Below are 55,800 nucleotides of genomic sequence, written 5' to 3'. Positions count from 1 at the left end.
GTTTCGCGGTTCGGCGGTGGGTGGGGCCTACAACATTGGCCGGATTGGTGCCGCAGTGGCACCGGCTGCGATTGGCTTCCTCGCGTCCCACGGCTCGATCGGCGTAGGATTTCTGGTGATGGGCGGCGCGTATTTTATCTGCGGAGTGATCCCGGCGCTGTTTATCCGCGACAAGCAGTTTGACCCGCAAAAACAATAAGCCCCACGCCGGGGCCCGCTCCAACGCGGCCCCGGCTATAAGACGTGCGGCAGTTATACCCTCAAGCAAACCGGGCTAGACTGTACATCAGTCCTACGGAACTGAAGGAACAGTAAGACGCTCTCACCCAGCCTGTAAGACAGTTTTGTGCTTAGAGGCTCATACGCTTATGAAAACACCGACCCAGACCAACGCAATTGACTTCGACAGCGCCAAATTGCAACGCCTGGGCTTTGGTCAGCCTTCCCTTCTTACCCGCCGCCCTGCCACGGTTGCGCAACTTCGCCAGCAATTGGGCATGCAGTTGCAAACCAGCCTGGAGCCGGAACACATCCTTGCGTTGTTCTTCCGCGAGATCCAACGCCTGGTGCCCCTGGACGCCCTGCAATACCGTCACGACACCAGCGACCTGCGCCTGGAATACGGCCACCGCGGCCATCATTCGGTGAGCTATACCCTGAGCCATGAAGGCGAACACCTCGGCACCCTGGTGTTTCGGCGCAACCAACGGTTTATCGAAGACGAGCTGGGCCAGCTGGAGTCCCTGCTCTCCACCCTGCTCTACCCGATGCGCAACGCCCTGCTTTACCGTGCAGCGACCCGCAGTGCCCTGCGCGACCCGTTGACCGAAACCGGCAACCGCATCGCCATGGACCAGACCCTGCAACGGGAAATCGACATGGCTCGCCGGCACCTGCAGCCGCTGTCCCTGTTGATGCTGGACATCGACCACTTCAAGCACATCAACGACACTCACGGCCACGCCACGGGCGACAAGGTGCTCAAGGCGGTGGCCGCCTCGATCAAGAACCAGCTGCGAAATGTGGACATGGTGTTTCGGTTTGGCGGGGAAGAGTTTCTGATCCTGCTGTCCAACACCGGCCGGGATGCGGCGTCGATGGTCGGTGAGCGCCTGCGCCAGGCGGCACAGGCCCAGGATTATTGGGCGGATGAGGAACGTATCGAATTGACGGTGAGCCTGGGTTGCTCGACCTTGCTGGCGGGAGAGTCCGCCGAGAGCCTGTTGCGCCGGGCGGACAATGCCTTGTATGTGGCCAAGCGCGAAGGCCGCAATCGCCTGGCAATGGCGGGGTAACCGCTTCACTTCACAGCGGCCCCGCCATCACGCTGTTTACGCCTCGCTGGCAACCAGTTCCGGTTGTTTGCGGGTGGTGGTCGCCGACTTTTCCAACTGCATGCAGCGTTCCAGGAACAGGTACATGTAGTCGTAGCTCTTGCACACCGCCTGACGCAGCTCTACCTGCAGCTCCTTGGTCGGGTTCATGCCAGCCAGGGTGCAGATGATTTCCAGCGCTTCCCACGGATGGGCATCATCGTACTGGGCATGCATCTTCAGCCACTTCATGGCGCGCTTGCGGTCTTCCTCAGGGAATGCCGCGGCATACACGCCAGTGGAACACACCACGGCAGACCACTCCCCAGTGGCCCCCTCGATGGCGTAGTTGGTGGCGGCAATCGCGACGATCAGCGAATCGGCCGAGCTGGTGTGCCAGCACCAATGGCTCAGTGCATGCAGCTCCGGCGGCACTTCCTGGGCCTGCAACTCTTCCAGGCTCACGCCATGGGCCCGGGCCCAATGTACCCAATAGTCGGCGTGGTTGAGTTCCACGCGAATATTGCGCATCAGCCAGCGGCGCGCCATGTCCTCCCCAGGATGGCGGGCAAATTTGGTCTTGGTGAGGTTCTGTGCCATGTACAACGCAAACTGTTCCACCACGGGCCAACCACCAATCAGGTAGTGGCGCATGGTCTTGGCGCTGAGCTTGTTATCGCGCATGCGCTGGTACAATTCGTGTTCGACAACGCGGCGCTTGCTCTCGCTACAGGCCTGGATCAACTGCTGTGCCCAGGCGGGGTAACTCGAGGCTTCCATAAGCGGGCCGGTTCTGTTGAATGTGTCGATCACTGTCGGGCTCCTTTTGATGTGTGATATGTACAGACCAGCAAATGTTTCATCGGAACGTGCCAGGCGCCTTGAATAACAGAGGCTGCGGTCGCACAGGTCGACACTGCAAACTATCAAAGGTAAACAACTGCGGACGCTCGATCAGGTATCCCTGAGCGTAGTCGACCCCGATCTCAAGCAAGGCTTGTTCGATCTGGGGTGTCTCGACAAATTCGGCAATTGTGCGCTTACCCATGACATGACCGATGTGATTGATCACTTCGACCATAGCGCGGTTAATCGGGTCGTCCAGCATATCCTTTACGAAACTTCCATCGATCTTCAAGAAGTCTACAGGTAAATGTTTAAGATATGCGAACGAGGACATCCCGGCGCAGAAGTCATCCAGGGAGAAATAGCACCCTAACTCTTTGAGCTCGTTGATAAAACGAATTGCACTGCCCAAATTCGCGATAGCGCTGGTTTCTGTAATTTCAAAACAAATCATTTCTGGCGGGATGCCATAGGCGCTGAATTGCTCACGCAAAAACCCGAGAAAGTCTTCATCGCCGATGGTAATGCCTGACAGATTGATCGCACACATGGCCATGGGCCGGCCCGGGCGCTCACGCATGCAGCCCGCGATGATCTTGAACACGTTCTCCACCACCCAGCGGTCCAGGGAGGTCATCAACCCGTAACGTTCGGCCGCCGGAATAAAGCTGTTCGGCAGGATGATCCGCCCCGCCTCGTCATGCAGGCGCAGCAGGATTTCGATGTGCCCATCGCCATGTTCGGTGTGCCCCAGGGGCGCGATTTCCTGGGCATACAGGCAAAAACGGTTCTCTTCCAGGGCCATGTGCAGGCGCTGCACCCAGGCCATCTCGCCAAAGCGCAGGGACAATTCCGAGTCATCGGCGTGATACACCTGCACGCGGTTGCGGCCCTTTTCCTTGGCCATGTAGCACGCCATGTCGGCGGCCCGCAACGAGGTCTCGAGGGTGGTCGGCGCCTGGGTGATGTGCACCAGGCCGATACTCACGGTGGTGACAAACGGCCGCCCCTTCCACACAAAGTGCAGGCTCTGCACGGTATGGCGCAGGCTTTCGGCGATCTTTTCCGCCACCGGCGCCGGGCAGTTCTCCAGCAGAATGCCGAACTCGTCGCCGCCCAGCCGGGCCAGGGTGTCGCCTTCCCGCAGGTCGGACTGCAACAGCGCGCAGATATGCCGCAACAGCTCATCCCCCGCAGCATGCCCGCAGGTGTCGTTGACCAGTTTGAACTGGTCCAGGTCGAGGAACATCAAGGCGTGGCGCCCGGTTTGCTGGCGCCCGACGTTATGCAGCACCTGTTCCAGGCGGAACTCAAACTCGCGCCGGTTGGCAAGGCCAGTCAAGGCGTCATGGGTCGCCTGCCAGGACAGGTTGGCAATGTACTGGCGCTCCTGGGTCATGTCGTGCAGCACCAGCACCGCGCCGACGACTTTGCCGGCACTGCGGATTGGCGCGCCCACCAGGGTGACCGATACGGTGGTGCCATCCAGGCGCTGGATCAGCTTTGAATGCTCGCTGCCCCCGCCGAGCTGGCCGCCCAGGATGCGTTCGATCAGGGTAAAGCCGTCGGCCTGGGCGTTTTCGTCCAGCAGGTTGAACAGCGCCGCCAGCGGCAGCCCCTGGGCCTGGGCGGCTTTCCAATGAGTCAGGGCTTCGGCGGCCGGGTTCATATAAGCAATGGCGCCGTCGACGTCGGTGGTGATCACCCCGTCGCCAATCGACTCCAGGGTGATCTGCGCCCGCTCCTTCTCCAGTTGCAGGGCATCGGCGAACGCATGCCGCTGGGCCAGCAGCTTGTGGGTGCGCAACAGCGCCAGCACGATCAAGCCCAGCGCCGTGGTCAGGTTGGTCACCAGCAGCAGGCGCAGAATCACCCGCGAGCCTTCGCCCAAGGCATCGCTGAAGGCTTTTGCGGCCGGGGTCACGCCATCGTTGATGGCGAAGATCCGTTCCTTCCAGCGGTGCACGTCGCCGCTGCTGACCTGATTGACCAGGATCGCCCGGTGCATCTCCTGGGCCAGGTCGTCCAGCTGCACCAGATAGCCATCGCCCACCGTCCACAGCTCGATGGCTTTTTCCAGGTAACTGAAATGGCGAAAGTTGAGGTACAGCCAGATCAGGCTGGAAACGTCGTCACGGTGGTTGCCGCCCTTGAGGATGCCCAGGCGTGCGGCGGTCAGGTCCGGGGTCGGGCGGTCGAGGGCCACCCGCAGCTCATGCCCGCCCTGGGGCACGGCAATCGCGTTCTGGTATTTAAGGAAGGTGGCTTCGTCGCGGTTGTCGGCGTACAGCGTCAGGTAGAAGATCGCGTCTTTCTGGCCCTTGGACCACAGGCTCTCGCCCGCCACGTAGCCGCGCACCGCCGAGAGCACGTAGAGACTGACGCAGCCTAACAATGCCTGGAACAGTACAACGGCGATAAAAGGCCACACGATGCCCAATAACCGAGGGGTTCCGAGAGTCTGCTTTTGCTTCATGAGGTCCCTTGCACATGCACAACTAAAATACGCACGCGAGTGAAAACCGCTCCTGATAGCTCAGCGTAGGCTAAATCACCGCACTTGTTGCAAGTGTCCGTAAAGTTTGGCGTACAGGCCACCGTCGGCAATCAACTGCTGATGGTCGCCATCTTCGGCAATATGCCCGCCATCAAACACCAGTACCCGATCCGCCTGTTTCACCGCCGACAGCCTGTGGGCGATGATCAAGGTGGTCCGGCCACTGAGAAACCGCGCCAGCGCCTGATGCAGGTTGTATTCGGTCGCCGCATCCAGGGCCGAGGTGGCTTCGTCGAGTATGACCACTTTCGGCTCCGCCAGTACCATCCGCGCAATGGCCAGGCGCTGGCGCTGCCCACCGGAAAAACGCACGCCGGAGCGCCCGACCACGCTGTCCAGGCCCAGCGGCAGTGCCTTGACGGTCGCATCCAGCTGGGCAATTTCCAGCGCCTGCCAGCACGCATGGTCACTGCGTTCGCGGCCCATGGTCAGGTTGGCGCGCACCGTATCGTTGAACAGCGCCGGGTGTTGCAGCACCACGGAGACATTCTCGCGAATAGTCTCCAGGCCGATTTCCTGCTGGGTCAAACCACCGAAACGGATACTGCCGGCCTGGGGCGTATACAACCCCAGCAACAGCTGCACCAGGGTACTTTTGCCGCCGCCGCTGGCGCCGACAATCGCGACTTTTTCACCCGGGGCAATGTTCAGGTTCAGTTGGTCGAGCACCAACTCTTCGCCATAACCGAAGTTCAGGCCGCGCACCTCGATGCCGACGGTCTCACGCCCGGTAAACGGATCGGCACCGCCGGCGTATTGCGGTTCGTCGGCGCGGGCCAGCAGTTCGTTGATCCGCGTCAGCGCCCCGCCCGCCGCGTAGTAGGCGTATTGCAGGTTCAGCAGTTGCTCCACCGGGCTGATCATGAACCACAGGTAACTGAACACCGCGAGCATCTGGCCGATGGACAGGTCGGAAAACAGCACCGTGAGCATCGCCGCCGCACGGAAGATGTCGATGCCGAACTGGAACAGCAAGCCACTGGCGCGGCTGGAGGCGTCGCTTTTCCACTGGGAATTGATCGCAAAGTCCCGCACTTCCTGGGCGCGCTGGCCCAGGCGCCCGAGGAAAAAGCCCTGGCGGTTGCCGGCGCGCACTTCCTGGATCGCATCGAGGGTTTCGGTGAGGGCCTGGGTAAACCGCGAGGTGCTGTCGTTTTCCAGTTTCTTCAGGTGCTTGACCCGCTTGCCCAACTGCACCGTGAAGTAAATCACCAGCGGGTTGAACAACAGGATCAACAGCGCCAGCTTCCAGTGCATCCACATCAGGATGCCGGAGGTGCCCACCAGGGTCAGCATCGCCACCAGGAACCGGCTGAGGGTCTCGCCGACGAATTTGTCTACCGTGTCCAGGTCGGTGACCAGGTGCGTGGTCACCGTGCCGCTGCCCAGGCTTTCATATTCACTGAGGGAAATACGCTTGAGGCGCTCGATCAGCCGCACCCGAATCCGATACACGATGTCCTTGGCCAGCCGCGCAAACAACCGCGCCTGCAGCACGTTGAACACCAGGGCACCGCAACGCAGGAGCAAGGTCACCAGCAGCATCAGGCCGATATAACCGGCAGCCTTCTGCCAGCCCAGGGGCAGCGCGTGGTTCATCACTTTCAGCGCCGCGTCGCCATGGCCCAGCAGCACTTCGTCCACCAGCAACGGCAACAGCAACGGAATCGGCACGCTGCACAGGGTCGCCAGCACGGCAACGCCGTTGGCGATCCACAGGGATTTCTTGTGACGCAGGGCCAGGCGGCGGACTTCCGCCCAGGTCAGCCGGTCGACGCGCTTGGGTTGTTCAACGGGATCGGGCTGATCATGCACAGGCGGCTCGCTCCAGCCAGCGACTCAGCAGCGGCGCCAACTCGGACAGCGGCTGATAGCCGTTGGTGAGCAACGCCAGTTGCCCGTTGCGCTCGGCCAGCAAGGTCGGAAAGCCGGCGATGCCCAGATCCTGGACCCAGGTGAAATCCGCCGCGGTGGCCGCGTGCTGGTCGGCCCGGTCGAAGGCTTCGGCGAACTCGATACGCGGCACGCCGGCCGTCTCGGCCAGCTCCACCAGCACATCGGCGCGGGTCACGTCGCGACCCTCGACGTAAAACGCGTGCTGGATCAGGCCCAGCAGTTTCCACGCGCAATCCGGTGCCAGGCTGCGGGCGGTGACCACGGCACGGCAAGCCGGCTCGGTGTCGTAGACAAACCCTTCAGGCAACGCACCTTCGACCTTGAAGGGCTGGCCGGTGGCGTCGGTGACGGCCTGCCAATGCTCGAGAATGTAGCGCCGGGTGGTCGGCTCCAGCGCCGCACCACTGCCGGTGCGCAAGCCGCCCACCACCAGGTGCAGTTCCACGCCTGCAGCCTGGGCCTGCTCAACCAGCGCCTTGGCCACCGGGGCAAAACCCCAGCACCAGGAGCACATCGGATCCATTACATAGAGCAGGCGCGCGGACATGGCTCAGGCCTCGGAGGATGGAGATTGCTTGTAGTTGTAGCCAATCGGGTGCGGCATATTGCGGGCCTTGGCCAGTTCAATCTGCTTCTGGCGGTCGATCGCGCTGCGACGGGTCTTCTCTGAAAGCTTATCCCAGCAATGCGGGCAACTGATGCCAGCCACGTAGTGTTCGGATGCACGGTCTTCTACGCTGACCGGTGTGCGGCAGGCATGACATTGATCGTAGTCGCCTTCGCTCAGGTCGTGGCGCACGGTGACGCGATTGTCGAACACAAAGCAGTCGCCTTGCCACTTGGTTTCTTCCTGCGGCACCTCTTCAAGGTACTTCAGGATGCCGCCCTTGAGGTGATACACCTCGTCGAAACCCTCGCTGAGCATATAGCTCGAAGCTTTTTCGCAACGAATGCCGCCGGTGCAGAACATGGCGACTTTCTTGTGTTTGGCCGGGTCGAAGTTGGCTTTGATGTAGTCGGGAAATTCGCGGAAGCTGGTGGTCTTCGGGTCGATCGCGCCTTCAAAGGTGCCGATGGACACTTCGTAGTCGTTGCGGGTGTCGATCAACAGCACTTCCGGGTCGCTGATCAGCGCATTCCAGTCCTGCGGGTTAACGTAGGTGCCGACTTTCTTGTTGGGGTCGACGCCTTCGACGCCCAGGGTCACGATCTCTTTCTTGAGCTTGACCTTGGTGCGGTAAAACGGCTGCTCATCGCAGTACGACTCTTTGTGGTCGATGTCGTCCATGCGCGGGTCGTTCTTGAGCCAGGCCATCAGGCCATCAATGCCTTCGCGGCTCCCGGAAACGGTGCCGTTGATGCCTTCTTCGGCGATCAGCAAGGTGCCTTTGATGCCGTTGTCGACCATTGCCTGCAACAGTGGCTCGCGCAGGGCGACGTAATCTTCGAGGGTGACGAACTTATACAGTGCCGCCACGACAATCGGTTGAGTCATGGGTGTTCTCTCCAGGTGGCTACCCTCGTAAAGGGTGAACCGGATGCAAAAAAAACGCGCCGACTGTGCGGCGCGTTGCGGATTCTAACAAAAATGGCGACGATTATGGACCGCCTCTTTTTTACTGTGGCGAGGGAGCTTGCTCCCGCTGGGCTGCGAAGCGGCCCCAACAAGGCAGTTGCAACCTTTCAGAAAGATCGCGGTGATTGGCGCAAGGGCTGCTGCGCAGCCCGGCGGGAGCAAGCTCCCTCACCACATCAAGCCAATGTGCCACAGTGTCAGTGACCGCCGGCGCAGGTCGGCGAGGCCGGGGCTGCGTCGATTTTCGCCCATTCTTCGGGCGTGTAGGTATGCAGCGCCAACGCATGGAATTCGCTCATCAGGTCACCCAGGGTGGCGTAGACCTTCTGGTGGCGCTTGACGCGATTGAGCCCCTCGAACTGCTGGCTGACCAGCACGGCCTTGAAGTGGGTCTGCAACCCACGGCTGTGCATATGGCTTTCATCCAGCACGCTCAAGTGTTCCGGGCTCAGGGCGACGAGTGCCGATTCGATACGCTGTTGCATGGTCATTCCTGTTTACTTCTTCTTGGCCGGGGCTGGGGCTTTTGGCGTCAGCTCGTTGGTCATGTCTTCCAGCAGCTTGTTCACCACAGGTACCGCGCTTTCCAGCTTGGCCTGGGTCATCTGGGCCGATTGCTGGGTCAGCTGAGGCATTTTCTCCAGGACTTTCTTGCCCAGTGGCGACTGGTAGAACGCAACCAGGTCCTTGAGCTCGGATTCGCTGAAGTTGTCGGTGTAGAGCTTGATCATGTCCGGCTTGAGCTTGTTCCAGCCGATGGCCTGGTCCAGGGCAGTGTTGGCCTTGGCCTGGTAGGTGTCCAGGACGGTTTGCTTGGAAGCAGGCGCCTTGGTCTGCTCGAAACGCTGGGCGAACATTTGCTGCACTTGCATGTACACCGGGGTACCCAGCTTGTCGGCATGGGCCAGGGTAAGGAAGGCTTCGGCACTGGCGTTGTGGCTGGCGGTATCGGCAAAAACCTGGCCGCTGGCACATACCAGAGCAACCGCGGTACAGATGGCACGAAGACGAGTCATCGAGTTTCCTTTTCTAGCAGGCGAGGTAAGACCCCAAGGGCGCCCATTCTGCGCCTAAAAAACGCCGCGGCTCAACCCCACGCCTTATGGGGCCTGGTTTTGCGGGGCTTAATCCGATGAAAAGTCTTTTAAGGGAACCCCCAGGGACGATCAAGGCCTAAACTGCGCAAACGAACCTGAAGGAGTGTGCCCGATGAGCCGTATCGAAACCGACAGCCTGGGAGAAGTGCAAGTCCCGGATGACGCTTACTGGGGTGCGCAGACCCAACGCTCGCTGGTGAACTTCGCCATCGGCGACCAACGCATGCCCCTGGCCGTGTTGCACGCCCTGGCCCTGATCAAGAAGGCCGCGGCCCGGGTCAACGACCGCAATGGCGACCTCCCCGCCGACATCGCCCGGCTGATCGAACAAGCCGCCGATGAAGTGCTCGCAGGCCAGCACGACGACCAGTTCCCGCTGGTTGTGTGGCAGACCGGCAGCGGCACCCAGAGCAACATGAACGCCAACGAAGTGATCGCCGGCCGCGCCAACGAGCTGTCGGGCAAGGCCCGTGGCGGCAAGAGCCCGGTGCACCCCAACGATCACGTAAACCGCTCCCAAAGCTCCAACGACTGCTTCCCCACGGCCATGAGCATCGCCGCCGTGCAGGCCGTCACCGAGAAGCTGTTGCCGGCGATCCGCGAACTGTCCGGCGGCCTGGCGGAACTGTCGGCGCGGCACATGAAGCTGGTGAAGACCGGCCGTACCCACATGATGGACGCCACGCCGATCACCTTCGGCCAGGAAGTGTCGGCCTTTATAGCGCAACTGGATTACGCCGAACGCGCCATCCGCAGCGCCCTGCCCGCCGTGTGTGAACTGGCCCAGGGCGGCACCGCGGTGGGCACCGGGCTCAATTCGCCCCACGGTTTTGGCGAGGCGATTGCCTCGGAGCTGGCAGCGCTGTCGGGCCTGCCGTTTGTCACCGCACCGAACAAATTCGCCGCGCTGTCCGGCCATGAACCGTTGACCACCCTGCACGGCGCGCTGAAAACCCTTGCCGTGGCCCTGATGAAAATCGCCAACGACCTGCGCCTGCTGGGCTCCGGGCCGCGTGCCGGGCTGGCGGAAGTCAAGCTGCCGGCAAATGAACCCGGCAGTTCGATCATGCCCGGCAAGGTCAACCCGACGCAGTGCGAAGCGCTGTCGATGCTGGCCTGCCAGGTGCTGGGCAACGACGTGACCATCGGCTTCGCGGCGAGCCAGGGGCATTTGCAGTTGAACGTGTACAAGCCGGTGATCATCCACAACCTGCTGGAGTCGATCCGACTGCTGGCCGATGGTTGCAGCAACTTCCAGGAGCACTGCATAGCCGGGCTGGAACCGGACGCCGAGCAAATGGCTGCGCACCTTGAGCGCGGCCTGATGCTGGTGACCGCGCTGAACCCACACATCGGCTACGACAAGTCGGCCGAGATTGCGAAGAAGGCCTATGCCGAAGGGCTGACCCTACGGGAAGCGGCGCTCAAGCTGGGTTACCTCACCGATGAAGAGTTCGACCAGTGGGTGCGTCCGGAAAACATGCTGGAAGCCGGTCATTGAGACGCTAACCGTGCACGCCGGGCCCTGAGCCCGGCGAACAACGACGGCGCCAGCGCCACCGTCGCAGACCCCAACACCACCAACACGGCCCCGCCGTAGCCGAGGGCGTTGATGTCTTCGGCGTGAACATAGTCGGGCCACATCCACGCCGCCACGGCGACCGCGACGAAGGTCACCAGTGGCGTCAACGCCAGGGTGGCGCTGACCCGCGAGGCTTCCCAGTGGGCCAGGGCTTCGGCGAATGCGCCGTAGGCAACCAGGGTGTTGAAGCAGCAGGCGACCAACAGCCAGCCTTGTAGCGGGCTCAGTTGCAGCGCTTCCATCGGGTGCGCCCAGGGTGTCAGCAAGAGCGCGCAGGACAGGTAGATCACCATCATCACCTGCACCGAATTCCACACAGTCAGCAACTGCTTCTGCCCCAGGGCGTAGAAAGTCCAGACCGTGGTGGCGAGCAGGATCGTCAGTACGCCGGCGGTGTAGGCGCCCAGGGAGGTCAGCAGTTCGGTCAGGCGCTGGTTGAAGAACAGGCCGAAACCGGTGATCAATATGAGCAGGCCCACGCCCTGGCCGAGGCTGAAGCGTTCCTTGAACACGAAGACGCTGGCGATCATCAGGAAGATCGGGCCCACCTGCACCACCAGTTGCGCGGTGCCAGGGCTCAGCAGCTTCAGGCCCACCAGGTAGAGCACGTAGTTGCCCATCAGGCCGCACACGGCGATTGCCACCAGCCAGCCGCCTTTGGGGCCGAGGGCGCGCCAATTGGGCAAACGCCGGACCGCGGCGAGGTAGACGAACAGGCAACTGCCGGAGACCACCAGGCGAAACCAGGTCACGGTGACCGGGTCCATCACCTGCAACACCTGTTTGAGTTTGATCGGCAGAATGCCCCAGAGCAGCGCGGTCAGCAGGGCCAGGGATAAACCGTAGACCCAGCGGCCGGAAGAGATGTGCATGAGTGCCCCAAATGCCAGAGGTGGATGAGCTGCATTCTAGGGGGATGCCGGGGGTGGGTGTATATCCGTTTTTTCGGGTGTTGCTGAAATGGGTTCCGCCCTTACGGCGGCTCACTTTTGAACAGCGCAAAAGTAAGCAAAACGCTCTTGCCCCACCACTCGGCACCTCGCTAAGGCTCGGTGTGCCCGAACGCAGGCAGCGTGGTTTAACGGGGCGCCTAAGATCAAGATCAAAAGCAGATCAAGTGCACAGCGGCCTACAGGCCGGCTTGAGTGTGGTGAAGCAAAGGCAACATCAAAATCTAAAGCGACCACGGTCCACTGTAGGAGCTGGCTTGCCTGCGATGGCATCAACTGGATGTATCTGATGCACCGAGTCGCCTGCATCGCCGGCAAGCCAGCTCCTACAGAAAAGCAGCTTTTGCCTTTGCTTCACCACACTCAGGTCGGCTTTCAGGCCGCCGTGCTTTTGATTTTGATCTTGATCTGACTGCCCCATTCAGCCCGGAGTGAGGGAACACCGAGCCTAAGCGAGGTGCCGACAGGCGGGGCAGAGCCCTTTGCTTACTTTGGGCTGGGCCGGCATTCCGGCTTTTCCAAAGTGAGTCGCTGTAAGAGCGAAACCATAGGTGGCCGTTACCGAAGAAACGGATATGCCCCCCCTCAAAAACTACCGCACCGCCTCAAACAACCCAGTAGCCCCCATCCCACCGCCAACGCACATCGTGACAATCCCATAACGCAAATTCCGCCGCTGCAACTCACGCACCAGATGCCCCACCTGCCGCGAGCCAGTCATCCCAAAAGGGTGCCCGATGGAAATCGACCCACCATTAACGTTGTACCTGGCATTATCAATTTCCAGCCGATTACGCGCATACAGGCACTGCGAAGCAAACGCCTCATTCAACTCCCACAAATCAATATCCGCCACCTCCAGCCCCCGAGCCTTGAGCAGCTTGGGCACCGAAAACACCGGCCCAATCCCCATCTCATCCGGCTCGCACCCGGCCACCGTAAACCCACGGAAAAACGCCTTCGGCTTCAACCCCAATTCCAGCGCCTTTTCCAAACTCATCACCAGCGTCATCGAAGCCCCATCGGACAACTGCGACGAATTCCCCGCCGTCACCGACCCATCCTCGGCAAACACCGGCTTCAACCCCGCAAGGCTGGCCAGAGTGGTATCCGGACGATTGCAGTCATCCCGATCCACCACCCCGTCCAACACCTGCACCGCCCCGGTGTTCTTGTCCTCAACCTTGTACTTCACCACCATCGGCACGATTTCATCGTCAAACAACCCGTCAGCCTGAGCCTGGGCCGTACGCTGCTGGCTTTGCAGCGCATACAGATCCTGCTCTTCACGGCTGACGTGATACCGCCGCGCGACAATCTCCGCCGTCTGCCCCATGGGAAAGTAGATGCCCGGCACCTGCTCCTTGAGCAACGGGTTGATCAAGTTGTCGGTGTTCACACTCTTCATGGTCAGGCTGATCGACTCAACCCCCCCGGCAACGATGATGTCACTGCAACCGGACGCAATCTGGTTGGCCGCAATGGCGATCGCCTGCAAGCCCGAGGAACAGAAACGGTTGAGGGTCATGCCCGCCGTACCGGTGCCCAGTTGCGACAGCACCGCCACGTTGCGCCCGATGTTGTAGCCCTGGGCACCTTCGTTGGAGCCGGCGCCGACGATGCAGTCCTCGACCGTGGCCGGGTCGATGCCATTGCGGGTCAGCAGCGCGTTGACGCAATGGGCAGCCATGTCATCAGGACGGGTCTGGTTGAACTTGCCGCGAAAGGACTTGGCCAGGCCGGTTCGCACGCTGTCGACGATCACTACTTCACGCATGGGCCACCTCGATTGTTGTGGTTGTTGAGAGATGGACCGAGCATAGATCCAGCCCTCTTCAACCGCGACAATCATTCATCCCGCGTATGCAAAAGCATGGCGTTACTTCTTCTTGTCCTTCTTGTCGTGCTTGTCCGACTTGTCGAAGGCCTCTTCCAGCGCCAGGTTGATGGTGCGCAGTACCTTCACCCGGGCCCAGCGCTTGTCATTGGCTTCCACCAGCGTCCAAGGCGCAATCTCGGTGCTGGTGCGATCCACCATGTCACCCACCGCCGCCCGGTAGTCGTCCCACTTTTCGCGGTTGCGCCAGTCGTCTTCGGTGATCTTGAAGCGTTTGAACGGGATTTCTTCGCGGGCCTGGAACCGCTCCAGCTGCGTCTGCTTGTCGATCGCCAGCCAGAACTTGACCACGATCACCCCGGCGTCCCGCAGTTGCTCTTCAAAGTCGTTGATTTCGCCGTAGGCGCGCATCCAGTCCGTGGGCGTGCAGAAGCCCTCGATGCGTTCCACCAGCACCCGGCCGTACCAGGAGCGGTCGAACACGGTGAACATGCCCCGCGACGGGATTTTCTGCCAGAACCGCCACAGGTAAGGCTGGGCGCGCTCGTCTTCGCTGGGCGCGGCAATCGGCACGATGTGGTACTGCCGGGGGTCGAGGGCCGCCGCCACACGCCGGATCGCCCCGCCCTTGCCTGCCGCGTCGTTGCCTTCAAATACCGTCACCAGGGCGTGCTTGCGCATGCGCTTGTCGCGCATCAGCCCGGAAAACCGCGCCTGCTCGGTGATCAGCTGTTCTTCATAATCGTCCTTATCCAGGCTCAGGCTCATGTCCAGGCTGTTGAGCAAACTCATCTGGTCAACCGCCGACGGCAGCGGTGCCGGGTTCATCCCGCTGGCTTTGCCCTTGGGCAGTTTCAAGGCGTTTTGCAGGCCTTCGAGCAGGATCTTGCCCACGGTCAGCCCACGGTAATGCGCATCCACGCCCTCGATCACAAACCACGGCGCATAGTCACGGCTGGTGCGACGCAGGATCCGCTCACCGAAATGCACAAACTTGTCGTAGGTCTTGGACTGCTGCCAGTCCAGCGGGCTGATGCGCCAGCTGTGCAGCGGGTCATCCTGCAGGGCCTTGAGCCGGGATTTCATTTGCTTCTTGGAGAGGTGAAACCAGAACTTGAAGATCAGCGCGCCTTCGTCGCAGAGCATCTTTTCCAGGCGCTCGGCGCCGGCGATGGCCTGGTCCAGCCGCGCATCCTTGATCTCGCCATGGACACGGCCCTGCAGCATCTGGCTGTACCAGTTGCCGAAAAAGATGCCCATGCGGCCCTTCGCCGGAAGCTGGCGCCAGTAGCGCCAGGCCGGCGGGCGGGCGAGTTCTTCGTCGGTCTGCTGGTCGAAGGTGCGCACCTCGATCAGGCGCGGGTCCATCCATTCATTCAACAACTTGACGGTTTCGCCCTTGCCGGCGCCTTCGATGCCGTTGATCAGGATGATCACCGGGAAGCGCTTTTGCTGCTGCAGTTCGTACTGCACTTCCAGCAAGGCTTCGCGCAAGGCGGGCACTTCGGCGTCGTAGGTTTCTTTGTCGATGGCGTGACCAATTTCGGCAGATTCGAACATGGGCGGCTCCGTTTCAGAATGAGGCAAGACTAGCGGATTGGACGGCGCTGCGCCGGAGGAAATTCCACGCCCGGTTGTCATGGATCAATGACACCCCGGTTGATCGGCTAGAATGGCCGCCTTGTCTTTACCGAGCCGCCCATGAACCCCGTATCCCACGCCCAGCTCGACTGGGATGACCAAGGCCGCCCGCACTCGCGGGTGTTCGACGACGTGTACTTCTCCGACCAGTCGGGCCTTGAAGAAACCCGCTATGTGTTCCTCCAGCAAAACCGTTTGCAGGAGCGCTTTGCCGCTTTGCCGGCGGGCGGGCGGCTGGTGATCGGTGAAACCGGCTTCGGCACCGGCTTGAATTTCCTGTGTGCCTGGCAGCTGTTTGAACAACACGCCGTACCGGACGCACGCCTGCATTTTGTCAGCGTGGAAAAGTACCCGCTGAGCCACGCCGACCTGCAACGCGCCCTCGCCCTCTGGCCGGAACTGGCACCCTTCGCCGAGCAGTTGCTGGCGCAATACGTCGCGATCCATCAGGGCTTCCAGCGGCTGATCCTGGATAACGGCCGCGTCACCCTGACCCTGTTGATCGGCGACGCCCTGGAACAATTGCCGCAACTGGACGCACAGATTGATGCCTGGTTCCTCGACGGTTTTGCCCCGGCGAAAAACCCGGACATGTGGACCGCCGAGCTGTTTGCCGAACTGGCGCGGCTGGCGGCGCCGGGTTCGACCATCAGCACCTTCACCAGCACCGGCTGGGTGCGGCGGCTGATCAACGCGGCCGGGTTCAAGATGAAACGCACCCCGGGCATTGGCCATAAGTGGGAAATCCTGCGGGGCGAGTTTCTGGGCTGGCCCGCCGAGGCACCGCCCTCCCTCGCCGCCAAACCGTGGTTCGCCCGCCCGCCGGCCATCAGCGGTGAGCGTCGTGCACTGGTGATCGGCGGCGGCCTGGCCGGTTGCGCGAGTGCCGCCAGCCTGGCGGCGCGCGGCTGGCACGTGAGCCTGCTGGAGCGTCACGACGGCCTGGCCCGGGAAGCCTCCGGCAACCCACAGGGCGTGCTGTACCTCAAGCTGTCGGCCCATGGCACGGCGTTGTCGCAACTGATTGTGAGTGGGTTCGGTCACACCCGGCGCCTGCTGGAACACCTGCAACGCGGCACGGACTGGGACGGCTGCGGCGTCCTGCAACTGGCCTTCAATGCCAAGGAAGCCGAGCGTCAGGCGCAACTGGCCCAGGCCTTCGCGCCGGACTTGCTGCACCGGCTGGATCAGCCACAGGCGCAGGCCCGCGCAGGTGTTTCCCTGGATCACGGCGGGCTGTTTTTCCCCGAAGGCGGCTGGGTGCATCCGCCTGCGCTGTGCCAGTGGCAGGCCGGGCAACCGGGGATTGAAGTGCTGACCCACCATGAGGTGCTGGAACTGCGCAAGGTCGACGGCCAGTGGCAGGCCTGGGACGGCGAGCGTCTGCTGGCCGGCGCGGCGGTGGTGGTGCTGGCCGGGGCCGCCGAGATCAAGCGCTTTGCGCCGAGCGCAGGTTTGCCGCTCAAACGCATTCGCGGGCAAATCACCGAGCTGGCCGAAACACCGGCCAGCTCGGCCCTGAACACGGTGGTCTGCGCCGAGGGCTACGTGGCCCCGGCTCGCCTGGGCCAACACACCCTGGGGGCGAGCTTCGATTTCAACAGCCTCGACCTCACGCCCAGCGCCGCCGACCACGCGGGCAACCTGGCACTGCTGGAGGAAATATCCCCTGACCTACGCCAGCGCCTGCACGCCGACGCCCTCGAACCCGAACAGCTTCAGGGCCGCGCCGCCTTCCGCTGCACCAGCCCCGACTACCTGCCTATCGTCGGCCCGCTGGCAGACCCGCACCTGTTTGCCCAGGCCTACGCCGTACTGGGCAAGGACGCGCGCCAGGTGCCGGACGCGCCCTGCCCCTGGCTCGACGGTTTATACGTCAACAGCGGCCATGGCTCCCGCGGACTGATTACCGCGCCATTGTCCGGGGAGCTGCTCGCCGCCTGGCTGGAAAACGAGCCGCTGCCGCTGCCCCGCAGCGTGGCCGAGGCCTGCCATCCGAACCGGTTTGCGCTGCGCACGTTGATTCGCGGAAAGGGCTAAAGCGGGCACTCCAGCATCAAGGGTTTATCGGCATCCGCCAGCACCGTGCGGGTCAGGCGTTCTACCAGTTGATCGCGGGCTTGCTGATGGTCGGCCTGCAGTTTCAGCGCTTGGGCCAGGTAGGTGCCGCTGGCAGAGTCCAGCGCGGTGTATTGGGTATCGTAAACCCGGCTGACGCTGCTGAACTCGGCCGCGAACTGATGCTTGAGGTACTCCACCCAGAACCCCTGGCGCGCCAGAAAGCGCGCCAGGTCAGAACTTATTTCCCGCGTGGTGACCTGGGCAATTGCCTCGGTCAGATCCTCCTGGCTCACACCGCCCACTTCGCGGTAAGTGATGCTTTCCGGCTGCCCCGGCAAGTCCAGCGTCTTGGCCAACCCGCTGCGATACACCAGGCGCACCGCCAGGTGATCAGCGATGTTTTTGCGGCGGCTGAACACATCGGAAATGCTGTCCACCTGTTCCAGGCGGAACAGCCCGCGCCCCAGTTTGAGCAACGTCGCGACACTGGGCTTGGTCACTCCGGCCTCCTTCATGGCCTTGTTGAGCATCACCGTGACTTCCATTTCACTGAAACTGTAGGCCGCCGCATCGACACAATTGGGTTCACCCTCGGCCAGCCTGAACAACAGATCACGCAGTTCGTTGTTCTCGATGGCGGCGTCCATGACCTGCCACACCCGGCGAATCAGGTCAGCGCGCACCTGCTTGTATTGCGGGGTATTGACCATTTGCCGCAATACGCCGAAGAAATCCCCGGACCGCCAGTCGTCCTTGAGCAACTCCCACTTGGCCTGGCGTGCGAGATAGGTATCGGCGGTCTCCCCTTCAAGCCAGGACTGGCGGGAACGCAGTTCACTGAGCATGGGAATGTCGTCGTCCTGCAAGCCCATGCCCACTCCGGTACGGCGCCGGTATTCATCCAGGCCCATACGGCTTTGGACCGAGATCGGATTGAGCCGCAGGTTGATTTTTTCCGTCACCGCAACCGGTGCCGTGAACAATTCGGGGGGCAACTCGACAATGTTGTTTTCCCGCAAATTAGCGTCTTCCAGGTGCAGGCGTGTGAGCAATCCTTCGGGCAGCTCCCTCGCTCGGGTGTCACGCAGGTTCAGCGAGCGCAATTGATCCATTTGCTTGACCGAGGGCGTTTCACCCAACGGGTTGCTGCTCAAATCCAGGCCGCGCAGCCCGTTCATGGCTTGTAATTTCCGGGTGGTCTCATGGGTCAGATTAATCCGGTTTTGCGCCAGACTCAGCACCTCAAGGGACGGCATGTGGGACAGCACCTCCGGCAGCCAGGTGAGCAGATTATTGTCCAGCTCCACCGAATGCAGGCCCTTGAACGCCTTGAGGAAATACGCCACATCGTTGTCCAGCGCCATGTTTTTCAAGGACAAACGTTGTACATGGCCAAACTCGATGTCGGGGGGCAATGTCGGCAGTTTGCCGACGCGCATGTTGTCCAGACTCAGGCCATACACCGCGGCACGACGCGCGCCCGGCAAATGGGTCTGGTGCCGCCAGGCACTGCGCAAACGGTCGGCGACTTGCTGGCGGCTATGACGATAGTCTTCCAGGTGGCCGGGCAATTTGCGCATTTCTGCATCCTGTTGGACCCAGGCCTTGAGCACCGCCTCCAGCCTGGCCAACTGCTGCTCGCGCTGGCGCACCATGGTGGCCCGCGACACATCATCCGCCCCCAGGCCCTCGATCATTTGGCGGGCCTCACGCTCGCTGAAGAACGGATACAGGGTCATGACTTTGCGCACCATCACGCGCGGTACACGTGTCGGGGTCGGGAGCGGCGGCGGGTCGATAACCTGGCAGGCGGCGATTGACGAGACCGGCTCGGCAGGCACCTTGCCGCGGGCCGCCAGTGCCTGGTCGAGCAACTGATACCGCAACCGCTGGGCATCCGATAAGCCGCTGCCGCCAATGTCCAGGGCCGTGCGCATGCTGACAGGCAGCGCCTGTAACGTTGCTCGATAGAACCCTTGCGGGCCACTGAAGGATTCGCCCAACGCCCGCCCGTCGCGCTCGAAGGCCGCGTATTGCTCACCGTCCTTGACCACCGTGCGGCTCTGCGTGGCAATCGCAGCACCGACCTCTTCCAGCACATTCCCGCTGATCGACCCCTCGCGAAGTTGCAACTGCAACCCCGACGGCCATTCCGGCAATTGCTGCAAAAGACGCAAGGAAAAACCATGGGCCCGGGCATCCGCCAGTTCCGGCAAATGGAAACTGGCCATCAACCGCTCACGCTGGATCTGTGCCGTGGCCTCACGGGCCGCCTGGGCCAACGCCAACGGCACTCGGCGTTCGTTGCGCAGGTGAACCCGGTCGACGCTGCTGGCGTTGGCAATCAGTTCCCCGGCGATTTTCGCGGGCAGGCCCGGTACCTCCTCGATCAGCCGGGCCTGCTCCGGTCCCAGAGCCCGGTCGTAAGCGGCGTAGAGCCGTCGGTGCAAGGGCTTGCAGTCGATCTTCAAGGTGTATGCCAGTCGCCGCGCCAACGCTTCCCCCGCAGTTTCGCCGGTCATGGCAGGCGTTTCCCCCATCAGCACGTCAAGTTCGCGCTGGTACAAGCCGTCGGCCACGCCCAGCAGGACTTCGCCTTCCTCCAGTTGATCGTGGGTGATGGCCACGCTCAATTCATTGTCGATACGCGCGTCAGCCGGGAACGTTGCCGTGACGTGGCCCTCGGCATCCAGCACCTCAAGGTAGCGTCCACGGGGCCATCCCGGCATCAACGGCACGGCCTCCAGTTGCAAGTCCAGACTTTCGCGCGTGAACGGCTGGCGTTTTTCCAGGCGCCAGATCAAGTCATTGATTTTTTGGTCCAGGGCAAACCATTGGATGTTGTCCTGAAAACTGGCCGGCAGTTTGAGGTTTTCCTGGCCCCACTGCTGAACCTGGGACAACTGAACATCACTGGCTTGGCGTACCTGTTCCAGGCGCCCATCGGCAAGGTCGGTGAGGCTCGGGTCCAGGCGGCGCAAGCCATAGAGGCTGCTGTTCCAGGCCTGCTGCGGGCGCTCATGGAAAGAGCGCCAGCCGCCGGCCCCGTTATGCACCACCGGTGGCGAGTAAGCCTGCAGGCGGCTGGGATGACGGATACACCATTGCCCCTTTAACGGGTCAAAACGTACCGCGTAGGCGAGGCCATCAATGCTGATCAACTGCTGGCCCGCCTGCCGGAAAAATCCCTGGGCATCCGGCTCTTTAACGGCGACAGGCTGCGCGTAAGGCTTGAGGCTGGGGCGCCATAAGCGGGGCTGGCCGTCGGTGTTTTCGATCGCCTCGACGTCATCGAATGCCGCGACGTGATCCCGCGCAGCACGGCGTACCGCGCCGACAATTTTGCCCCCGGCCGCAAACGCGGCCATGGACGCCACGCCCTCCAGCACCGCGCGCAAATGCGAGAGTGCGCTGCTGCGGTCATGATGGCGCCAGTCCTGTACCCCTTCGTAGATTTCACCGAGCATCTGCCCCATCGCCACGCCCATCATCAGCTGACCGATAACCGGCACAAAAAAACCGGCGAGATTGAGCAGGTCCAATCCGAGGGATTCATAGTATTGCCAGCGCTGGTCGCGCACCGCCTGATCAAAATCCGCCGTGGGCACCGCCAGTACCCGGCTGTCTTTTTGCAGCTTGCCGACCATGCTGTTGAAAAAAAACTGAAACAACCCGCTATTGATCGCCAGGGGTTTGATCAACCCCAAGGATTTATGGGTGGTAAACCCGCTGAAAAAGTCTTTGCGTGAAGCTTCGTCGAGATACCGCACAAAAAAATCCGCATAGCTTTTCACGTGTAGCTTCAACCTCAGGTAGAGCTGGAACTCGGCAAACGTCGGGTATTCGAAAATCGGGCGATGCGGCTCCCCCGGCATATAGACGATACAGCGGGTTGCGGGGTGTTCATCAATCGCCGCGAGGCTGAACACCACTACGCCCCACAGGCAGCAATCATGCACACTCAGGCCCTGACACAGCAGCGGTTGGTCATCGAGCGTCAGGCTGGCAATGGTTGACTGGGTGACGTTCGGCCCTTGGCGAGTAAGACCCAATAACAGCTTGAACACGGGCTCGCCGATGTCGCCGCGCAGGTACGCCAGGTAGACGTCCACCGCCATGTCATAGACTTTCAGCTGCTTTATTTCACTGGCATCAGGGTTGTGCAGCCTCTCGTCAGCCAGCGGCAGCGCCTGATTCACCGCCGCCCGCAAGTGCAGTTGGTAACGTTGCCCGAGGTCCAGCTCGCGACACAAGGTGGCGAATGCCGGGACGCTGATTTCAGGCACCAAAGCGCCAGTGTCACTGCGATGCACGTCGCTGTCCCGAGGGAACCGCCCGCCCTGTGCCTCCTCCTCGGAAAAATTCTGCATCGCCGCCTGCAGCAGCGTGCGGGTTTCGACCACCACCTGCGGCTGGTGCAGGCTCAGAGGCGAAGGCGCCGGGTCGATCCAGACCCAAGGTAGATGCAGATAATCGTGCTTGACGTCCAGGGTCACCCCAAACCGGCTTTTGAGACCCTGGGTCAGCTCTTCGGCGCAAAACGTATCCAGGCTTTTTATGCGTTCCAGGATCGCCTTGACCTTGGGTTCGTGAAGCCCCGCCAACTCATGAACCTTCTCCAGTTGCTCCAGCAATTCGGGCTTGGCCTTGAGTAGCCAGGGAGGAATGCATTGTTGCAATACATCGGCTTTGTCCAGGTCGCCCGTCAGTTCCAGCAGCGTGGCCGAGAATTGGTCCGGGGTGAGTTGAACGGAGGCGGAAGTGTCGTCCGGCATCGGCAATATCCTTTGGCGCGAAATGAAGTGCGCACCATAGCCAGCACTCGCCGCCGCGATCCCATAACTATGTGACGCCGCTCCCGGACAGCTTGCTTATAACCGATCGGTCTAAAACTCCACGGATTCACCCGTGTCAGTTTCCAGGTACCCGCCGTTTTGGCGCGACTGTTTTTACCCCTCCCCAACGGAAAAACCGGTAAGGAATCTATGTGCGGATTAGCTGGCGAGTTACGCTTTGATCACCAACCTGCCGACCTGGCAGCCGTGGAACGAATCACCCATCACCTCGCCCCCCGAGGCCCCGACGCGTGGGGCTTCCATGCCCAAGGGCCGATTGCCCTGGGCCATCGTCGCCTGAAAATCATGGACCTGTCGGACGGCTCCGCCCAACCGATGGTCGACGCCCAATTGGGGCTGTCCCTGGCGTTCAACGGCGCGATCTACAACTTCCCCGAACTGCGCCAGGAGCTTGAAGCGCTGGGCTATGCCTTCTATTCCGGTGGCGACACCGAAGTGCTGCTCAAGGGCTACCACGCCTGGGGCGAAGCACTGCTGCCCAAGCTCAACGGCATGTTTGCGTTTGCCATCTGGGAGCGTGACGCCCAACGCCTGTTTATCGCCCGTGACCGTCTCGGTGTGAAGCCGCTGTACCTGTCGCGCACCGGCCAGCGCCTGCGTTTTGCCTCCAGCCTGCCGGCGTTGCTCAAGGGCGGCGATATCAACCCGATCCTCGATCCGGTGGCCCTCAATCACTACCTGAATTTCCACGCCGTGGTACCTGCCCCACGTACCCTGTTGGCGGGCATCGAGAAGCTGCCGCCGGCCACCTGGATGCGCATCGACGCCAGCGGCAACGTCGAGCAGAATACCTGGTGGACCCTGCCCTACGGCCCCCACGCCGATGAAGCCAACCTGACCCTGGAAGACTGGACCGACCGCGTGCTGGACAGCACCCGCGAAGCCGTGGCGATTCGTCAACGAGCGGCGGTGGATGTAGGCGTGCTGCTCTCGGGCGGCGTCGATTCGAGCATGCTGGTGGGCCTGTTGCGCGAAGTTGGCGTGCAGGATCTGTCGACGTTCTCCATCGGTTTTGAAGACGCCGGTGGCGAGCGCGGCGACGAGTTCCAGTACTCGGACCTGATCGCCAAGCACTACGGCACCCAACACCACCAATTGCGCATCGCCGAAAGCGAAATCATCGAGCAACTGCCGGCGGCCTTTCGTGCCATGAGCGAGCCGATGGTCAGCCATGACTGCATCGCGTTCTACCTGCTGTCCCGGGAAGTGGCCAAGCATTGCAAGGTGGTGCAGAGCGGCCAGGGCGCCGATGAACTGTTCGCCGGTTACCACTGGTACCCGCAGGTGGACGGCGCGAGCGACCCGTATGCCGCTTACCGCGATGCATTTTTCGACCGCAGCTACGACGACTATGCCGCCACTGTCACGCCCAAATGGCTGACCGCCAATGACGCCGCCGGTGACTTCGTGCGCGAACATTTCGCCCAGCCTGGCGCCGATGCCGCGGTGGACAAAGCCCTGCGCCTGGACAGCACCGTGATGTTGGTGGACGACCCGGTGAAGCGCGTCGACAACATGACCATGGCCTGGGGCCTGGAAGCGCGCACGCCGTTTCTCGACTATCGCCTGGTGGAACTGTCGGCCCGGGTGCCGGGTAAATTCAAGCTGCCCGACGGCGGCAAGCAGGTGCTCAAGGAAGCCGCACGCCGGGTGATCCCCAGCGAAGTCATCGACCGCAAGAAAGGCTACTTCCCGGTGCCCGGGCTCAAGCATTTGCAAGGCGACACCTTGAACTGGGTGCGCGACCTGCTGCTGGACCCGAGCCAGGATCGCGGCCTGTTCAACCCGGCGATGCTCGACCGCCTGCTCACCGATCCCCAAGGCCAATTGACCCCGTTGCGCGGCTCCAAGCTGTGGCAACTGGCGGCGCTGAACCTGTGGCTCAGCGAACAAGGAATCTGATTCATGAAACCTCATGCCACGGCTTACAGCCAACGCTTGCTGCGGGGCCAGGCGCCCTCTTACGAGCGCCTGCAAGCCCGCCTCGCCGAAGACGGCAGCGCGCTGGACACCACGCCGATTGCCGTGCATTGCGGCTGGGGCCGGCTGTTGATCGGCCACACCTTCCCGGACCCGGCAAGCCTGGCCCTGGAGTTGCTCAACGAGCAGCCCGGCGAGCGCGACATCGCCCTCTACGTGGCGGCGCCGCAGCAGATCCTGGGGATTGACCCGCAGCAGTTGTTTCTCGACCCGTCCGACACCTTGCGCCTGTGGTTCACCGACTATCGCCCGGCGACCCGGGTGTTTCGCGGGTTCCGGATTCGCCGGGTGCAAAGCGAGGCGGACTGGCAAGCAGTGAACCAGCTGTACCAGGGGCGCGGCATGTTGCCGGTGGACCCGGCGTTGCTGACCCCGCGTCACCAGGGCGGCCCGGTGTATTGGCTGGCGGAAGACGAAGACAGCGGCGCGGTGATCGGCAGCGTGATGGGCCTCAATCATCAGAAAGCCTTCCACGACCCGGAGAACGGTTGCAGCCTCTGGTGCCTGGCGGTGGACCCGCAATGCACCCGCCCCGGCGTGGGTGAAGTGCTGGTGCGTCACTTGATCGAGCACTTCATGAGCCGTGGCCTGAGCTACCTCGACCTGTCGGTGCTGCATGACAACCGTCAGGCGAAGAGTCTCTACGCCAAGCTCGGATTTCGCGCACTGACCACCTTCGCCATCAAGCGCAAAAACGGCATCAACCAGCCGCTGTTTCTCGGCCCCGGCCCGCAGGCGGAGTTCAATCCTTATGCGCGGATCATCGTCGAGGAAGCGCATCGGCGCGGGATTGATGTGCAGGTGGACGATGCCGATGCCGGCCTGTTCACCCTGAGCCACGGTGGCCGCCGCGTGCGCTGCCGCGAGTCGTTGAGCGACCTGACCAGCGCCATCAGCATGACCTTGTGCCAGGACAAGAGCCTGACCCACAAAGTGCTCAAGGCCGCCGGCTTGAACCTGCCGCAGCAACAGCTGGCCGGCAGTGCCGACGACAACCTGGAGTTTCTCGACGAGCACCAGCGCATCGTGGTCAAGCCGCTGGATGGCGAGCAAGGCCAGGGCGTCGCGGTGGATTTACAGACGATCGAGGACGTGCAAAAAGCTATCGAGGCCGCACGCCAGTTCGATTCGCGCGTGCTGTTGGAAAGCTTCCACGAAGGCCTCGATTTGCGGATCCTGGTGATCGGTTTTGAAGTGGTCGCCGCCGCCATTCGCCGCCCGGCAGAAGTCACCGGTGATGGCCAGCACTCCATTGGCGCGTTGATCGAAGCCCAGAGCCGTCGACGCCAGGCCGCCACCGACGGCGAAAGCAAAATCCCCCTGGACCACGAGACCCAACGCACCCTGCACGCCGCCGGCTACGACTACAGCAGCATCCTGCCCCGTGGCGAACGCCTGGCCGTGCGGCGCACCGCCAACCTGCACACCGGCGGTTGCCTGGAAGACGTCACTGCCATCCTCCATCCGACCCTGGTGGACGCCGCTGTGCGCGCCGCCCGCGCCCTGGACATTCCCATGGTGGGCCTGGACCTGATGGTGCCGGCCGCCGACCAACCGGACTACGTGTTTATCGAAGCCAACGAACGGGCCGGGCTGGCCAACCATGAACCGCAGCCGACGGCTGAAAAGTTTGTGGATCTGTTGTTCCCGCATAGCCAACCGACGGCTTGAGAAATGCGTTGCCTTGACTGGCGCTTTCGCGGGCAAGCCCGCTCCCACCTGTGGAATGCATTCCCCTGTGGGAGCCGGGCTTGCCCGCGATGGGGTCGGAACAGTCGATGATTCTCTAGCCAATCGCCCACTCATCGAAACCATCGATGCCCTCAACTCATCAGGAGTTTCCATGACCCGAACCATCCCCGAACCGGATCTCGCTTACCTGCAAAAAGTGCTGCTGGAAATGCTCGCCATCCCCAGCCCCACCGGGTTTACCGACACCATCGTGCGCTACGTTGCCGAGCGCCTCGAAGAGCTGGGCATTCCGTTTGAAATGACCCGGCGCGGCACCATTCGCGCCACCCTCAAGGGCCAGAAAAACAGCCCCGACCGCGCCGTCTCCGCGCACCTGGACACCATCGGTGCCGCCGTGCGGGCGATCAAGGACAACGGCCGCCTGACCCTGGCGCCGGTAGGCTGCTGGTCCAGCCGGTTTGCCGAAGGCAGCCGCGTCAGCCTGTTTACCGATAACGGTGTGATCCGTGGCAGCGTGCTGCCGCTGATGGCCTCCGGTCACGCATTCAATACTGCCGTGGACGAGATGCCCATCAGCTGGGACCACATCGAACTGCGCCTGGACGCCTACTGCGCCACCCGTGCCGATTGCGATTCCCTGGGGATCAGCGTGGGGGATTTTGTCGCCTTCGACCCGCTGCCGGAGTTCACCGAAAGCGGCCATATCAGCGCCCGCCACCTGGACGATAAAGCCGGGGTTGCCGCCCTGCTGGCGGCGCTCAAGGCCATCGTCGACAGCGGCCAGCCGTTGCTGATCGACTGCCACCCGCTGTTCACCATCACCGAAGAAACCGGCAGTGGCGCAGCGGCGGCCTTGCCGTGGGATGTGAGTGAGTTCGTCGGCATCGACATCGCGCCGGTGGCCCACGAGCAGCATTCCAGCGAACACGCGGTGAGCGTGGCGATGCAGGATTCCGGCGGGCCCTATGACTATCACCTGTCACGCCACCTGCTGCGCCTGGCGGCGGAGAACGAGTTGCCGGTGCGCCGCGACCTGTTTCGCTATTACTTCAGCGACGCGCATTCGGCGGTGACCGCCGGCCACGACATTCGTACCGCGCTGCTGGCGTTTGGTTGCGATGCCACCCACGGCTACGAGCGCACCCACATCGACAGCCTGGCCGCGCTGAGTCGCCTGCTGGGGGCCTACATCCTCAGCCCGCCGGTGTTCGCCAGCGATGCCCAGCCGGCCAAAGGCTCACTGGACCGGTTCAGCCACCAGATCGAACACGACACACAGATGGAGAGCGATACCCGCGTGCCGTCGGTGGACAGCCTGGTGGGCCAGAAAACCTGAGACTGGCAACTGGGATCCCGGCGCAGTAGCATCGCCGGGATTCCTTAGCTGAGGCTTGTATGCTGATTCCCTACGATGCACTTGAAGTCGACACCCTGACCCGCCTCATCGAAGACTTCGTGACCCGCGACGGCACCGACAATGGCGACGACACGCCCCTGGAAACCCGCGTGCTGCGCGTGCGCCAGGCACTGACCAAGGGCCAGGCCCTGATCGTTTTCGACCCCGAGAGCGAGCAGTGCCAGTTGATGCTCAAGCACGATGTGCCCAAGCATCTGTTTGACTGAGAACTATCAGGGGTTGGGGACGGGCTGCCCCTGCCGGCTGAGAATCTTCTGATAGACCTCCGCCCGATGCACATTGACCCCCACTGGCGCTTCGACACCCAATTTTACTTGGGTGCCGCTCACCTCCAGGATGCGCAAGGTGATCTGGTCACCCACCGAGATTATTTCGCCTACCGCGCGGCTTAGTACCAGCATGGGATTCGTCCTTTTTGAATTACCGGACGCCGACCTTGCGCTACCCGCCTGTCACCATCAATGACCTTCAGGTTAAACAGGCATGCCTTACACGCCAGGGTAAATTACCCTACAGACAGGCAGTGAATAGTCGCGAATAGCATCCAAGAACTAAACGGCATGTTCATATTTGCAGGCGATCTCTGTGGCTAGAGAACTTGCTGTGGCGAGGGAGCTTGCTCCCGCTGGGGTGCGAAGCAGCCCCAAAACCTGCCGCCCAAGTCTTCCTGAAAGAATGCATTGACGTTGTTGGGGGCGCTTCGCACCCCAGCGGGAGCAAGCTCCCTCGCCACAGCAAGCTCCCTCGCCACAGCAAGCTCCCTCACCACAGCAAGCTCCTTGCCACGGCAAGCTCCCTCGCCACATCAGGTGCTCACCTGAAATTCAACCTTTCACCGCCTGCGACTGAGCTTTCGCCCGCATCTTGTCCGCCATCACGGTCATTTCGTCATACAGCAGCTGCGGGTTCTTTTGCTTCAGCGCCCAGGCCATGCGCCCCTGCTCGTGGGGCAGGATCATGAATTGCCCCTCAGCCACTTGCTGGTAGATGTAGTCGGCGATCTCTGCAGCGGTAATCGGTGAGCTTTCCAGCAACTTGCCCACCTGGGCCTTCATCGCCGGAGTCGGCCCGCGGAACGAGTCCAGCAGGTTGGTCTGGAAGAACGACGGGCACACCACATGCACGCCCACTTCCTGTTGTTTGAGTTCCACCAACAGGCTTTCGGACAGCGCCACCACACCAGCCTTGGCCACGTTGTAGTTGCTCATGGCCGGGCCTTGCATCAGCGCAGCCATGGAAGCGATGTTGATGATGCGGCCCTTGCTCTTTTCCAGCAGCGGCAGGAACGCCTTGCAGCCCTTGACCACGCCCATGAGGTTGATTGCGATCTGCCAGTCCCAGTCTTCCAGGGACAACTCGCTGAAGAACCCGCCCGACGCCACACCGGCGTTGTTGACGATCACGTCGATGCCACCGAGCTTTTCCTCACAGGCCTGTGCGAAAGCCGTGAGCTGGCTGTAGTCGCGCACGTCGCAGCGCTGGGTGAAACCTTCACCGCCGGCCTGGCGCACTAGCTTGAGGGTTTCTTGCAGGCCTGCTTCGGCGACGTCCGACAAGGCCAGCTGCCAACCCTCGCGGGCCCAGCGCAGAGCGATTTCGCGCCCCAGGCCAGACCCGGCGCCGGTGATCATCATGCGATTTTGCATAGGAAAGTAGCCTTGTGGTTCACGGAAGAAGTGAGCCGCAGTGTAGCGAAGGTTTTTGCGCCACCCACGCACCATCAGAGTGCTGAATGCCCCAGGCAAACCGTGGGCCGGGTCGGATAGCGGGAAACCCGCCAAGTTCAATTTATTTAAACTAAGGATGAATAGTTGCAACGCGCTTAAAGGAAATAAGCAAGTTAGCAAAATGCTTTAAAAAAACACGGAATTTTCTGACGAACGCACCGGTCGGAGTTATTAAGGCGTCCGTAATAGCTGTCGGGCTTACTCGTTAAATATCAGGTCTTTTCAGAAGACAATAAGGAAAACAAAACATGAGCCTCATTCTTATCATTATTCTGATCCTCCTGCTGGTCGGTGGTCTTCCAGTGTTCCCTCACTCGCGCAACTGGGGTTACGGGCCATCGGGTATTCTCGGTACCGTGTTGGTAGTGCTGCTGATTCTGTTGTTGCTCGGCAAGATATAACCGGTTTAACAGCGCAAAAAAAAGAGGCCTTGAAGGCCTCTTTTTTTATGCGCGGGTGTTTAGTCCGGCTTGCCGTCCACCACACCTGCGGTGTTATCCAGCAGGCTCTTGGTAGCGGTCTGCAGGAACGATTCGAGCTTCTGCTTCAACGCAGCCTCGTCCGGCGACTCTGGAATCACTTTCCCGGTAGGGTTGGCGCCCAGTTCGTATTCCCACAGCTTCGGTGGCATTTCCTTGGGCAGTACCAGCACACGGTCGCCGGTGAGCAAGGCCACGGTCTGGTCGCTGCCCGACGGCTTGATCACGCCGAAACCCTTGTCGCCTTCCGGCAGGTTGAGCAGGTCGCGGCCCCAGCACTGGTGCAGGGTGTCGCCGCCGAGGCGGCCCATGATGGTCGGCACGATGTCGATCTGGGTGCCGACGGTGTGGTCACGCTCGCCGAATTTTTCCTGCATGCCCGGTGCAATCATCAACATCGGTACGTTGAAGCGGCCCAGGTCCATCTCGGTGATCTGCTGTTCGTTGCCGAAGCCGTGGTCGCCCACAATCACGAACAGGGTTTCCTTGAAGTACGGCTCCTTGCGGGCCTTTTCAAAGAACTGGCCCAGGGCCCAGTCGGAGTAGCGCATGGCCGTCAAATGCTCGTTGAGGCTGCCACGGTCAGTGACTTTCTCAACCGGCAATGGCGTCGGCAACGCGTACGGCGTGTGGTTGGACAGGGTTTGCAGCAGCGCGTAGAACGGCTTGCCGCCTTCACGTGCCTTCAACTCTTCCAGGCCACGGCTGAACATGTCCTGGTCGGACACGCCCCAGGTCGGATCCGAGAACACCGGGTTGACGAAGTCATTGCGGCCGATGAAGTTGGTCATGCCCTGGTTGCTGAAGAAGCCCGACTGGTTGTCCCAGGCGAAGTCGCCGTTGTAGACATACACGTCGTCAAACTTGCGGGCGCTGAGCAACTGCGGCAGGCCCGAGAGCTTGTGGCTGCCTTCCGGCGTCTGCATCAGGTATTCGAAACCCGGCAGGTTCGGGAAGCAGGCCATGGTGGCGAACATACCCTGGTGGGTGTGAGTGCCGTTGGAGAAGAAACGGTCGAACAGCAGGCCTTCCTTGGACAGTTTGTCGAAGTACGGCGTGATGTTGCCCGGGCGGCCCAGGGCGCCCACCGAGTGACCGGCGAAGCTTTCCATCAGGATAACCACGACGTTCTTGATCGGCAGGGTCTTCTCGGCCGGCGGCGTGAAGTCACGACGCACGGCAGCGGTATCGGTATCCACCAGCTTTTCGGTCGGCAGCACCAGCATGTCGCGCACGGTCTGGGTGGCCAGAGGCTGCTCCAGGGTGGCTTTCCAGATGTTCGAACGCTCTTCGGAGAAGCGCGATTTCGCCGCCGAGATCAGCGACAACGTACCGTTGAGGCCCAGCTGGTTGGCGAAGTTCGAGTCGGTGGTGTACACGTCACCCCAACGCAGTGGCGGGCCCTGACGCAGGGTGCCACGGATGGCGACCACGGCCACCAGCAGGCAGACCACGAACACCGCGATGCGTGTGTACCACGGCGCCACCTGGCGGGTGCCGATGCTGCCACCGCTGAACGGGCCGCGTGGGCGCGTTGCACGGTCGGCGCCTTTAAAGGCGATGCTCAGGATCAGCGTGCCCACGGCCCAGGCCAGCAGGTAGCGCACCACCGGAAAACCGTACCAGAGCATGCTCATCACGGTTTTCGGGTCTTCCTTCACATACTGGAAGACCAGGCCGTTGAGGCGCTGGTGGAACTCGCGGTAGAAGTCCATCTCCATCAGGCCCAGGAACAGCGCGATGCTCGACGCGACCGTCAGCCACAAGCGGAAGAACCCGCGCGCCGCCATGGCCCGCACGCTGAACAAGGCCAGCAGCAGCGGGACCAACACGTACATCACCAGGCGGATATCCAGGCGCAGGCCGTTGGCGAATGCTTCAAGGAAGGTCGAGGCCGGTGTGTCGAGGATCATTTCGCGGTTGTAGACCAGCAGCGCCAGGCGCAGCAGGGAGAACATCACCATCATGATCAAGGCACAAAGCAGCGTGTACGCCAGATGGGATTTGACGGTCGGTTGCAGCAAGCGATTAGAAGCTCGCTGCTGATTCAGGGCGTCCGGGTTTGCCATGTCGTTTTAGGACCCATTGGAAGTTTAAGTTGCGAATGAATACAGCGGCGCCCCGCCCTCGCCCAGGCTGGCTGGGGTAGACGGTGAACGCAATGGCGCAAATGGTGCCCGATCAACGCCGGCAACGCCATTGATTACTCACTCCGGCCGTTTGTTGGCACTCGTCTTAGAGCACTCGGACAGGAAAATAGCCGGCGAATTGTCTTGGATGGAATGTGAAAATTTTGTACAGCGAATATCTCGACACACAAAAAACAACGGGATTGTAGCGGCCAACTTACGGCCGTATCTTTGCCCCCTGCCCTTTTGGATCGCCCCGATGATGTTTTATTGCTATCACCCAAGTCCGCTCGGGCCGCTGTTACTGGCGGCGGATGAACAAGGGCTGCGCCTGTTGTATATGGACGTGCATCAATGCCCGGTGCAGGCGGACTGGATCCCGGCAACTAATGAACTGGATGAAGTGCGTCGGCAACTGGATGAGTATTTCGCGCGCAAGCGGGAAGTGTTCGACCTGACATTGGCACCGGTGGGTACGCCGTTTCAGCAGCAGGTCTGGCAGGCGTTGTTGCAGATCCCGTACGGGCGCACCTGGACGTATGGCGAACAGGCCCAGTACCTGGAAAATCCCAAGGCGATCCGCGCGGTGGGCACGGCCAATGGCGCCAACCCGATATCCATCATCATTGCGTGCCACCGCGTGGTGGGCAGCGATGGAACATTGGTGGGGTTTGGCGGCGGGATTGAAAACAAGGTGAAGTTGCTGGAGCTGGAAGGCAGCTGGTTGATCTAACCCACAATGGGGTACCCGCGTAGCAGCTGTCGAGCTTAAGCGAGGCTGCGTTCGCGGTTTGCCTGACACACCGCAGACGCAGCCTCGCTCAGGCTCGACAGCTGCTACGCAGATCTTCAGATCCGCACGTTGCCGCGCGGCCCGGCGATCGCCCAGATGATCAAGCCCAACACCGGCAGCAGCAGGATCAGCAGGATCCACAGCACTTTGGCGCCGGTACCCGCGCCGCTTTTGAACACGTTGATGATCGCCCAGATATCCAGCGCGAGGATGATCAACCCGATCAGACCATTAAAAGTGGAACCCATGGTATCGCTCCTAAGTGAGGGCTTGCCTGCTTAGGATAGTCAGCCGTGGCCAGGGGTTCCGTTTTATTTCAGACGTGCACCGCAACCCGCAGGGCTTCCAGGGACGGTTCGCCCTTGATCCCGACTTCAGCGCACAACTCCAGCACCCGTGGCACGTCGTTGCCGTAGACCAGCACGGCCTGAATCTCGTCGTCCAGCAGTTGGCTGAAGTTGACCAGCACGTAGCCGCCGTTTTCCGGGTTGAGGGCACTCATCTGGATCTGGATGCGGTTCAGTGCGGTCAGGGCTTCGGTCTTGGCCAGTTGCTTGGGCTTGAGGTTGAACGCCACGCCGGGGCCGAAGGAGGCGACGATCTGGGCAAACAGGTCCAGGTGAGTGTCGGCCTGGAACAGCACGGTGTCGGGCAGGCTGCCGACGACGATCCACTCGCCCAGGGGAATCGGGAAAGTGTCGTCGTAGTTGATGTCTGGGTTGGCGGCCAGGAAAGCGTCAGGATCGGCGTAGGCCTGGGCCGCTTCGTCAGCCACCTTGGCGATCTCGGATTCGCTCATGCAGCCGGAGCTGATTTTGCTGATGAGTTCGACGAGTGCGGTTTTCATGGGGTGGTCCTGTGGCGGGGCTGATTTTGAGGGCGCAAAGCCTACACCAGTTTTTGCAACTGCGCCGCCGTATCCACCGCCCCCATGGTCTGGGCCGCTGCCAGCGCGGTCACGCCCTGGGCATCGGTGGCCTTGGGGTTGGCGCCCTGGCTGATCAGGTAATCCACCATTTCGGTACGGTTGAACATCGCCGCCATCATCAGGGCCGTGCGGCCATCGGAAGACGCGCCCTCGACCAACGCACCGCCTTCGATCAACGCCTTGACCACCGGCAGGTTGCCCTTGAACGCCGCGCCGGCAATCGGCAGCTGGTTCTTGTCATTGGCAATCTGTGGGTCGGCCTTGAATTCCAGCAGCACTTTCACGGCATCGACATGGCCGTGGTAGGCAGACAGCATCAACAGCGTATCGCCATTGTGGTTGCGCAGGTTCGGCGGCAAGCCCTTGGCCAGCAACGCAGCCAGCATCGCGGCGTCGCCCTTGCGCGCCACGTCGAACACCTGCTCGGCAAATTCGGCGGCTTCGTCTTCGGTCATTTGTTTGGCTTGGTCTGACATGTGGGGCTCCTTGTCTGGTGTTTCATAAGGCGTCCAGTCTCGCGACGGAGTTCCCCACTGTCATGCCTTTTTTCCCAAAAGCGGCGATAGCCAGAATCAATAACGGAACTTGCCCGCCTGGATGTCCGCCAGCAGTTGCCCGGTGACCGGCACGTAGCTGTCCGATCCCGGCAGCCAGGCAAAGATCGGATCATCGCCCGCCTTGTCCGGGTCGAATGCCTCCTCCTTGAGTTTTACCTTCTGGTATTTGAAGGTGCCGGTCGTCTCCATCTTTACTTTGATCCGCAGGAACAATGGCACCGCATACGCCGGCAACTGCCCGTGGGCAAACGTCAGCAGCTCGCGCATGTCCAGGGATGCCAGGGATTCAGCGGGCGTGATGGCCGCCATGCCGGCGCGGCCATTGGTGTTTTCGATCTCTACGCCGTAGGCCACCACTTCGGAAATCTGCGGGTGCTGCAGGAAGATGTTCTCGACTTCGGTGGTGGAGACGTTTTCGCCTTTCCAGCGGTAGGTGTCCCCCAGCCGGTCAACGAACTGGGCGTGACCGAAACCGATATTGCGCAGCAGGTCGCCGGTGTTGAAGTAGCGGTCACCCTTTTCGAACACATCGCTGAGCACCACCTTGCGGTTCTTCTCGGGGTCGGTGTAGCCGTCGAAAGGTGCCTTGTCATCGATCCGGGCCAGCAACAAGCCCTGGCCGCCCTTCGGCACTTCGCGCATGAAACCGTCACTGCCGCGAATTGGCTCACAGCTGTCGTGGGCGTAGTCCACCAGTGCCCAGTGCATCAGAGAAAAGCCGATGGTGTTGTCGAAATTCAGCACGTTGGTGAAGCCGATATTGCCGTCGCTGGCGGCGTACAGCTCACAGATGTGATCGACGCCAAAGCGCTGCTTGAACTCGGCCCAGACGCCGGGGCGCAGGCCGTTGCCGATCATCTTCGTCACCCGGTTGTCACGGTCCAGCTCACTGGCGGGCTGGTCGATCAGGTAGCGGCACAGCTCGCCGACGTAGCCCAGGGTGGTCGCGTTGAAGCGGCGCACCTCGTCCCAGAACTGGCTGGCGCTGAATTTGCGGCGAATGGCAAACCCCGACGCCCCGGCAATTGCCGAACCCCAGCACACGCACAGGCCGGTGGCGTGATACAGCGGCAAGGTGCAATAGACGACGTCTTCGGGGCCCATATCCAGGGCGATGGTGCCGAAACTGGCCGAGGACTTCATCCAGCGGCCGTGCTTGAAAATGCCGGCCTTGGGCAAACCGGTGGTGCCGGAGGTGTAGATATAGAAGCAAGGGTCGTTGAAGTAGATCTGCTGGGTGCTGGCGGGATTTTCCAGCGAATGGTCAGCGCTTGCGGCCATCAGGTCGACATAACCCGCCGGCACGTTGTCCGGCTGCTGATCGGCGACAAACCAGGTTTTATCCGCCTGGATGCTCACTTGGCTGCGAACCACCTCGTAGGCGCCTACCAACTCGGCACCGACCACGATCGCCGCCGGCGTCACCAGGTTGAGGCTGTGCACCAGTGCGGCCTGGGTTTGCGCGGTATTGAGCATCGCGCAAATGCCGCCGACCTTGGCCACGGCCAGCACGTTGAGCAACAACTCGGGGCGGTTCTCGATAAACAACGCCACCACGTCGCCCTTGCCGATGCCCTGCGCTTGCAGGTAGTGGGCCATGCGGTTGGCCTGCTGGTTGGCCCGGCGGTAGCTGAGCACCTTGTCGCCATACAGCAGTGCGGCGCCATCAGGGTTGCGTTGGGTGGCTTGCTCGAAGGTCCAACCGAGGCCGCATGGCTGGTCGGGGTCGGTGATGTTGGCAACGCGGATACCGCGGACCAATCGCGGCAACGCACGGACAATGGTGGGCACCTTACGCAGCATCATGCCCCAGGTGATCATGTCACTTGGCGGGTGGTTCATGGTGGGAACGTCCTTTTTCTTATTGTTCGTATGACCCTCAAACACCCTTTGCACCGTAAGACTGGCGCCGGATGCCTTGCAGGAAAATACGCCAGCCATTCTTTGGCTGTACATGCAGGATTTGAAAAGTTTTGTATCCCATAAGGAAAAGGAATTTAACCGCCCGTTTCGCGGTCACTATGGAAGACCTGCCTTGCGCGCCTGCGGATAAATCTTACGCAGAACCACGCAAAATGCAGGATGCACGATGGCCATTCATGCAAATTGCACGAAACTGAAAATCTTAAAATTTTTCAAATCACTGATTTATAACGATTTTTTAAGATAACCAGTACTGGCACAATCACTGCACCTATCACTCCACGCTGCAAAACACGAGCTAACGGAGCTGATAGACATGAGCCTGATCCAAGATAAGTTTTCTTCTGTGTTCTCCAATTTCGACGTCACCACCCAGGCGCGTCCGGATGGCGGCATCCTGCTGACCTTGCGTAACAGCGAAGGCAAGCAGATCAAACGTTCGATCTCTTATCAGCAGTTGCACACGGCCGACCAACTCACTTGGGTCATCAGCGCCATTCGCCGTGACCTGGCTGAACAAGCCAGCGATCTGCCGCAGATTTCGATGCTGCAAAGCCAGAACCGCTTTGCCCTGCCGACTTACCATTCGGCCTGATAGTTTTGCCGCAATGAATAAGGCCGTGATGCGCTGACGCATCACGGCCTTTTTATTGACACAACTGCAGCTTGAGCGCCTCGTTCACGGCCTGTACCCGATTGCATACCTGCAACTTGCCGTAGATGTTGCGCAGGTGAAACTTCACCGTGGCTTGGGAGATTGAGCGAATCCTGCTGATTTCCCACACTGTCTTACCCTCGACTGCCCAGCGCAGAATCTCCAGTTCCTTAGGTGTCAGGGGTTTGCCTGACAATACCGTGCGTGCCTTGCTTTTGACGGCAATGGGCGTGTGATCTGTTTCAGTGGACGGTCGTTCCAGCTGCTTTGGGCCGCTCATTTCTGCCTCCCCCACTTCCATAGGCCTTTGTAGCGCCGACATTCGGATTCCTCCTATTGACAGGCATTCAAATAATTAGGGGAGAGAGAGTTACACAAAGAGTGGAAATATTAAGTCAGTGCCGCGATAAACATCTGTTACTTACAGACCTTTAAGTTTCTTCCCACAACATTTTCCAACGCATATGGGTTGAAGTTTAAAACAGCCTCAACTACCGAGGCTGTTTCCTCAACATCCCTTCGGACTCAGTCCTCCAGGCGCGCAAATCCTGTGGCAATGGTATCGCCGGTCAGGTTGATCGCCAGCCCTTCTTCGCCGTTGAACAGGCGGATCACCACAAAATGCGGGTTTTCCCCCATGTCGAACCAATGGGCGATGCCGCCCGGGATGGCGATCAGGTCGTTTTTCTCGCAGAACACCGCGTACACATAATCCTCGATGTGCAGGGTAAACAGGCCACGTCCGGCGACGAAGAAGCGTACGTGATCCTGCGCCAAACGGTGTTCGTCGAGCCGTTCGGCACGCAGTTCGGCTTTCTGCGGATGGTCGTTGCTGATACTGACGACATCGACGTGGGTGTAGCCGCGCTCGGTCATCAGTTGGTCGATGGGCTGCTGATAGGCGGCAATGATTTCAGCCTCGCTGGCACCCGCCTCAAGCCGGGCGGCGGCCTGCCAGCGCTGGAAACCCACGCCCAGTTCGGCCAGGGTCGAGGCAATATCGTCGAGGTGAGTCAGCACCTTGTTCGGGGTGTCGGGGGTGGAGACGGGGTAAACCGCGAGATAGCTCATCAAACTCTTCCTCTGTCACGGGAAAGGCTCATGGCCTCTCCTCTTGCAATCGAATGCCAATGATTATGGCGGCGGCCAGGGCCGCAAGGCTGGCAATGCTGAAGGTCAGGGTCGGCCCCAGCAGGTTCCAGCTGTAACCTGAATAGAGTGCGCCCAATGCGCCGCCGGTACCGGCCAGTGCGGCATACAGTGCCTGGCCCTGGCCCTGCTGGCGAGCGCCAAAGCTGCGTTGCACGAACTGGATGGCCGCCGCGTGAAAACTGCCGAAGGTCGCCGCGTGCATCACTTGCGCCAACAACAGCACCCAGAAAAATTCGGCGAATGAGCCCAGCAGCAACCAGCGCACGGCCGCCAGCAGGAAACTCGCCATCAGCACCCGGCGTACCGAAAAGCGCGTGAGAACCCGGCTCATGGCCAGGAACATCAACACTTCGGCGACCACGCCCAACGCCCACAGCATGCCGATCACCCCACGGCTGTAGCCCAGGTGTTCAAGGTGCAGGGTGAGGAAGGTGTAGTACGGGCCGTGGCTCATTTGCATCAACGCCACACAGGCGTAAAACGCCAGCACGCCGGGGCTGCGCAGTTGTCGCAGAAAGCCGTCACCGGCCAGGCGATTGCCCTGGGTCAACGGCTGCGCATTCGGCACCCAGAGACTGGCACCGATGATGCCCGCCATGATCACCACAACCACCACCGGGTAGATGTCCAGGCTCAGCCAGTCGAACAGGCGCCCCATGATCACCACGGTGAGAATAAAACCGATGGAGCCCCACAGCCGCACCTGGCTGTAGCGTGAGGTCTGGCCCTGCAGGTGCGCGAGGGTGATGACTTCAAACTGCGGCAGCACCGCGTGCCAGAAGAACGCGTGCAACGCCATCACCAGCGCCAGCCAGGCGTAGGTCTTGCTGACAAAGATCAGCGAGAAGCTCACCAGGGTACACACCGCGCCAAAGCGCACGATGGCCAGGCGCCGGCCGGTGTAGTCCCCCAGCCAGCCCCACAGGTTGGGGGCCACGCAGCGCATCAGCATGGGGATGGCCACCAGCTCGCCGATGCGCGCGCTGGAGAACCCCAGGTGATCGAAGTACAGCGCCAGGAACGGCGCCGTCGCCCCCAGCAGGGCGAAATAGAACAGGTAGAAGCTGGAGAGTCGCCAGTACGGGAGTGCTCCCGTCAGCATAAGTGGCTTGTGGCGAGCGAGCTTGCTCGCGCTGGGTCGCGAAGCGGCCCCGATAGAAGCGCCGCATTTTTCCAGGTAACACCGGGTTGCAGGCTTTGGGGCTGCTTCGCAGCCCAGCGCGAGCAAGCTCGCTCGCCACACACCGTCACAGCTGGCCCAACACCGGCGTACTGACCTTCACATCGGCGTTCTGTCCGCGATGGCGCAACAGGTGATCCATCAGCACGATAGCCATCATCGCTTCGGCAATCGGCGTGGCACGGATGCCCACGCACGGGTCGTGACGACCCTTGGTGATCACGTCCACCGGGTTGCCGTGCACATCGATCGAACGGCCCGGCGTGGTGATGCTGGACGTTGGCTTGAGGGCCAGGTGCGCAACAATCGGCTGGCCGGAGGAGATGCCACCGAGGATGCCGCCGGCGTTGTTGCTGAGGAAACCTTCCGGGGTCAGCTCGTCACGGTGCTCGGTGCCACGCTGGGCCACGCAGGCGAAGCCGGCGCCGATTTCCACACCCTTGACGGCGTTGATGCTCATCAGCGCATGGGCCAGTTCGGCGTCGAGGCGGTCGAAGATCGGCTCGCCCAGGCCCGGCATCACGCCTTCGGCAACCACGGTGATCTTGGCGCCGACGGAATCCTGGTCGCGGCGCAACTGGTCCATATAGGCTTCCAGTTCCGGCACCTTGTCCGGGTCGGGGCAGAAGAAGGCGTTGTCTTCGACGCTGTCCCAGGTCTTGAACGGGATTTCGATCGGGCCGAGCTGGCTCATGTAGCCGCGAATCACGATGCCCTGGGTGGCCAGGAATTTCTTGGCAATCGCCCCCGCCGCCACGCGCATCGCGGTTTCCCGCGCCGAACTGCGGCCACCGCCACGGTAGTCGCGTTCGCCGTACTTGTGGTGGTAGGTGTAGTCGGCGTGGGCCGGGCGGAACAGGTCCTTGATCGCCGAGTAGTCCTTGGACTTCTGGTCGGTGTTGCGAATCAGCAGGCCAATGGCACACCCGGTGGTGCGGCCTTCGAACACGCCGGAGAGGATTTCGACTTCATCGGCTTCCTGGCGCTGGGTAGTGTGGCGGCTGGTGCCGGGCTTGCGGCGGTCGAGGTCACGCTGCAGGTCTTCCAGGGACAACTCGAGGCCCGGCGGGCAGCCGTCGACAATGGCGACCAACGCCGGGCCATGGCTTTCGCCCGCGGTGGTAACAGTGAACAGCTTGCCGTAGGTATTGCCGGACATGCAGGGCGCTCCGTGAAATCAGTTGAATCAAGTCAACCGTAATAACTTAAGGCGGCCAGTATACGCAGGCTAACCGACTAGTTCATCCTCGAAACCTTACCGGTAGACGTTGGTCCAACCGGCACCTTCCTCATGATGGCGCGATGATGCTGCGAGTTCTGCTTTTGACCCTCACCCTGTTTTCCAGCCTTGGCTTCGCCGCCTCCCCTGTCGTGCTGCAACGGCCTATCAGCCTGGACACCGGCAGTGGCGAGCTGTTTGGCTCGCTGTTGTTGCCCAAATCCGACAAGCCAGTGCCGGTGGTGCTGATCATTCCCGGCTCCGGCCCCACCGACCGCAACGGTAACAGCGCCGATGGCGCACGCAACGACAGCCTCAAGCGCCTGGCCTGGGTGCTGGCCAGACACAACATCGCCAGCGTGCGCTACGACAAGCGCGGTGTAGCCGCCAGCCTTGCCGCCACCCCCGATGAACGCAACCTGACCCTGGATGCCTACGTGTCCGACGCCGTGGCCTGGGGCAAGCTGCTCAAGGCCGACCCGCGCATGGGCCCGCTGATTGTGCTGGGCCACAGTGAAGGCGCACTGGTCGCCGCCCTCGCCGCCCCGCAGCTCAACCCGGCCGGGGTGATTTCCCTGTCCGGCAGTGCGCGCCCGGTGGACCAGGTGATCCGCCAGCAACTGGCCGACCACATGCCACCGGCGCTGCTGCTACGCAGCAACCAGATTCTCGACCACCTCAAGGCCGGCCAGGTGGATGCCGACGTACCCACGCCGCTTGAGGGCATTTTCCGACCCAGCGTGCAGCCTTATCTGATCAGCCTGTTCCGCGCCGATCCGTCGGCAGCGTTTGCCAAACTGAAGATGCCGGCGCTGATCGTCCAGGGCACCAATGACCTGCAGGTCGGCGTGGCCGACGCGCAACAACTGCAGAAGGCCAAGCCCGACGCCGAGCTGACGGTGATCGAGGGCATGAACCACGTGATGCGGATCGTGCCCAATGACGTGAAGCAGCAACTGGAATCCTATAACGACCCTCAGTTGCCGCTGGCTGCCGAACTGGGCACGCGCCTGGTTCGCTTTATCGACGGACTTCGCGCCAGTTAAGCGAGTATTCCCCCTCCAGTCCTGAGTAAAACGGCCGATAAGCCATGGGTCGACAGCAAAAAGCCTGTCGGCCCGCAGAGCTTGGACAGGATCGCGCCGAATGACGAACACCGAAGCAACACCCGAATCTACCGCCGAGAGCACGGCTGAAACCGAAGCCGCCGCATCGGCCGCGTTACCGTGGGCGGAGGTCCAGGCCGAACATTTCAAGATGCTGCGCCTGGCCCCTCTGGCCACCGATCGCTCCACCGGCGTGAGGCCACTGCGCTTTGTGCAGTTTGGCTGGGCCGAACGCAATAACAAGGACCACAGCCTGCTGCGCATGGTCATTCAGTTGCCTGGCCAGCGGGTACGCCGGGAACAGAATCACCTGGATATCTGGGTCGATCACGCCACCCAGCGGGTGCACTTTGGCCCGGGCAACAGCCTGGAGATCGAACCGGCGAACCGCGGTATCGGCCGTTTCCTGGTAGCCCAGGGCGCTGCCTGGGCGAAAAAGAAGTGGGCGCACTATCGTGTCGACGGCGTTGACCTGGCCAACAAGGACGCGCTCAACGAAGCCACGCGCCTGCGCCGGGATCACTTCCTGCGCATTCAGGGGTTTGATGTGGCGTATGCCGATGTCCAGCATCTGAAGGGCAACGTGCAGCCGGGCAAGGTCAGTGACGTGCTGGACAGCTGGAACACTGAAAAACTGCAGTTCGTGGAGATTCTGGAAGCGGCGCAAATGCTGCAACAGGCCGAGCAGAACCTGGCCGAGCAGGAAGTGAAACTGCGCAAGGAAGAGGAAAAGGTCACCAAGTTCAAGCGCGAAGACAGCGGGCTGCGCTTCACGATTACCTGCCTGGTGGCGTTTACCGTGTTTCAGGCGGGGTTGTTGATCTGGATTGCGACGCATCGGTAATCCTTCTGCAGAAACCGGATACCAATGTGGGAGCTGGCTTGCCTGCGATAGCGGTGTATCAGCCGGCATCCCCGGCAATGACACTCCGCTGTCGCAGGCAAGCCAGCTCCTACACTGACCGCATTCCTGCCGTTAGATCAGACCCTGGCGGCAAACACCGCCTGATGCGCCCGGCACTGCTCAGCCGTCAACATGAACACACCATGCCCACCACGCTGGAACTCCAGCCAGGCAAAGTCGACTTCCGGGTACAACGCCTCGACGTGAACCTGGCTGTTGCCCACTTCGACAATCAGCAAGCCCTTCTCGGTCAAGTGATCTGCCGCCTCGGCCAGCATCCGCCGAACCAGGTTCAACCCGTCATCGCCGCACGCCAGGCCCAATTCCGGCTCGTGCTGATATTCGTCCGGCATGTCGGCAAAGTCTTCGGCATCGACATACGGCGGGTTGGACACGATCAGGTCAAAACGCTGGCCAGGCAAACCATCAAAGCAATCGCCCTGCACGGTGTACACCCGCTCGTCGACGCCATGGCGCTCGATGTTCTGGTTGGCCACTTCCAGCGCTTCAAAAGACAGGTCGCCCAATACCACTTCGGCGTCCTGGAACTCGTAGGCGCACGCAATACCGATGCAACCGGAGCCGGTGCACAGGTCAAGGATGCGCGCCGGCGGTGTGCCCAGCCACGGTTCGAAGCGGTTTTCGATCAGTTCGCCAATCGGTGAGCGTGGAATCAACACGCGCTCATCGACGATAAACGACATGCCGCAGAACCAGGCTTCCTTCAACAGGTAGGCGGTCGGCACGCGCTCGTGGATGCGGCGGTGCAGCAACCGTTGCACGTGGGAGATTTCCTCTTCTTCCAGGTTGCAATCCAGGTAGCTGTCGGCAATTTCCCATGGCAGGTGCAAGGCGCCGAGCACCAGTTGCCGAGCTTCATCCCAGGCGTTGTCGGTGCCATGGCCGAAAAACAGGTCTTCCCCATGGAAACGGCTGACGGCCCAACGGATATGGTCGCGCAAGGTGCGCAGGCGAGAAGTGATCACGGGGGCAAGCTCCTGGAAAAAACGACCGGCGATTCTAACAGCCTTAAGCTGTACCGACGATGTACGAAAAAACCCTTTGCCGCACGTCGGATTTCATCTTAATTGGGCTTTTTGCCTAAACGTAGTGCCCTATTGACATCGCTACACGCCAACAACGGCGTACCTTACGATGGTAGCGATTCACAGAAGCGCTCAGCCAGAGGACAATGTCACAAAAGCCCCACTCACAGGAGCCCCAGAATGTCCGTTCCAAAGACGATGTTTCAACTCAGCGGTCGTGGTTACGCAGCGGCGAACCTGAACCATGCGACCCTCGTGATCATCGACGCCCAGAAGGAATACCTCAGTGGTCCCCTCGCCCTGTCGGGCATGGACTCTGCTGTCGAAAACATCAAGCAACTGACCGCTGCCGCGCGCAACGCCGGGCGCCCGATCGTGCACGTGCGCCACCTCGGTACGGTGGGCGGGCTGTTCGATCCCCAGGGCGAGCGCGGTGAATTCATCCCGGGGCTTGAACCCCAGGCTGACGAAACCATCATCGGCAAGCTGCTGCCCAGCGCCTTCCACGGCACCGGCCTTGAAAAGCACCTGCAAGACCTCGGCTCCCTGGACCTGATCGTCTGCGGCTTCATGAGCCACTCCAGCGTCAGCACCACCGTGCGCGCGGCGAAGAATCTGGGTTTCCGTTGCACCCTGGTGGAAGACGCCTGCGCCACCCGCGACCTGCCTTACAAAGGCGGCATCCTCAGCGCCGACCACGTGCAGCAGACCGAAATGGCCATCATGGCTGACAACTTCGCCACCCTCGCCTTGACCAAAGATCTGATCTGATCGACCTTCGATGAGCGGGTAGCCACCCGCTCATCCGCAAAAGCCTCTCATTTGCTGCAATTGCCTCTGTACCCGGAACAACCTGTGTATCTTCCGGTCGAAGGGCCGATACCCTGGAGGAAAGGTCGGAATGAAGATATCCGATGGTTTTGATGCACGTCGCTTGCGCCCCAAGGGCCCGAGCAACTGGCGTCTGCGCATCGGCGCCGGCTTTGCCGCGCTGTTTGCGATAGCGGGTGTGCTGCTGGCAATTGCCGGCGCCGCTGGTTTGTTTGGACACTCACCGGCCCTGGGCGAGCTGAATGCCAGCCCTGGCGGTTCTGCCATACTGTTGGTGATCGGCCTGCTGGTGCTGTGGTTCGGCCTATGGCTGTGGCGCCGTTGCCGTCGGCGCATGCGCCAACCCTTGTCACTGAACATCGCCTCGCACCTGATGAAAAAGCACGACTGATGGCGCACAGATAGCGTTTGTTGCGCATCAAGCCGCCGCGATTAGGTAAACTGCCCGCCCTTCGCGGAGGCTGACATGCAAGACGACGATTTTTCCCTGTTCAAGAACGAGCTGCGCGGCGTCAAGCCGATCAAGCACGATCGCGCCGAAACCGGCAAACCCAAGACCGACCGCGCCCAGATCGCCAAGCTGCGCCAGGCGGCGACCGTGCGCACGGACGCCACCACCGTGGACGGCCTGTCGGACCAATTCGTTATTGATGTAGGTCCCGAAGACGAGTTGATGTGGGCCCGCGACGGCGTGCAGGAAAGCCAGATGCGCAAGCTCAAGGTCGGCCAGATCCCGTTCGAGGGCAGCCTTGACCTGCATGGCATGAACGTCGAAAAAGCCCGCGAAACCCTCTGGGCGTTTCTTGCCGAAGCCACCAAATTCGAAATCCGCTGCGTGCGCGTCACCCACGGCAAGGCCGTGCGCCTGGACGGCAAGCGGCCGATGATCAAAAGCCACGTCAACACCTGGCTGCGCCAGCATTCCCAAGTGCTCGGCTTTACCTCGTGCCAGCCGCGCCACGGCGGCGCTGGCGCGGTGTATGTGATGCTCAAGCGCACCATGATGGAAGGCCGCGACGAGTAACAAGTGCCATCGTCAGGCTTGCAGCGATGTGTCGGCCACCGTACCCTTGCCGTTTGCGAAAATCCCACAGGTAGTTTCATGTCCCTGGAACAGAATTACACCGCGATTTTCAGAGGGTAGTGGTAAGTAGCGAAAGCCAATGTTTCCGGGGGGTTGCTTACCCAGCAGCACCCGGATTTACCCTGCCAAACACGGTCATTGGTACAAAAAGTGGTACGAGCCGCGGCGCTCCCAACTCTCAGCTGGAAGACTTACAACCAGCTCGACAAGGTAAGGAATACAGGCATGCCAAACACTACTGAATACCTTGATCGCGCCAGAGAGAAAGCAAACCTTGCCTATGATCGACACTGTGAGCAATGGGAGCTAATCCAAGACAAGCCGGCGCCCACTTTAGAAGATTTAGATGCTTGGCTGTCTGCTCGAGCTTCGCTTCACAAAGCAGAAGATGAGTTTGAGAGCATCATCCGCCAGATGCACCCTAGATAAGGTCCTATCGCACAACTGGCCTAGATCACCTTGAGAACCACCATGTCAAGGTGACCCCTGAACATCTGTAACCGATTGATCCATAAGGGAAAGTACGCTCTTTAGAAAGCTACCGAAGTCCCAGCTTCACCCTATAAGAATCAATAACTTAGCGTTGTATATTCCTACAGTGGTTCCCACTTCCCGGCGTTCTGCCGACTGAACACAACACTCCATCTCGCCGAGCGTGGTCTATGATCACCGCTGGACCGAACAACACAAAAGGATGCGTATGGATACGTTTGCAATTTTCGGTGCTGGCGGGTTTGGCCGTGAGATCATGCCTCTGGTAGCTTCAACTATTCGCGGTTCGCGCCTGGTCTTCATTGATGACCGACTTGCAGGAACCAGCGTCAACGGCTTTGAAGTGATCTCAGGCGACGAGTTTGCTGGCCTGGATGGCGACCGGTTCTTCAATATCGCAATTGCCGGCAGCCAGGTACGCGAGACGATCGCCAATCGCATGATCGCCGCGGGCGCCAAGCCATTCTCCATATCTGCCAGCAACACGCTGAGCCTCACCAACAACGAAATTGGCGAAGGCGCGATCATGTGTCCCTTCTCGATGGTGACATCGAACGCCAAGATCGGCAGATTCTTCCATGCCAATCTATACTCGTACGTCGCGCACGACTGCGTCATTGGTGACTTTGTGACGTTCGCGCCAAGCGTCCATTGCAATGGCGCCGTGGTGATCGGGGATCACGCCTATATCGGTACTGGGGCAGTCATCAAGCAAGGCGCCCCAGACCGCCCCATCGTGATCGGCGCCGGCGCTATCGTTGGGATGGGCGCCGTGGTCACCAAGAGCGTTGCACCGAATACAACGGTCGTTGGCAACCCGGCCAGGGTTCTGGAGCGGGGGCAGAACGGCTGAGGCGAAACCACGCAGCAGTCAACACAGTCAGCACCAATGACCCAGTCAATACCGCTGGGCTACCTATTCGCGGCCTGAGAAAGCCACTCCTGATAATCGAGCCAAAGTTAGTGTTAACGTTTACGTTATTAAACTTGGCTCGCGCATTCACAGACACGGTGTCGATACAGTGATTCATCGCCGATACATTCCCGCATCGCTCACCGCCGCTATTGTTGATGCGCGTTGAATCTTGCCATTCTACGACAACACCCCATGCATTTTGAGCCGGCCCAACGTCCGGGTGAACATTACCCTAGTAGTCGTTCTGTCCACTAAAAAACCCAGCTGCTTTACGAAGATTGGTAGCTCGCCGGCTCATAAGATCCATGCATTTATCCATCTCGATCTGCGGCAGCCTCAGGCATGCGAGAGTGTCTTGCTCAACGTCATGGGACGCCGAAAAAATGAATAGCCCATTCCGACAACTCCTAGAGTGAAAATAAAGTAAACGCCGTACAACGACTTTGCCATAACCATTGCCACCTCTTGGATTGATTTATCGAGGCTACCGCAAAGATCCCGTTAATGCAGGCGAATCGATTGCACTTCCCCCTCCCCGGTATCCTGCAGAGCGCACACAAAACAATCCTTAGCCCACTGCTCTAAGCCCCACTGCTAAGCTGTTCACTCCACCAGAGGAACGCCGATGCCCAACTCAGACCTGCTCCCTTCTCTGCTCTCCAAGCTGTAGAAAAACAGCTGGCCCTTGAAGCCTCGATTATGGAGTTATCGAACTGGGTCGAACTGCGCGGTTCCGCTGACGTGGCCGAAAACGTGCGCGGCGCTCTGCACACCATCGATGAGAACGAAGAGTTCATCAAGCTGACCCTGGCCGTGCTGATGGCGCCTGACTGATCGTCGGGCAAACCTGCAGTTCGTCGCCTCAAGCCTTCCCCTTGGCCAAATCTCGAATACTGTATGTAAACACAGCTTTCGGAACTCCACCTCATGAACATCGACGAAGACACCTGCGAGTGGCTTGGATGCCCTACACCCCTGGAAGTGTACAAACACCACTGCTCGATGATCGAAGATGAGCTAGCCGATCTGCAGGTGCAACTCCGCAAAGCACGGGCGAACATATCCGGCCTGGTGCAGATGAATGATGTGCTGGCCGCAGGTAAGGGCAACGCAGAGAGCGCACTGAAGGCAGCGCTGATGGAACTCGGCGAATTAAAGCGAACGTCCATAGAGCACGCCATTCTAAGCATGAAGCTTGTTGCCGAGCAGCGCGACTACCTGCTCAAGGAGAACCAGCGGCTGCTGAAGGAACTAAAGAAAATCACAGCACAGGCAAAATGACATCTGCTTTTGGCTTTACGTGTGCAATTTGTATAGAATTCGACACGAAATTGAAACATGCCAGAAATAAAAAAGGAAAAAACATGCAACGGATCGCCTTTGCGAACGCATTACGCGGCATCGCAGCAATCTGTGTGGTCATTGCCCACTACATCCTGATGTTCAACTATCTCCGCGGCGAATTTGGCGGCCTTCCGGCACTTACAGAGAACCCGTTTCCAAGCATGATGATCAGCGTCTTCAACCCGCTCGACAACTTGAACATGGGCGCGTTCGGTGTTGCTTTGTTCTTCCTGATCAGTGGCCTGGTGATTCCAATCTCAGTCGCCAGCCTGCAAGACAAGCAGCTCGCAAAAACGAAGTTTGTCATAGGTCGATTGTTCAGGATCTGGCCTACCTACATTGTCGGGCTGCTGATCACGCTCGGCGCGCTTGAGGTTGCTGCGGGCTACATGGGTTACACAACCTCATACACTGCACCACAAGTCCTGATGCAGATGTCGTTGTTCCGTGACTGGTTCGGCAGCTCGACACCGTTGGACGGGGTTGTGTGGACGCTTGAAGTGGAAATCAAGTTCTACCTAGTCGTGCTTCTGTGTTGGTCAATGATTGGCAGGGGCAAGCTCTTTCCTCTGTTCGCCCTTGGTATCGCAACCATCATGGCCGCGAACCTCTATCCGGGGAATATCTACCAGACTGGACCGCTTGCCGCCTTTGTTTACCCGATCAAATACATCTTCTTCATGCTGATCGGCGTGGCGTTTAACTATCACTTCCGAGGCTTGCTGAGTCTTGAACGGCTGTTTGCCATTTCCGCAGGGATGCTTTGCGTCTTCGGTTACAGCTGTCTCACAGAGGGGTGGCAGATCGAGGTTATCGTTTCCTACTGTGCTGCCTTTGCACTGTTTACGGCCTTCTACCTGCTGGCCCAGGACTGGAGTGGCGGCCCGGTGTTCGACTTCCTCGCGAATATCAGTTATCCGCTGTATGCATGCCATGGCGCCTTTGGCATCGTAGGGATGCGCATCATGATCGACCAAGGCATCAGCGAAATTCCGGCATTGATTACTCAAACAGCCGTAACGATCTTGTTATCTTGGCTGATACACAAGGCCATCGAAAACCCGACTCATATCCTTGGCAAGAAGATCGCGAGATCAATCGACGGTCCTAAAAACCTGCGGCACGTTCCGCTGTAACATAAAAAAGCCCGCACAATGCGGGCTTTTTTTTGCCTGTTTTTAGGAAAACGGCTGTGGATTAACGATGTAACAATCGACACTATCGTCACTGATGTATGTGTCGAGGGCGAGCGGACTGCCTATTTCTGGCCTCAAGAATCCGCTACGAATAGATGCAAACGTTACAGCGGCGTTCACCGTATTCAGCCTGGCCCGGGTGTTTACGAACACGGTGTCGATACTGTAGGTCATCGCCGCACCGTTGCCGCACCGCTCGCCGCCAGAGTTAACAATTTTGGTCGAGTCCTGCCCCTCTACAACCACCCCCCAGGCATTTTGCTCAGGGCCTACGCCGGCTTCGGTACCGGTGCAGTAGCTATTCAGGATCAGGTTGTTCTCACCGCCGTTGTCGAGCAGCAGCATGCAGCGACCGGTCCAATCCACCGACGTGATGTTTTCAAGTACGCACTGCTGCGCGTAGTGCATGTGCAGCCCGACAGTAGCGTTACCGGTGAACTCCAGGTTACGGATGTAGACGTTCTGGATTGGCGTGCACTTGGCGACGATGGCGCCCAGTGGGTGTTCACGCTTGATCACGCGGTTGATGATCAACGATCCGGCCAGCACAAAGATGACCTGGCGGACTTCCATAGGCCCATCCAGAGGAAGCGGCATATTTGGGAAGTCGGTCGACGCGTCAGAAATCACGATCCAGTCGCCGTTGGTGTACTGCGACGAGTCACCGACAAAGATCTGAGTCGTGTTCACATGAGCGATGGCGGTTAGGTAGCTGGCCGGGCGCACATTGCCCTGGTAGTCGATAGCCGCATAGCTCGGATTTGACGGCTGATCTGGGTGCCTGCCCACACCAGTGCAGTCGATTGTCACCTTGTCGATGCCTGGCGCTGGCTCAATAATCTGCCCGCTATACGGCCAGTTGTCGTCACGATTCAGAAGAACGGTGGTGCCGATCGGGCAATCGGTTCCGTTGATTTGGAGCCAACGATAACCAGCTTTCAGCAGGGCTTGGATGCGCGGGCCATTATCGTTCTCGGGGTCCGGGGTGAATACGTAAGGGGTATCTCTATAAATCGGCATTAAATCTCTCTTAATTCTTCTATTTTTTGCGCCAAATCGGCACCGATCAACTGTACATTCATACAGTAATTTTATAAAGGAGTTGCGCAAGCTATTGATAATATTGTTTTTATCTTTTTTTTGGAGAAAGTATTTTCTATCCTGTCAAGACCTACCGTTTATACATTTTATCGCAATCAGCGAGCAATCGCCCTGACGTACGCCTGGCACGCCCGCAGCGCGATCAATCCTTGGTCGCCGGCGTCGGTGATGCCGATAATTCGTTGAGCATGCGCCGGGTCAAGTTGGGCTCTACGGGCTGCATGAACCAAGCCGACGGCGCCGGGGGTGGCAGGCACGTCGCAGCCACTGGCTGAATCCGTGGCGTCGAGAAGGACTGACAGCCGCACATCAGCAGTAGCAAGGCGGTCACGCAGCAGAGCCTGGTTGCGCTGGGCATCGGATAATTCCTTGGTGTGTTGTTGGTCGGAGGCGGCCAGTTGCCGCTCGGTGGACAGGCGCTTGTCTTGTTCGGCACGGACTTGGGCGGTCGCGGCATTGCCGATCGCGTCGAGGTCCGTCTGAAACTGCCCCGCCTGCTTTGCCAGCTTCCCGTCATACCGCCAATCCTGCACCTGCCAGGTCACACCCGTGGCGGCCGCCATCAGCACCAGGATCAGCACTGCCAAGCCGGCCAGTTTCTGCACCGGCGTCATGCCAGCACCTTCAGCGCTTTGTCGTAGAGCGCCTGGCGGTCGGCCAGTCCGGTGGTGCCGCCATTGATTCGGCGGGTGATCTTCAGAAAATCGCTCTGGTCCGCCAGGGTGTTCAGCCCGCGGGAGGACCAGAACCACGCCGCCGACATTGCGGCGTACTGCGGCTGCTCGAGCAGTTCCGGCTGATTGATCAGGTCCAGGCCCAGGGCCTCGCCGCACGCCGCATAGTTGGCCCGGCCAGTGACCTGGATCAGACCACGGCCACGGTATTTGAAGCCATCGCCATTCACTTTGTTGCCCAAATCGGAACGACCTTCGTACCCAGCTTGCTGCGGCGTGGGGCCCCACAACTCTTTCAGCCAGCGGAACTGTCCCGACTCATGCCCGACTTGGGCAATAAACGCGGCAATGCGCAGTCGAGTGACGATTCCGTACTTGGTCATCGCCGTATTCAGCACAGGAACAAAAACGCTGGCTTGGCGGCCGGCGTTCGGGAGTATCTGCAGCAACTGCTGCTCAGTAATAGGCATGCTTTTCTCCAGGCAATAAAAAGCCCGCTCAGCGGCGGGCCTTGGAAGGTTGGTTTCTACGCCGCGGCGGGCGCGTAGTTGTCGTCGTCTGCGTAAAATACGGGTGAATATTCGCTCGCAGTAAATGGGGTCGACGATGTCACCGCGCATCAGCCAGGGCACTGGCAGGCCCAACCCAGCGCACAAGAACAACTTGATGCAATAAACCCAGGCCGTCGCCAGTAGCGGGCCTGGGCCGCGTTCACGTATGGGGGCATATGTAACGCACCGAAAGCCCGGGCAACCCCCGGGCTTTTTTACGCCTCGCCTTTATCCGTCAGCCCCCTCCCCTGCGCCCAACGGCAACCAGCAGGCGGTCAGGCTGCTGACGAATAAACGCAACCCACCATAAGGAATCGTGATGAACCAAACCATTCGCCAAAAACAAGCGGTCCTGCAGGCGTTGCGGGATCGGTTTGCACTGTCCACCTCGGAGATGTACGTGATGATCGGTCGCGAAGAACCTGTGAAGGTGCCGCGCTTCAACGTGGTACCGCTCGGCAAGAATCTGTTCGACGTGGTCGAGCGCTCCACCGGCGTTTCTCGTGGTGCCCGCACCGGCCACGACGGCGCCTGCCAGTACGCCGACCAGCTCGAGCGCAACGCTGACTTCTTCGGCGCTGCCAAGGCCACATCGCGGCGCTTCGGGGCTCGCCTTCTTCGCTGGACGATCGGCTTCGCGGCACTGCTGGTGGTGTTCGCCTACTACGGTGCGCAGCAATGATCGGCGTACCGATGGCCAACCCGAAAGACGCGGTGATCGCCGATCTGCATCGCCAGATGGACGCTTTCTTCGGCGCGGGCAAAAAGGCCGAGCAGATCGCCAGCGGCGTCAGCGGTGAAGTCGGCGGGCCTATCAAGAGCACCCGCAGCATCAAGCTGAAGGCTGCCCGCGACAAAGAGGCGCCCAGGCTGAAAGAGCTTGCAGAAGCCGGCTTGTCCGCCATTGAGGCAGCCAGAGAAACTGGCACCGACAGCAAGCGGGCCAGGCTGATCGCTCAGGAAAACGGCTTCAAGTTCGCCGACAGCCCGTGAAGCGCATCAGTAACCAGGTGCGCCAACGCCGTCGGCAGGCATGGCTTGATTTGCCAGCACATGAAATCGAAGAGGTAGGCCATGGCCAAGGACAACGCGCAGATCCAGCGGGACAAGCGTGCGAAAGAGAAGACACTGCTCGACCGGATCGGCGCCGAGAAGCGTGCGCTGATTGTCTCGAAAGCGCTCGATGATGCGCTTCAGGTGTTGGGCGAGCGCCACGACTTTGAGGAATGGCAGGAAACGGTATCGACTTTCCTGATCAACTTGGCAACAGCGCCCGCCGAGCAATCCGCCCTCTACGCCACCATGTCGCGACCTAAAATAGTCGTATCTGAAAAGCAGTCGCGACAGCTTGAAGAGTTTCGCAAGACCGGCATCGAACCCGCATAGCCCACCCTATTCGTTGCAATCGATTACGCGTCGGGGTCAGGGCCAAGAACCCGATTTATATCAGCTCTTGCTATTTTTATTCCTTGGTCTCTGGCCTGCTCGAATGAGCTGTAGTGAGCCTTTTCACGCAGAGCAATAACGGGGTCGTCAACCCTATCAAAGGTGATTTTGAGGCCTTTAGGGACAGGATCGTTATCTGCCCCCCAAATAAAATCAATCTTTGCTTTAACGCCTCGATGCTCATAGTCAACTGGATATGGGCGGTCTACTAACGACATTTCGATCTCCTTGATCCGGCTCCATGCCGGTCACCCGTAATACCCCATATCAACGAATCACGCCAGCCGGCGAGGATCCCCTATGTCCGCACACCAGAAGAAACCCCAATTCATCCATGGACAGCCGAGCATGGGCCTGCCATTCCAGAAAGAACTGGTGGTGGATCTGTTCGCCGGCGGCGGCGGTGCAAGCACCGGTATCGCCCGGGCGTACCGGGAGCCGGACGTGGCAGTGAACCACAACCCGATTGCCCTGGCCGTGCACCGTGCCAATCACCCCAAGACCGCGCACTACGTTGCCGACGTATTTGAGGTTGATCCGGTCATGGCCACCGGCGGTCAGCCCGTTGGCATTCTCTGGGCATCGCCGGACTGCCGCCATCACAGCAAGGCCAAAGGCGGTGCACCGCGCGACCGGGGCGTGCGCGGGTTGGCCTGGGTTGTTGTTCGCTGGGCGCATGCCACCCGGCCTCGCCTGATGTTCCTGGAGAATGTCGAAGAATTTTGCGACTGGGGCCCACCCGCAACCCAGCGAACTCAATTGAGCTACCAGCGAAGGCAAAAAAGGCGGTGGATCCATTTACGGTTGAGGAGGCGGATCGGATTGTTGGCCACCTGTATCAGGTGCTGACCGGTTCAATGCGGGTGTACGCAGCCTACTTTGAGTTTGCGTTTTACACCGGCATGCGGCCTGGGGAAATAGCGGCATTGCGCTGGGAGGAAGTAGATAAGGAGGCCAAGGTGGCCAACGTTTGCAGGATTGTGGCGGACTACAAGATCGAAGAGCGGACCAAAACCCGTGAGTCTCGGCGCGTCATGCTCAACAGTCGAGCGATGAACGCCATCGAAGAAGCCGAAAAAATCGCGGCGCTACGGGCGGGCCAGAGCCGTAGGCAGCACAAGGATTCGCCGTATGTGTTCCCGCCAACGAAGAACTTCGAGTTCATCCAGCAGGCGAGCGTGACCGACAAACACTTCCAGGCGGCCCTGGTAGAATTGAAGATCCGTGGCCGCCGGCAATACAACTGTCGGCACACGTACGCTACTATGTGCCTAATGGCAGGCATGAACCTTGGGTTCATAGCGAACCAGCTTGGCCACAGCGTGCAGATGCTGCTGTCCACCTACGCCCGATGGATCAACTCCAGCGAAGATTGGAGCGAGCTCGGGAAGCTGGAGCAAAGCCTGAATGGTACAAAATTGGTACAGGCAGAAACCGTACCGCTCTGAAACCCATACGGAATACAGTCCTGTGACATTGGAACAGAATTACACCGCGATCCTCGGCCAGCTCGGCGAGGACGTTTCCCGCGAGGGCCTGCTCGACACGCCAAAACGTGCCGCCAAGGCCATGCAGTACCTTTGCCGCGGTTATGCACAGACCCTCGAAGAAGTCACCAACGGTGCCTTGTTCAGCTCTGACAACAGCGAAATGGTGCTGGTCAAGGACATCGAGTTGTACTCGCTGTGCGAACACCACCTGCTGCCGTTCATCGGCAAGGCACACGTCGCGTATATCCCGAGCGGCAAAGTGCTGGGCCTGTCGAAGGTCGCGCGTATCGTCGATATGTATGCCCGTCGCCTGCAGATCCAGGAAAACCTCAGCCGCCAGATCGCCGACGCGGTCCAGCAGGTCACCGGCGCCTTGGGCGTTGCGGTGGTGATCGAGGCCAAGCACATGTGCATGATGATGCGCGGTGTGGAGAAGCAGAATTCGTCGATGATCACTTCGGTGATGCTGGGTGAGTTCCGCGAAAACGCGGCGACCCGCAGCGAGTTTCTCAGCCTGATCAAGTAACAGGCTGCCAGGGAAAAGACCGGCGTTCATCGCCGGTTTTTTTTCGCCCGCAGAATTAAGGTAAGCTGCGGCCCCTTCTTCATGGGCAAGAGGTTTCAGCCATGTTCGTCAAAGCACTTCGAGTGGGCCTCGGCCACGTCATCATCGCCGGCGACTTCCTTACCCGCCCGCGCAAAAAGCAGCGCCCTGCCGAACAACAGGCGCAAGTGAACGCAGCGGCCAAGGACCTGACCCTGTATCAATTCCACGCCTGCCCGTTCTGCGTGAAGACCCGCCGCACCCTGCACCGCCTGAACGTGCCGGTGGCCTTGAAGGATGCGAAGAACAACGAACAGGACCGCCAGACCCTGCTGGAGCAAGGCGGCAAGATCAAGGTGCCGTGCCTGCGTATTGAAGAGAACGGCCAGACCACCTGGATGTACGACTCCAAGGTGATCATCGATTACCTGGACAAGCGGTTTGCGGCGGTCTGATAGGCGACATTCTCTGTAGGAGCCTGGCTTGCCGGCGATGGCGGCCGAAAGATCATTGACTGACTTTCGGGCCTCATCGCCGGCAAGCCGGCTCCTACAGGTGGATTTCCAGGTCCAGCAATGCTGAGCCCAGGCACTTGCCATGGGCGTCCAGCGCCAGCGACCGCGTGACTCCACCCCGCAGGATCCCCGGCAACACGAAGTTCAGTGCCTGCACATTGGGCAGCTCGTAACGCCGCACCGATGCCGCGCCCGCCTCCAGCAACGGCGCAAAAAACGCCGCCACCACCTCGGCCGTCAGTTGTTCGCAGAGCAGCGGATAGTCCTCGGCCCGATACGCAATGATCGAGATGTTCGAGGTGTCGCCCTTGTCTCCCGTACGGGAGTGGGCCAGGGTGTGCAGCTTCATGACTCGATCCTCGGATTGACCGCGTTACGGGGCAGCAACAGCGACGCCACCGCCACCACCTGGCGCAGGCTTTTGCTGGCACCACCGCCGCCGGACGGGCCGTTGGTGTAGAGGGTTTCCACTTCATTGCCGACGCGCACCGCTTCGCTGCGCTCTTCGCAGCGGGCG

General features: G+C 60.5%; 56 protein-coding genes and 2 pseudogenes (2 of these 58 running past the window's edge). 29 read left to right on the top strand and 29 right to left on the bottom strand.

The genetic code is table 11. The features are described from left to right. Nucleotides 1–199 carry the 3' portion of an MFS transporter gene (locus M2400_RS18460; protein WP_177046219.1) on the top strand. Its footprint begins 1,076 nt before the window's first position, so only the last 199 of its 1,275 coding nucleotides appear in the window; its start codon lies beyond the left edge, outside the window; it ends in the stop codon at nt 197–199. Between the two features lie 169 nt (nt 200–368). Continuing rightward, on the top strand, nt 369–1,295 hold the full coding sequence (locus M2400_RS18455) for a GGDEF domain-containing protein (protein WP_177046221.1): 927 nt from the start codon (nt 369–371) through the stop codon (nt 1,293–1,295). 36 nt (nt 1,296–1,331) lie between these two features. Here M2400_RS18455 and M2400_RS18450 read toward each other — a convergent pair whose 3' ends face one another. From M2400_RS18450 to M2400_RS18420, 7 genes are all read right to left on the bottom strand, one after another. Continuing rightward, a complete protein-coding gene (locus M2400_RS18450; protein WP_218171005.1) occupies nt 1,332–2,093 on the bottom strand; it encodes a TenA family transcriptional regulator in 762 nt (253 codons plus the stop codon). 79 nt (nt 2,094–2,172) lie between these two features. Next, nucleotides 2,173–4,635: an EAL domain-containing protein gene (locus M2400_RS18445; protein WP_177046225.1), complete on the bottom strand. Its 2,463-nt coding sequence runs from the start codon at nt 4,633–4,635 to the stop codon at nt 2,173–2,175. A gap of 75 nt (nt 4,636–4,710) precedes the next feature. Continuing rightward, nucleotides 4,711–6,531, bottom strand: a complete 1,821-nt coding sequence (locus M2400_RS18440) for an ABC transporter ATP-binding protein (protein WP_259197479.1) — start codon at nt 6,529–6,531, stop codon at nt 4,711–4,713. Then, nucleotides 6,524–7,159, bottom strand: coding sequence for a DsbA family protein (locus M2400_RS18435; RefSeq protein ID WP_177046235.1), 636 nt, complete (start codon nt 7,157–7,159; stop codon nt 6,524–6,526). Before M2400_RS18435 ends, M2400_RS18440 begins: the two co-directional genes overlap by 8 nt. Before the next feature lie 3 nt (nt 7,160–7,162). Continuing rightward, nucleotides 7,163–8,107: a rhodanese-related sulfurtransferase gene (locus M2400_RS18430; protein WP_010176008.1), complete on the bottom strand. Its 945-nt coding sequence runs from the start codon at nt 8,105–8,107 to the stop codon at nt 7,163–7,165. Between the two features lie 278 nt (nt 8,108–8,385). After that, nucleotides 8,386–8,679 (bottom strand): BolA family transcriptional regulator, encoded by a 294-nt coding sequence (locus M2400_RS18425; protein ID WP_003216739.1) that lies wholly within the window; start codon nt 8,677–8,679, stop codon nt 8,386–8,388. Nucleotides 8,680–8,685: 6 nt separating this feature from the next. Then, nucleotides 8,686–9,204, bottom strand: a complete 519-nt coding sequence (locus M2400_RS18420; protein ID WP_003216742.1) for a DUF2059 domain-containing protein — start codon at nt 9,202–9,204, stop codon at nt 8,686–8,688. Nucleotides 9,205–9,397: 193 nt separating this feature from the next. Between M2400_RS18420 and M2400_RS18415 the strand changes: the two genes are divergently transcribed. Then, a complete protein-coding gene (locus M2400_RS18415; protein WP_177133710.1) occupies nt 9,398–10,786 on the top strand; it encodes a class II fumarate hydratase in 1,389 nt (462 codons plus the stop codon). On the opposite strand, the gene M2400_RS18410 is transcribed toward M2400_RS18415, so the two are convergent. Further along, entirely contained in the window at nt 10,780–11,739 is a 960-nt protein-coding gene (locus M2400_RS18410; protein WP_259197478.1) for a DMT family transporter, read from the bottom strand. The genes M2400_RS18415 and M2400_RS18410 overlap by 7 nt on opposite strands. 367 nt (nt 11,740–12,106) lie before the next feature. Between M2400_RS18410 and M2400_RS18405 the strand changes: the two genes are divergently transcribed. Further along, a complete protein-coding gene (locus tag M2400_RS18405) occupies nt 12,107–12,229 on the top strand; it encodes a hypothetical protein (protein ID WP_259197477.1) in 123 nt (40 codons plus the stop codon). Nucleotides 12,230–12,409: 180 nt separating this feature from the next. Here the strand turns inward: M2400_RS18405 and M2400_RS18400 are convergent, their stop codons facing one another. Beyond that, nucleotides 12,410–13,594, bottom strand: coding sequence for a thiolase family protein (locus M2400_RS18400; protein ID WP_259197476.1), 1,185 nt, complete (start codon nt 13,592–13,594; stop codon nt 12,410–12,412). A gap of 102 nt (nt 13,595–13,696) precedes the next feature. Then, entirely contained in the window at nt 13,697–15,214 is a 1,518-nt protein-coding gene (pap, locus tag M2400_RS18395; RefSeq protein WP_177046243.1) for a polyphosphate:AMP phosphotransferase, read from the bottom strand. 141 nt (nt 15,215–15,355) lie between these two features. On the opposite strand from pap, the gene mnmC reads away from it, so the two are divergent. Beyond that, the gene (gene mnmC / locus M2400_RS18390) at nt 15,356–17,335 is read left to right on the top strand and encodes a bifunctional tRNA (5-methylaminomethyl-2-thiouridine)(34)-methyltransferase MnmD/FAD-dependent 5-carboxymethylaminomethyl-2-thiouridine(34) oxidoreductase MnmC (protein ID WP_259197475.1); all 1,980 of its coding nucleotides are present in this window, start codon (nt 15,356–15,358) and stop codon (nt 17,333–17,335) included. Here mnmC and M2400_RS18385 read toward each other — a convergent pair. Then, the gene (locus M2400_RS18385; protein ID WP_259197474.1) at nt 17,332–22,131 is read right to left on the bottom strand and encodes an NEL-type E3 ubiquitin ligase domain-containing protein; all 4,800 of its coding nucleotides are present in this window, start codon (nt 22,129–22,131) and stop codon (nt 17,332–17,334) included. The genes mnmC and M2400_RS18385 overlap by 4 nt on opposite strands. A 210-nt stretch (nt 22,132–22,341) precedes the next feature. Here M2400_RS18385 and M2400_RS18380 point away from each other — a divergent pair, with 210 nt between their 5' ends. The 4 genes from M2400_RS18380 to M2400_RS18365 all read left to right on the top strand — a co-directional run bounded on the left by M2400_RS18380 (nt 22,342) and on the right by M2400_RS18365 (nt 27,507). Next, complete coding sequence (locus M2400_RS18380; protein WP_259197473.1) at nt 22,342–24,114, top strand: N-acetylglutaminylglutamine amidotransferase; 1,773 nt, start codon at nt 22,342–22,344, stop codon at nt 24,112–24,114. A gap of 3 nt (nt 24,115–24,117) precedes the next feature. After that, nucleotides 24,118–25,863 carry an N-acetylglutaminylglutamine synthetase gene (ngg, locus tag M2400_RS18375; protein WP_259197472.1) on the top strand — a complete coding sequence of 582 codons (1,746 nt, stop codon included), beginning with the start codon at nt 24,118–24,120 and terminating at the stop codon, nt 25,861–25,863. Nucleotides 25,864–26,035: 172 nt separating this feature from the next. Beyond that, nucleotides 26,036–27,220 (top strand): osmoprotectant NAGGN system M42 family peptidase, encoded by a 1,185-nt coding sequence (locus M2400_RS18370; RefSeq protein ID WP_003216760.1) that lies wholly within the window; start codon nt 26,036–26,038, stop codon nt 27,218–27,220. Between the two features lie 59 nt (nt 27,221–27,279). Then, a complete protein-coding gene (locus M2400_RS18365) occupies nt 27,280–27,507 on the top strand; it encodes a YheU family protein (RefSeq protein ID WP_003192759.1) in 228 nt (75 codons plus the stop codon). A 6-nt stretch (nt 27,508–27,513) separates the two neighbouring features. Here the strand turns inward: M2400_RS18365 and csrA are convergent, their stop codons facing one another. After that, nucleotides 27,514–27,702, bottom strand: coding sequence for a carbon storage regulator CsrA (gene csrA, locus M2400_RS18360; RefSeq protein WP_177046253.1), 189 nt, complete (start codon nt 27,700–27,702; stop codon nt 27,514–27,516). A gap of 423 nt (nt 27,703–28,125) precedes the next feature. Next, nucleotides 28,126–28,947 carry an SDR family oxidoreductase gene (locus M2400_RS18355; RefSeq protein WP_259197471.1) on the bottom strand — a complete coding sequence of 274 codons (822 nt, stop codon included), beginning with the start codon at nt 28,945–28,947 and terminating at the stop codon, nt 28,126–28,128. 329 nt (nt 28,948–29,276) lie between these two features. Between M2400_RS18355 and M2400_RS18350 the strand changes: the two genes are divergently transcribed. Then, nucleotides 29,277–29,429, top strand: a complete 153-nt coding sequence (locus M2400_RS18350) for a DUF3309 family protein (RefSeq protein WP_003216767.1) — start codon at nt 29,277–29,279, stop codon at nt 29,427–29,429. A gap of 59 nt (nt 29,430–29,488) precedes the next feature. On the opposite strand, the gene M2400_RS18345 is transcribed toward M2400_RS18350, so the two are convergent. Beyond that, nucleotides 29,489–31,576, bottom strand: a complete 2,088-nt coding sequence (locus M2400_RS18345; RefSeq protein ID WP_177046257.1) for an LTA synthase family protein — start codon at nt 31,574–31,576, stop codon at nt 29,489–29,491. 322 nt (nt 31,577–31,898) lie between these two features. On the opposite strand from M2400_RS18345, the gene M2400_RS18340 reads away from it, so the two are divergent. Further along, the gene (locus tag M2400_RS18340; RefSeq protein ID WP_259197500.1) at nt 31,899–32,369 is read left to right on the top strand and encodes a methylated-DNA--[protein]-cysteine S-methyltransferase; all 471 of its coding nucleotides are present in this window, start codon (nt 31,899–31,901) and stop codon (nt 32,367–32,369) included. A 116-nt stretch (nt 32,370–32,485) separates the two neighbouring features. Here M2400_RS18340 and M2400_RS18335 read toward each other — a convergent pair whose 3' ends face one another. From M2400_RS18335 to M2400_RS18320, 4 genes are all read right to left on the bottom strand, one after another. Beyond that, complete coding sequence (locus tag M2400_RS18335; protein WP_010176042.1) at nt 32,486–32,677, bottom strand: PLDc N-terminal domain-containing protein; 192 nt, start codon at nt 32,675–32,677, stop codon at nt 32,486–32,488. A gap of 68 nt (nt 32,678–32,745) precedes the next feature. Continuing rightward, entirely contained in the window at nt 32,746–33,276 is a 531-nt protein-coding gene (locus M2400_RS18330; RefSeq protein WP_259197469.1) for a hypothetical protein, read from the bottom strand. A 41-nt stretch (nt 33,277–33,317) separates the two neighbouring features. After that, nucleotides 33,318–33,833, bottom strand: coding sequence for an ankyrin repeat domain-containing protein (locus tag M2400_RS18325; RefSeq protein ID WP_010176046.1), 516 nt, complete (start codon nt 33,831–33,833; stop codon nt 33,318–33,320). A gap of 96 nt (nt 33,834–33,929) precedes the next feature. Next, nucleotides 33,930–35,756, bottom strand: coding sequence for a long-chain-acyl-CoA synthetase (locus tag M2400_RS18320; RefSeq protein WP_259197468.1), 1,827 nt, complete (start codon nt 35,754–35,756; stop codon nt 33,930–33,932). A 397-nt stretch (nt 35,757–36,153) separates the two neighbouring features. Between M2400_RS18320 and M2400_RS18315 the strand changes: the two genes are divergently transcribed. After that, nucleotides 36,154–36,432: a DUF3509 domain-containing protein gene (locus tag M2400_RS18315; RefSeq protein WP_003216777.1), complete on the top strand. Its 279-nt coding sequence runs from the start codon at nt 36,154–36,156 to the stop codon at nt 36,430–36,432. A 52-nt stretch (nt 36,433–36,484) separates the two neighbouring features. On the opposite strand, the gene M2400_RS18310 is transcribed toward M2400_RS18315, so the two are convergent. The 4 genes from M2400_RS18310 to aroC form a co-directional block, all read right to left on the bottom strand. Then, nucleotides 36,485–36,772, bottom strand: a complete 288-nt coding sequence (locus M2400_RS18310) for a response regulator transcription factor (RefSeq protein WP_177115845.1) — start codon at nt 36,770–36,772, stop codon at nt 36,485–36,487. A gap of 245 nt (nt 36,773–37,017) precedes the next feature. Beyond that, nucleotides 37,018–37,563, bottom strand: a complete 546-nt coding sequence (locus M2400_RS18305; RefSeq protein WP_177046263.1) for an acireductone dioxygenase — start codon at nt 37,561–37,563, stop codon at nt 37,018–37,020. Nucleotides 37,564–37,591: 28 nt separating this feature from the next. Beyond that, complete coding sequence (locus M2400_RS18300) at nt 37,592–38,743, bottom strand: MFS transporter (RefSeq protein ID WP_259197499.1); 1,152 nt, start codon at nt 38,741–38,743, stop codon at nt 37,592–37,594. Between the two features lie 148 nt (nt 38,744–38,891). Next, nucleotides 38,892–39,983 (bottom strand): chorismate synthase, encoded by a 1,092-nt coding sequence (gene aroC / locus M2400_RS18295; RefSeq protein ID WP_177121045.1) that lies wholly within the window; start codon nt 39,981–39,983, stop codon nt 38,892–38,894. A 143-nt stretch (nt 39,984–40,126) separates the two neighbouring features. Here aroC and M2400_RS18290 point away from each other — a divergent pair, with 143 nt between their 5' ends. Both M2400_RS18290 and M2400_RS18285 read left to right on the top strand, forming a co-directional pair. Further along, a complete protein-coding gene (locus tag M2400_RS18290; RefSeq protein WP_177046264.1) occupies nt 40,127–41,089 on the top strand; it encodes an alpha/beta hydrolase in 963 nt (320 codons plus the stop codon). A gap of 100 nt (nt 41,090–41,189) precedes the next feature. Next, nucleotides 41,190–41,993: a hypothetical protein gene (locus M2400_RS18285; RefSeq protein WP_177046266.1), complete on the top strand. Its 804-nt coding sequence runs from the start codon at nt 41,190–41,192 to the stop codon at nt 41,991–41,993. Between the two features lie 137 nt (nt 41,994–42,130). Here M2400_RS18285 and prmB read toward each other — a convergent pair whose 3' ends face one another. Beyond that, nucleotides 42,131–43,039, bottom strand: a complete 909-nt coding sequence (gene prmB / locus M2400_RS18280; protein WP_259197467.1) for a 50S ribosomal protein L3 N(5)-glutamine methyltransferase — start codon at nt 43,037–43,039, stop codon at nt 42,131–42,133. A 240-nt stretch (nt 43,040–43,279) separates the two neighbouring features. Here prmB and M2400_RS18275 point away from each other — a divergent pair, with 240 nt between their 5' ends. From M2400_RS18275 to M2400_RS18240, 8 genes and pseudogenes are all read left to right on the top strand, one after another. Beyond that, nucleotides 43,280–43,870 carry a cysteine hydrolase family protein gene (locus M2400_RS18275; protein ID WP_177075533.1) on the top strand — a complete coding sequence of 197 codons (591 nt, stop codon included), beginning with the start codon at nt 43,280–43,282 and terminating at the stop codon, nt 43,868–43,870. Nucleotides 43,871–44,000: 130 nt separating this feature from the next. Next, nucleotides 44,001–44,321, top strand: a complete 321-nt coding sequence (locus tag M2400_RS18270) for a hypothetical protein (protein ID WP_177046270.1) — start codon at nt 44,001–44,003, stop codon at nt 44,319–44,321. 75 nt (nt 44,322–44,396) lie between these two features. Next, nucleotides 44,397–44,954 carry a Smr/MutS family protein gene (locus M2400_RS18265; protein WP_177046271.1) on the top strand — a complete coding sequence of 186 codons (558 nt, stop codon included), beginning with the start codon at nt 44,397–44,399 and terminating at the stop codon, nt 44,952–44,954. A 285-nt stretch (nt 44,955–45,239) separates the two neighbouring features. Then, nucleotides 45,240–45,443 (top strand): hypothetical protein, encoded by a 204-nt coding sequence (locus M2400_RS18260; protein ID WP_259197466.1) that lies wholly within the window; start codon nt 45,240–45,242, stop codon nt 45,441–45,443. Nucleotides 45,444–45,714: 271 nt separating this feature from the next. Next, nucleotides 45,715–46,359, top strand: coding sequence for an acetyltransferase (locus M2400_RS18255; RefSeq protein ID WP_259197465.1), 645 nt, complete (start codon nt 45,715–45,717; stop codon nt 46,357–46,359). Between the two features lie 688 nt (nt 46,360–47,047). Next, nucleotides 47,048–47,256: pseudogene (locus M2400_RS18250) on the top strand (hypothetical protein). A gap of 93 nt (nt 47,257–47,349) precedes the next feature. After that, nucleotides 47,350–47,703, top strand: coding sequence for a hypothetical protein (locus tag M2400_RS18245; protein WP_259197464.1), 354 nt, complete (start codon nt 47,350–47,352; stop codon nt 47,701–47,703). An 83-nt stretch (nt 47,704–47,786) separates the two neighbouring features. Further along, nucleotides 47,787–48,902 (top strand): acyltransferase, encoded by a 1,116-nt coding sequence (locus M2400_RS18240; protein WP_259197463.1) that lies wholly within the window; start codon nt 47,787–47,789, stop codon nt 48,900–48,902. Nucleotides 48,903–48,944: 42 nt separating this feature from the next. On the opposite strand, the gene M2400_RS18235 is transcribed toward M2400_RS18240, so the two are convergent. The 3 genes from M2400_RS18235 to M2400_RS18225 form a co-directional block, all read right to left on the bottom strand. Next, on the bottom strand, nt 48,945–49,982 hold the full coding sequence (locus M2400_RS18235; protein WP_259197462.1) for a hypothetical protein: 1,038 nt from the start codon (nt 49,980–49,982) through the stop codon (nt 48,945–48,947). Between the two features lie 176 nt (nt 49,983–50,158). After that, nucleotides 50,159–50,677 (bottom strand): lysis protein, encoded by a 519-nt coding sequence (locus M2400_RS18230; RefSeq protein WP_259197461.1) that lies wholly within the window; start codon nt 50,675–50,677, stop codon nt 50,159–50,161. Then, nucleotides 50,674–51,207, bottom strand: coding sequence for a glycoside hydrolase family 19 protein (locus M2400_RS18225; RefSeq protein WP_259197460.1), 534 nt, complete (start codon nt 51,205–51,207; stop codon nt 50,674–50,676). The genes M2400_RS18230 and M2400_RS18225 overlap by 4 nt, the downstream gene beginning before the upstream one ends. Nucleotides 51,208–51,607: 400 nt before the next feature. Between M2400_RS18225 and M2400_RS18220 the strand changes: the two genes are divergently transcribed. The 3 genes from M2400_RS18220 to M2400_RS18210 all read left to right on the top strand — a co-directional run bounded on the left by M2400_RS18220 (nt 51,608) and on the right by M2400_RS18210 (nt 52,674). Further along, nucleotides 51,608–51,970 carry a hypothetical protein gene (locus M2400_RS18220; RefSeq protein ID WP_046068892.1) on the top strand — a complete coding sequence of 121 codons (363 nt, stop codon included), beginning with the start codon at nt 51,608–51,610 and terminating at the stop codon, nt 51,968–51,970. Further along, complete coding sequence (locus M2400_RS18215; RefSeq protein WP_259197459.1) at nt 51,967–52,281, top strand: hypothetical protein; 315 nt, start codon at nt 51,967–51,969, stop codon at nt 52,279–52,281. The genes M2400_RS18220 and M2400_RS18215 overlap by 4 nt, the downstream gene beginning before the upstream one ends. 81 nt (nt 52,282–52,362) lie before the next feature. Next, nucleotides 52,363–52,674, top strand: a complete 312-nt coding sequence (locus M2400_RS18210; protein ID WP_259197458.1) for a hypothetical protein — start codon at nt 52,363–52,365, stop codon at nt 52,672–52,674. A 23-nt stretch (nt 52,675–52,697) separates the two neighbouring features. Here M2400_RS18210 and M2400_RS18205 read toward each other — a convergent pair whose 3' ends face one another. Then, nucleotides 52,698–52,952, bottom strand: a complete 255-nt coding sequence (locus M2400_RS18205) for a hypothetical protein (protein ID WP_259197457.1) — start codon at nt 52,950–52,952, stop codon at nt 52,698–52,700. An 82-nt stretch (nt 52,953–53,034) separates the two neighbouring features. Between M2400_RS18205 and M2400_RS18200 the strand changes: the two are divergent. From M2400_RS18200 to M2400_RS18185, 4 genes and pseudogenes are all read left to right on the top strand, one after another. Beyond that, nucleotides 53,035–53,472 (top strand): annotated as a pseudogene (locus M2400_RS18200) (DNA cytosine methyltransferase); the annotation flags it as partial. Nucleotides 53,473–53,522: 50 nt separating this feature from the next. After that, entirely contained in the window at nt 53,523–54,182 is a 660-nt protein-coding gene (locus M2400_RS18195) for a site-specific integrase (RefSeq protein ID WP_259197456.1), read from the top strand. A gap of 22 nt (nt 54,183–54,204) precedes the next feature. Next, complete coding sequence (gene folE / locus M2400_RS18190) at nt 54,205–54,750, top strand: GTP cyclohydrolase I FolE (RefSeq protein WP_205970537.1); 546 nt, start codon at nt 54,205–54,207, stop codon at nt 54,748–54,750. A 101-nt stretch (nt 54,751–54,851) separates the two neighbouring features. Further along, entirely contained in the window at nt 54,852–55,223 is a 372-nt protein-coding gene (locus tag M2400_RS18185; protein WP_063031984.1) for a glutathione S-transferase N-terminal domain-containing protein, read from the top strand. Nucleotides 55,224–55,317: 94 nt separating this feature from the next. Here the strand turns inward: M2400_RS18185 and M2400_RS18180 are convergent, their stop codons facing one another. Beyond that, nucleotides 55,318–55,632 carry a hypothetical protein gene (locus M2400_RS18180; RefSeq protein WP_259197455.1) on the bottom strand — a complete coding sequence of 105 codons (315 nt, stop codon included), beginning with the start codon at nt 55,630–55,632 and terminating at the stop codon, nt 55,318–55,320. Continuing rightward, nucleotides 55,629–55,800, bottom strand: partial view of an acyclic terpene utilization AtuA family protein gene (locus M2400_RS18175; protein ID WP_259197454.1) — the 3' end only. It continues 1,160 nt past the right edge of the window; 172 of the gene's 1,332 nt are visible here — the last part of the coding sequence; its start codon lies off the right edge, out of view — the gene reads right to left on this strand; the stop codon is at nt 55,629–55,631. The genes M2400_RS18180 and M2400_RS18175 overlap by 4 nt, the downstream gene beginning before the upstream one ends.

Origin of the sequence: Pseudomonas sp. BIGb0558 (assembly GCF_024807515.1) — a bacterium.
Classification (GTDB): Bacteria; Pseudomonadota; Gammaproteobacteria; order Pseudomonadales; family Pseudomonadaceae; genus Aquipseudomonas; species Aquipseudomonas yamanorum_A.
The sequence above is the reverse complement of the archived record's forward strand: the minus strand, read 5'-3'. Positions and strand labels throughout refer to the sequence as shown.

Coding starts and splice junctions, on each gene's coding strand:
- M2400_RS18455 (WP_177046221.1), top strand. CDS start 369: ATGAAAACACCGACCCAGACCAACGCAATTGACTTCGACAGCGCCAAA.
- M2400_RS18450 (WP_218171005.1), bottom strand. CDS start 2,093: ATGGAAGCCTCGAGTTACCCCGCCTGGGCACAGCAGTTGATCCAGGCC.
- M2400_RS18445 (WP_177046225.1), bottom strand. CDS start 4,635: ATGAAGCAAAAGCAGACTCTCGGAACCCCTCGGTTATTGGGCATCGTG.
- M2400_RS18435 (WP_177046235.1), bottom strand. CDS start 7,159: ATGTCCGCGCGCCTGCTCTATGTAATGGATCCGATGTGCTCCTGGTGC.
- M2400_RS18430 (WP_010176008.1), bottom strand. CDS start 8,107: ATGACTCAACCGATTGTCGTGGCGGCACTGTATAAGTTCGTCACCCTC.
- M2400_RS18425 (WP_003216739.1), bottom strand. CDS start 8,679: ATGACCATGCAACAGCGTATCGAATCGGCACTCGTCGCCCTGAGCCCG.
- M2400_RS18420 (WP_003216742.1), bottom strand. CDS start 9,204: ATGACTCGTCTTCGTGCCATCTGTACCGCGGTTGCTCTGGTATGTGCC.
- M2400_RS18415 (WP_177133710.1), top strand. CDS start 9,398: ATGAGCCGTATCGAAACCGACAGCCTGGGAGAAGTGCAAGTCCCGGAT.
- M2400_RS18410 (WP_259197478.1), bottom strand. CDS start 11,739: ATGCACATCTCTTCCGGCCGCTGGGTCTACGGTTTATCCCTGGCCCTG.
- M2400_RS18405 (WP_259197477.1), top strand. CDS start 12,107: ATGCACCGAGTCGCCTGCATCGCCGGCAAGCCAGCTCCTACAGAAAAG.
- M2400_RS18400 (WP_259197476.1), bottom strand. CDS start 13,594: ATGCGTGAAGTAGTGATCGTCGACAGCGTGCGAACCGGCCTGGCCAAG.
- pap (WP_177046243.1), bottom strand. CDS start 15,214: ATGTTCGAATCTGCCGAAATTGGTCACGCCATCGACAAAGAAACCTAC.
- mnmC (WP_259197475.1), top strand. CDS start 15,356: ATGAACCCCGTATCCCACGCCCAGCTCGACTGGGATGACCAAGGCCGC.
- M2400_RS18385 (WP_259197474.1), bottom strand. CDS start 22,131: ATGCCGGACGACACTTCCGCCTCCGTTCAACTCACCCCGGACCAATTC.
- M2400_RS18380 (WP_259197473.1), top strand. CDS start 22,342: ATGTGCGGATTAGCTGGCGAGTTACGCTTTGATCACCAACCTGCCGAC.
- ngg (WP_259197472.1), top strand. CDS start 24,118: ATGAAACCTCATGCCACGGCTTACAGCCAACGCTTGCTGCGGGGCCAG.
- M2400_RS18370 (WP_003216760.1), top strand. CDS start 26,036: ATGACCCGAACCATCCCCGAACCGGATCTCGCTTACCTGCAAAAAGTG.
- M2400_RS18365 (WP_003192759.1), top strand. CDS start 27,280: ATGCTGATTCCCTACGATGCACTTGAAGTCGACACCCTGACCCGCCTC.
- csrA (WP_177046253.1), bottom strand. CDS start 27,702: ATGCTGGTACTAAGCCGCGCGGTAGGCGAAATAATCTCGGTGGGTGAC.
- M2400_RS18355 (WP_259197471.1), bottom strand. CDS start 28,947: ATGCAAAATCGCATGATGATCACCGGCGCCGGGTCTGGCCTGGGGCGC.
- M2400_RS18350 (WP_003216767.1), top strand. CDS start 29,277: ATGAGCCTCATTCTTATCATTATTCTGATCCTCCTGCTGGTCGGTGGT.
- M2400_RS18345 (WP_177046257.1), bottom strand. CDS start 31,576: ATGGCAAACCCGGACGCCCTGAATCAGCAGCGAGCTTCTAATCGCTTG.
- M2400_RS18340 (WP_259197500.1), top strand. CDS start 31,899: ATGTTTTATTGCTATCACCCAAGTCCGCTCGGGCCGCTGTTACTGGCG.
- M2400_RS18335 (WP_010176042.1), bottom strand. CDS start 32,677: ATGGGTTCCACTTTTAATGGTCTGATCGGGTTGATCATCCTCGCGCTG.
- M2400_RS18330 (WP_259197469.1), bottom strand. CDS start 33,276: ATGAAAACCGCACTCGTCGAACTCATCAGCAAAATCAGCTCCGGCTGC.
- M2400_RS18325 (WP_010176046.1), bottom strand. CDS start 33,833: ATGTCAGACCAAGCCAAACAAATGACCGAAGACGAAGCCGCCGAATTT.
- M2400_RS18320 (WP_259197468.1), bottom strand. CDS start 35,756: ATGAACCACCCGCCAAGTGACATGATCACCTGGGGCATGATGCTGCGT.
- M2400_RS18315 (WP_003216777.1), top strand. CDS start 36,154: ATGAGCCTGATCCAAGATAAGTTTTCTTCTGTGTTCTCCAATTTCGAC.
- M2400_RS18310 (WP_177115845.1), bottom strand. CDS start 36,772: ATGAGCGGCCCAAAGCAGCTGGAACGACCGTCCACTGAAACAGATCAC.
- M2400_RS18305 (WP_177046263.1), bottom strand. CDS start 37,563: ATGAGCTATCTCGCGGTTTACCCCGTCTCCACCCCCGACACCCCGAAC.
- aroC (WP_177121045.1), bottom strand. CDS start 39,983: ATGTCCGGCAATACCTACGGCAAGCTGTTCACTGTTACCACCGCGGGC.
- M2400_RS18290 (WP_177046264.1), top strand. CDS start 40,127: ATGATGCTGCGAGTTCTGCTTTTGACCCTCACCCTGTTTTCCAGCCTT.
- M2400_RS18285 (WP_177046266.1), top strand. CDS start 41,190: ATGACGAACACCGAAGCAACACCCGAATCTACCGCCGAGAGCACGGCT.
- M2400_RS18275 (WP_177075533.1), top strand. CDS start 43,280: ATGTCCGTTCCAAAGACGATGTTTCAACTCAGCGGTCGTGGTTACGCA.
- M2400_RS18270 (WP_177046270.1), top strand. CDS start 44,001: ATGAAGATATCCGATGGTTTTGATGCACGTCGCTTGCGCCCCAAGGGC.
- M2400_RS18265 (WP_177046271.1), top strand. CDS start 44,397: ATGCAAGACGACGATTTTTCCCTGTTCAAGAACGAGCTGCGCGGCGTC.
- M2400_RS18260 (WP_259197466.1), top strand. CDS start 45,240: ATGCCAAACACTACTGAATACCTTGATCGCGCCAGAGAGAAAGCAAAC.
- M2400_RS18255 (WP_259197465.1), top strand. CDS start 45,715: ATGGATACGTTTGCAATTTTCGGTGCTGGCGGGTTTGGCCGTGAGATC.
- M2400_RS18245 (WP_259197464.1), top strand. CDS start 47,350: ATGAACATCGACGAAGACACCTGCGAGTGGCTTGGATGCCCTACACCC.
- M2400_RS18240 (WP_259197463.1), top strand. CDS start 47,787: ATGCAACGGATCGCCTTTGCGAACGCATTACGCGGCATCGCAGCAATC.
- M2400_RS18235 (WP_259197462.1), bottom strand. CDS start 49,982: ATGCCGATTTATAGAGATACCCCTTACGTATTCACCCCGGACCCCGAG.
- M2400_RS18230 (WP_259197461.1), bottom strand. CDS start 50,677: ATGACGCCGGTGCAGAAACTGGCCGGCTTGGCAGTGCTGATCCTGGTG.
- M2400_RS18225 (WP_259197460.1), bottom strand. CDS start 51,207: ATGCCTATTACTGAGCAGCAGTTGCTGCAGATACTCCCGAACGCCGGC.
- M2400_RS18220 (WP_046068892.1), top strand. CDS start 51,608: ATGAACCAAACCATTCGCCAAAAACAAGCGGTCCTGCAGGCGTTGCGG.
- M2400_RS18215 (WP_259197459.1), top strand. CDS start 51,967: ATGATCGGCGTACCGATGGCCAACCCGAAAGACGCGGTGATCGCCGAT.
- M2400_RS18210 (WP_259197458.1), top strand. CDS start 52,363: ATGGCCAAGGACAACGCGCAGATCCAGCGGGACAAGCGTGCGAAAGAG.
- M2400_RS18205 (WP_259197457.1), bottom strand. CDS start 52,952: ATGTCGTTAGTAGACCGCCCATATCCAGTTGACTATGAGCATCGAGGC.
- M2400_RS18185 (WP_063031984.1), top strand. CDS start 54,852: ATGTTCGTCAAAGCACTTCGAGTGGGCCTCGGCCACGTCATCATCGCC.
- M2400_RS18180 (WP_259197455.1), bottom strand. CDS start 55,632: ATGAAGCTGCACACCCTGGCCCACTCCCGTACGGGAGACAAGGGCGAC.